The sequence below is a fragment of the Chryseobacterium oncorhynchi genome (assembly GCF_002899895.1).
GTDB lineage: Bacteria > Bacteroidota > Bacteroidia > Flavobacteriales > Weeksellaceae > Chryseobacterium > Chryseobacterium oncorhynchi.
The window spans coordinates 57672-115342 of record NZ_PPEI02000007.1 but is presented as its reverse complement, the minus strand read 5'-3'; the positions used below and the strand labels follow the sequence as shown (position 1 = coordinate 115342).

Here is a 57671-nt window from a genome sequence, read left to right as displayed (position 1 = left end):
CAATATGTAGGTTCCTTAAAGGGATATAATATGTGGGATCCTTTTTCGAAAGAAATAAAGAACATTACTATTACCTATTCCGGAGAGGGAGATAAAATGGGAGATTCTTATCATTGGAAAGGAGATGATAGTGAGGGAGAACAATCCATCACCGAAACTGTACCAAATGAAAAATTGGTCACTAAGCTTCATTTTATTCAACCTTTTGATGGAAATGCCAAAGGAACTTTTGTCCTGACTCCCGAAGGTAGCGGAACAAAGGTAACATGGAAGATTGATAATGAATTAAATACCATGATGAAGGTAATGAAACCAATGATGGACCGTAATATGGATAAAATGTTTGGACAGGGACTCGGTGACCTCAAGAAACTATCAGAAAAATAAACAGAAAGCCTTGTAAAATGATACAAGGCTTTTTTTATTACAATTCTTTTTTACCAATCTCGCTAATGGGATCAAAGTTCCCTTGCCCCTTAGGATTGGGTCCATATTGGTTTGAACCGTGATCGCTGTCTGCAAATAACATCCACAAACCGTAAAAAGGAATTAATTGGAACCAACCTGAGTTTCCTCTATCGTGGCATCTTTTTGCACCCTGTGCAAGAAGAAACCAAAGAAATGGGATAAGGAGAACAACGAAAAATAAAATAACCATTCCTGATGGTTCTTGATTAGTTTGAAAGTAAAAATTGAACGGTACAGAAAATACCAAATAAATAAGGTATGACAATCCGTATTCTGTTCTTCTGATTCTTCCGTCAAATGAAAATGGTGCTTTAAACATGATTTTAGTTTTTTAAGGAACCAAATCTAGATATAATTTTTAGATATTGTAAAAGATTTATTTTATGTTAAGCCAGAACTCATTATTCTAAAAAATATTATCTTTATATAAAGAATCGATTTATGGAGAAGATTGTATTTGAAAAAAGTGGTATCAGGGACTTTGTAAACACTACTATTGCAGAGAAAATTGAGAAGCTTAAAAATTTTATAGAATTTACCCAGGAAGCAAGCCGTGACATCAAGAAAACTCCAAAGTATGATAGCATGAGAGAGGAAATGCAGGAGGAGATTTATCAAATGCAGCGCCAGCTTGGGGCTTTGAATGATCTTAAAAAAAATATGGCCAAAGTCCTGAATACATCTACGGAAAGAGTACAGCTAGGCTCTTTGGTTATTACCAATAAGGCTCGTTTTTATATTTCTGTTTCATTGGGTGAGTTTTTCTTCGAGGGAGACCGGTTTTATGCTATTTCTCCTGAAAGTCCCATGGCCAGGAAATTGATGGGGATGAGAGCAGGAGACGAGTTTACTCTAAACAAAATTCACCAGAAAATAGTAGAGGTGTTGTAGGGGAATAACATTGGTAAATAAGTATGTCTATATATAATAAATTCAAATATGTTGGGATGCTTTCTCAATTGATAATCCAGTTAAATGAGGAAATAGACGATTAGTTGACTTAAACAGATAATAACCAACTCACAAACTCTCAACTTTTTCGTAATTTTGTTTCTATGAATAAAGCAACAGTTTTAAAAGAAATAATAGAGCAAAGAAGAAGTATTTTTCCAAAGGACTATACTGACACAGAAATTTCTCAGGAAGTTATTGATGAAATTCTACATTCAGCGACTTTGGCTCCCAATCATAAACGTACAAAACCTTGGCGTTTTAAAATATTCAAAGGCGAGGAAAAAGCAATACTAGCTTCAGAAATGCAGGCTATCTATAAAGCAAGCCAACCTGAACAACTTTTTCTGGAGAAAAAATATAATGACATCGGTTTTAAAATTAACAAAGCTAATGTTGTCATTTCCATTGTTGTTAATTTCAGCGGAATGGTTCCTGAATGGGAAGAAATTGCGGCTACTTCAATGGCTGTTCAAAACATGTACTTAAGTTGTACGGCAAATAATATTGGTTGCTATTGGAGTTCTCCTTCAATTGTTAATGCTTTGAAAGAGTCTCTAAAAATTGAAGAAAATCAAAAGTGTCTGGGCCTTTTTTATATGGGAAGATTAGATTAATACAACAATGTAAAAGTTGATCTATGGAACAATGATAAACTCTAAATGGGAAGACAAAATATCGTTATACCGTTAGATTGATAAAATGTTATATTAATTCATTGTTCAATCATAATTTTTGTATATCTTTGCACTCTTAAATATTTAACTGGGACGAGTTCCCGTAAAATTCAAACATTATGTCAGTAAAAATCAGATTACAAAGACACGGTAAAAAAGGAAAACCTTTTTTCCACATCGTGGTTGCAGATTCTAGAGCTAGAAGAGATGGTAGATTCATCGAGAAACTAGGAACTTACAACCCAATTACTAACCCAGCAACTATCGAATTGAACGTTGACTCTGCTGTACAGTGGTTAAACAACGGTGCTCAGCCAACTGATACTGCTAGAGCTATTCTTTCTTACAAAGGTGCTCTTTACAAAAAACACTTACAAGGTGGTGTAGCTAAAGGTGCTTTTGATCAAGCTGAAGCTGAAAAAAGATTCAGTGCTTGGTTAGAATCTAAAGAATCTAAAGTTCAAGGTAAAGTAGAAGGTTTAGCTACTGCTAAAGCTGATGCTAAGAAAGCTGCTTTAGAAGCTGAAGTAAAAGTAAACGAAGCTAGAGTTGCTGCTGCTGCTCAAGTTGAAGCTGATGCTAAAGCTGCTGAAGAAGCTGCAAACGCACCTGCTGAAGAAGTTGTTGCTGAAGCTACAGAAGGAGAAGCTCCTGCTGCTGAAACTGAAGAAAACACTGAAGCTTAAGAACATTTCCTGTTATGCGTAAAGAAGATTGCTATTTTTTAGGTAAAATCACACGCAGACATGGACTTGCGGGTAACGTTATCCTTAAATTAGATACCGACCAACCCGAGCTTTACAATAAATTGGAATCAATATTCGTTGAAATCAACGGATTATTGGTTCCATTTTTTATTGAAAAATTATCATGGAGCAAACTAGATGCTCTGAATCTTGCATTCAAAAACTCTTCTGAAGCAATAGTAGACCAGGTTTTAGGTAAAAGTGTTTACCTGCCATTAACTACATTGCCTAAACTTTCAGGAAAACAATTCTATTATCACGAAATCATAGGTTATGATATTCTTGATGAAAATGATAACGAATGTGGTGTTATACGTTCTGTAAATGATCAGACAGCACAGAATTACTTCATCCTTGGATTTGAGGGAAGAGAAATCGTTATTCCATTAATCAAAGATTGGGTCCTTGAAGTAAACAGAGAAGAAAGATTTATTAAAATGCAACTGCCGGAAGGCTTGATGGACGTATTCTTGGTTCCATCTAAAAAGGACGAATAATTTTACGCTAAGTAAAATAAATCTTTCCCACAATATTTTTTATTGATAATAAATTCACCCTTACTTATAATTAAGGGCGGGTAAAAGATATTCCTGTATCATTTTATCGACCTGTGAATGAGCATAAGGTTTATTATAAGCTGTAGCTGTAATCACCATAACAATAGGAATATGCGTGAAAATAATAATCTTGTTACCTCCATTTCCACTACATTGATAGGCTTCAAAATTTTGATTTCCTACTTTATAAACTTTTCTCCAGAATAAATATCCATATCCCTCAAAATCTGGTTGATCAGCAAAATAATTAGTGAAAGATTTGCTAATCCAGGTTTTATCTAAAACCATTTTTCCATTCCATACTCCATTGTTTTTATAAAGTTGACCAAACTTGGCAAAATCTAACGCTTTCATTCTTAATCCTCCTGCTAAGGATGGCTTGTTCTGAGGGGTAAATTGCCACTTATAATTGGTGATTCCAAGGGGTTGGAATAGTTTCTTATCAGCATAATTTTCTAAACCTTTTGGAACATTTTTATCTAAAATGTCTCCCGTTATTACAACACCGGCAGTAAAGTAATTCCATTTTTCACCAATCATATTGCCCGTCATGGGTACATCTAGTGCAAATTTTACCCAGTTTTCAGTGGGGTACATATTTTCTTCATTACCTGGAGATTCATCATCCTCATCATTTCCATCAAAACCAGAACTCATCGTTAATAAGCTTTTGATTGTAACACTGTCTTTTTTAGGAGAATAGTTTTTAAATTGCTCTACATTGTAAAAGGCTTTTAAATTTTGATTCTCACTTTTTATATGGTTTTCTTTTATTGCAATTCCCATCAAAGCTGAAGAAAAAGATTTACCCACAGATCGTGTATCTTGTAAAGAATCTCTTCCTGAATGGTTAAAATACTCTTCTATTAGCAGTTTTCCATTCTTTACGACGACAATACCTGTTACGTTTTTGAATCTTTCTTCTGCTATTTTTTTATTTAAATTTTTAATGAGTTCGATGTCAAATTTTTCCTTTGAAGTATCCCATCCACTCTTGGGCTGAATAGGCTGAACAGCGATCTGTTGCTCTGAAATATTCTTTTCAGGAACATTAATATTGATGTCTCCTTCTGCAATAATAGGCCCTGTTTGTATTGATGATGTTTTTAGATAAGGACGGATTTCAATTTTTAGAATATGATTTCCGCTGGCCAAGGCATCAATTCCGCCATGGATTAAATAAAAACGCATCCATAAATATCTTCCCCATGAATCTTCATTATTGCTGCTGGTAAGAGGTATTCTGAGGTTCGTTTTTAGCTTTTTGTTTTCCGGAGTACCTGCTCCTGTATTTAGGTTTTCTTCGTAAATTAGTTTTCCATCCACGTAAAAAGAGAACTGATAATTTCCGTTTTTAAGTAATTGATCAACGGTGAATTTAGGTTCAAGCTGATGCAGGTAATTCACCAGAGAATTGTCAAAAAAAGCATGAATACCAAAGTCCTTATCTTCCTGAAAAGTTGAAGAAGAAAGAATGTTATCATCTTTTAAATTTTCAAGACTGATGGATTTGTCTAGAAAAATAATTTTTCCGGAATATTTTTTCTGAATCGGATTCTCAATCTTTTCAGGGGTGAAAATATTCTGGCTTTGTGCCGGATAAAGATAAAATGTGAAAATAAATATCAGTAGTATGGTAGGCTTCATTTTTTATATTTTAGCAAAAATAATAGGCTTTTGTATTATAAAATAGAATGAAATTAACATCTCTATTTTCTTAGAAGATTTCTGTATTTTAAAGGTGTTACTCCAATATTTTCTTTAAAACAACGAATGAAATGACTTTGATCTGCAAACCCGCATTCCAGAGCAATATCCGTTAAGGAATCCCGCTTGGTGAGTAGCTCCAGTGATTTATTAAGCTTTAATTTTCTGATATATTCTCCCAAGTTACAATGAAAATATTTTTGGAAATCCCTGCTTAAATGGATCGGATGAATATTTAAAGTTGTGGAAAGTTCAGTAAGGCTTAATTTTTCTGTAAAGCTTTCATGTAAAATTTCGTTGATGTGTCCTACCCAGACAGGTTTCTTTTCAGTTTTGTCTTTTTGAATAACAAACTGACTGAATAAGTTTAACAAAAGTTGATGGATAGCTACCTCAAAAGCGTTATCTCTATCCTGATTTTCTTTGAAAATTTTATAAATCAGCAATTTTAAAGAAGGATCTTGTATATTAAAACTCCCTTCTGCGTTATTTTTTTGAAAATCAAACTGATCAAACCAGTTTTTTGAAATTTCAATATGAAAACCTCGTGTAAAGATTTCAGGCTTAATATTATAGTGTGGATCTTCCCAATGATGGTAGAGTAGGGTGCCTGCAGAGCATTCATAAGTTTCTTTTTTGTTCCCCTCAATCATATTTCCCTGAAGCAAAAAAGTAAAATATGCATTTTCATGATAATGCCAGTCTACATAAGGATGAGTATATTCAGTATCTGTGATTGTTAATCCTTCAAAATTAACAATGTCGTTGGTCTGCCCAAAATATTCGCCGTTACGTAGAGTATTCATGATAAATTTTGTTTTAACCGTTCAATCTGTTCATACATTTTATTGAAAAAGATTTTCCTGTCCCTATTTCCGGATGTATTCAAAGATTTTGAATTTTTAATCTGATGTTCAAAATAATTACGGGTTTCCTTGCATGTTTTTGCATCATTAATCAAAATATAGCCAAACATATTTGCCGGCAATGCAAAAAGTGATTGTTGCGGATGATGAAAAAAAATATCATTGGAAAGATGCATCAATTCATTTTCATATAAGTGAAACTTTGGATTGTTTTCTGTTTTTTGCTCAATATATTCGATAAGTTCTCTAAGCTCTTTCAAAATAATCTGACCCTCATTTTTTTGTAGAAGTCCAGTCTCATAATAAAATAAGATCTGTTGTAAAATACTGGAAATAGTCCTGTCATTCCACAATTCTACTATATTTTGGGCCTCATATTTTTTCTTGAGTTCTTGTGTATTTGATTCAAAATAAGGGGGTGAAAACTTCAGAAAAGGAATAAAAACCTGTTTTGCATTAAGCAGATTCATCCAGACATAGATTTTAAAACGGGAAAGCAGTGTATCTGAAAGGGTATAAAAAAAAGGAATATCCTTCGCAGAATAATAAATAGTCATCTCATCAGAAAGAGGTAAGTTTTCAAAAATGCTGAGATTATTCTGGAAAAAAGACTGTAAATCTTCTGTTTCGTTCACGACCAAGGTTTTCTGAACTAAAATCTGTTGGTCTGAAGTTATAAATTGATTAAGTGAAATCTGATAATATTTGGCCAGTTCCAAAGCCTCTTCAAAACTAAACTTAGCTTTCAGGGACGTTCTTCTGTGTGATGCATCATAACTTATATTCAAAATATTGGCAATCTCATCATTCAAAGATTTATCACCAATTTTTCTACGAATTTCCTTAAGTAACAGTTCCTGATACATGATTTTGTGATTTTCACAAATGTAGTATTTTTTTTAATTTTTTTTCACATTCGGAATTGGTTCTTCTGCAGATAATTTTGAATTGTAATTTAAAAATTATGAGTTATGAAAACACGAATAATATTATTAACGGTTCTTTTTTTCAATAGTTTGATCTATGCATCAGACTCTATAAAGATTGATTCTCTGAAGCCCAGATTTCTTGGAGCTTCACCTTCAAAGAATGTCAGAAATGTGAACGGAATTATGTTCAAATATTTTGATGAAGATGAAAATGTAATTCCTAAGAAAATTAATGGATTAGGGTTGGGACTTAATCCGGTAGGGCTTTTCTTTCCTGCATTACTGCTTGTGTATCTACCCGACGCAGGGAAATGGAACTTAAACAATGATTATGGAATTGTTTCTGAGAATAAGATGAACAAAATTAACGGAGTTCAGCTATCTCTCATCAATATGGAGCCTACGGTTACTAATGGGTTGGAGATTAATATCTCAAGCAATATAAATACCTATGCCATTACAAATGGAGCTGCTTTATCTCCTTTTTTCAATTTGCATCATGAAATAAAAGGTGTTTCTGTTGCCCCATTAGCGAATATAGGTCAGAAATGCAGAGGACTTCAGATTGGGCTTTACAACAATTGTAAAGATTTTCGAGGACTCCAGATTGGAGTATGGAATGAAAACGGGAAAAGAAAACTTCCTTTAATCAACTGGAATTTTAAGAAACAAGAAAAGAAAGAATTATGAAAAATATACCCTATTTACTCATCTTATCCCGTTTTATAACAGCTTTTGTAATTCTGTATTTGGGATACTACATAGGAGAATCAGCCAGTCAATATATTCTTGCATTAATGTATTTCGGAATATTAACCGATATTTTTGATGGAATTATTGCCCGAAAAGCAGGGATTTCCTCAGAAAAATTAAGAAGACTGGACAGCCAGACTGACTTGATCTTCTGGCTCTCACTAGGGTTTGCATCTTATTTTCTGAATCCTGAATTAATTAAAGGGGAATGGCATGGCATCCTTTTAATTTTCGTCATGGAAGCACTTTGCTACATTGTCAGTATCTGGAAGTTTGGTAAAGAAACCTGTACTCATGCTTTTTTGTCAAAAATGTGGGGCTTGAGTTTGCTGTTGGCATTTACTTATCTTATAGGTTTTCAGGAAGCGGGATGGGCTTTCAATCTGGCGATTATTCTTGGGTTGATTTCTCACGTTGACGTTATCCTCATTATTTTACTCCTTCCACAATGGCAATATGATGTTCCCAGCTGTTATCATGCCCTGAAAATAAGGAACGGAAAACAGAGAAAAAAGTCTATTTTCTTTAACTAATGTATTAAATAATTGATTAATGATTTTTAAAGAGGGCGCAATCATCAAGTTGCGCCGTTTTTTTGTAACTTTGCAAACATTAATTTTTATACGAAAATTTATTATCAACAAATGAAAAAGCAAACGATCAAAGAAATCCTAAAGGATTACAAGAAAGTATTACATCATGACATTACAGTTTACGGATGGGTAAGATCATTCCGTGCCAATCGCTTTATAGCCCTTAATGATGGATCTACGATTAATAATTTGCAGATAGTTGTTGATTTCGAAAATTTTGATGAAGAAATCATCAAGAATATTAGCACAGCTTCTTCCCTTAAAGTAGTGGGTGAAGTGGTAGAAAGTCAGGGAGCAGGACAGTCTGTAGAAATTGTTGCTAAAAAGATCATTGTTTTAGGAGATAACTTTACAGAAGAACTTCAAAGTACAATTCTTCAGCCTAAGAAACACAGCTTAGAAAAGCTTCGTGAGCAGGCGCACTTAAGATTCAGAACTAACCTGTTTGGTGCTGTTTTCAGAGTACGTCATGCGGTAAGCTTTGCCGTTCATTCATTCTTTAACAAAAACCAATTCTTCTATATCAACACACCGGTAATTACAGGTGCAGATGCAGAAGGGGCGGGAGAAATGTTTGGAGTAACAAACTTTGACCTGAACAATATGCCAAGAACTGAAGAAGGTGAAATTGATTTTGCACAGGATTTCTTCGGGAAAAAGACTAACCTTACCGTTTCAGGACAGCTTGAAGGAGAAACTGCAGCAATGGGATTAGGAAGAATTTATACTTTTGGACCTACTTTCCGTGCTGAGAATTCAAATACGACAAGACACCTTGCGGAATTCTGGATGATTGAACCGGAAGTAGCATTCAACAACCTTGAAGATAACATCGACCTAGCGGAAGATTTCCTAAAATATGTAATCCAGTATGTATTGGATAACTGTAAAGACGATCTTGAATTCCTGGACAAGCGTTTTGAAGAAGAACAAAAGACAAAACCAGAAAAGGAAAGAGCGAAAGAGGGACTTATCGAGAAACTTGAAAATGTAATAGCTAAGCGTTTCAAGCGTGTAAGTTATACAGAAGCTATTGAGATTTTATTAAACTCAAAAGAAAACAAAAAAGGAAAATTTGCTTATCCTGTGGAAAGCTGGGGAGCAGATCTTCAGTCTGAACATGAAAGATACTTAGTAGAGAAGCATTTTGAGTGTCCGGTTGTATTGTTCGATTATCCAAAAGAAATCAAGGCTTTCTATATGAAGCTGAACGAAGACAATAAAACAGTGGCCGCTATGGATGTTCTTTTCCCGGGTATTGGTGAGATCATTGGAGGATCAGAAAGAGAAGCAAGATTAGACGTTTTAAAACAGAAAATGGCAGATATGCATGTAGATGAGCACGAACTTTGGTGGTATCTTGATACCAGAAAATTCGGTTCTGTACCTCATGCAGGTTTCGGTTTAGGATTGGAAAGATTAGTTCTTTTCGTAACAGGAATGACAAACATCAGAGATGTGATTCCTTTCCCAAGAACGCCGAAAAGTGCTGAATTCTAGAGATATAAAAAAAAGCCTTAACATCTGTTTAAGGCTTTTTTTATTTTTCAATAATTTATTATGTAGAGTGTATAAAGCAAAAATCATGCTAAATGTATTTTTTATCAAATAAATTTATTAAATTCGTAGAATATGTTATGTTAAAACGTAAATACGAATATGCTTAAACAACACTTACAACTCAAATTAGGACAAAAGCTGGCCCCTCAGCAGATCCAGTTGATGAAGCTTATTCAGCTTCATACTCTTGAATTTGAAGAGGAGTTGGAGAGAGAGTTAGAAGAGAACCCTGCTTTGGAAATTGCAAAGGAGGATTCTAAGGAAGATGAATATTCTTCTCTGGAAGACGCTTATCAGGATGAAGGTACAGAGAGCATTGAAACAGACTTCGACGTTAACGAATATCTTTACGACGACGAACCAAGCTATAAAACCGCATCCAGTAACTACTCTCCGGATGATGAGGAATTTGACAACGAAAGCCTTTTAACGGAAGGACAGTCATTATATGATTATCTGATGGAACAGATTCACTTGGTAAATATCAGTGATGAAGACCTTAAGATTGCAGAATATCTGATCGGAAACCTAGATACAGATGGATATTTGAGAAGAGAGATTAAATCTATTGTTGATGATCTCGCTTTCTCACAAGGAATCTATACCACAAAGGAAAAGGTAGAAGACATTTTGGAAAACTATGTTCAAAAGTTGGATCCATCCGGTGTAGGAGCAAGAGGACTACAGGAATGTTTATTATTACAGATTGAGAAGAAAGTAAGCTCGGATAAAGCTGTTTCTTTGGCTGCTAATATTTTGAGAAATCAATTTGATGCTCTTACCAATAAGCATTACAATAAGATCATCCAGAAATATGATATTGAAGAAGAGGACCTGAAAGATGCGTTGGATGAAATTTCTAAGCTATCCCCAAAGGTTGGAGGAAACTTTGATACACAGACCATTACAATCAATCAGGAAATTATTCCGGACTTTGTAATTCAGGTGAAAGATGGATTGGTAATTCCTATGCTTAACAGCAAGAATGCACCTACGTTAAGGGTTTCTGAGGAATATAAAGATATTCTTACTACCTACTCTCATGATAAAAAATCTTCTGAGCATAAACAGGCAGCTTTATTTATCAAACAAAAACTAGATGCAGCGAAATGGTATATTGATGCAATTAATCAGCGTCAGAATACTTTATTGCAAACAATTAATGCTATTGTTAAATTCCAGAAAGATTATTTCATTACAGGAGACGAAAAATCTTTGAAGCCAATGATCTTAAAGGATGTTGCAGACATTACAGGGTTTGATATTTCTACCATTTCAAGGGTAGTGAAAAGTAAGTATGCAGACACTCCGAACGGTATTGTATATCTTAAAGATCTATTCTCAGATAGTTTAACCAATGATGATGGAGAAGAAGTTTCTACCAAAGAAATTAAAACCCATCTTCAGGAAGTAATCAGTAAAGAGAATAAGAGAAAACCTTTGACAGATGATGCTTTGGTGATCATCTTAAAAGAACAAGGGTATAATATTGCAAGACGAACGATTGCAAAATATCGTGAACAGCTCAATATTCCTGTTGCCAGATTAAGAAAAGAACTTTAAATAAAAAAAAGCATTTCATTTGAAATGCTTTTTTTGTTTTTATATGAGATCAAAAAAATGTGTTCTTATAATTTCTGTTAGAATTTCAGACAGCTTTTGTGACTTTGCGGTTTGATTCTTTGGTTAAACTTTAGTTCCCAATCCCAATTCTTTCATGGATATTTCCCGCATTTCCACCTTTCTTATTTTTCCTGAAATGGTCATCGGGAACTCATCCACAAACTTCCAGTATTTTGGAACTTTATAATGAGCAATTTTTCCTTTACAGTAATCTTTTAGTTCTTCTTCTGTGATAGTGAATCCCTTTCTCACTTTTACCCACGCCATTACTTCTTCCCCAAACTTTTCACTTGGAACTCCAATAATCTGAACATCTAAAATGTTGGTATAAGTGTATAAAAAGTCTTCAATTTCTTTTGGAGAGATATTTTCTCCACCCCGAATAATAAGATCCTTAATTCTTCCCGAAATGGTAATATACCCATCCTTATCCATTACTGCCATGTCTCCGGTATGCATCCAACGGGCGTCATCCAGTACTTTTTTAGTATTTTCAGGATCATTCCAGTATTTTAGCATCACAGAGTAGCCTCTTGTACAAAGTTCACCGTGCTCTCCGCGCTTTAGTACTTTTCCATTTTCATCAATGATCTTTATTTCAAGATGATCCTGAACTGTACCTACTGTGCTAACCTGTTTTCCCAAGGGAGTGCCAATTAAAGTCTGTGTTGAAACAGGAGAGGTTTCTGTCATTCCATAACAGATGCTCATTTCTTTAATATTCATCAGGCTTTCTACCTTTTTCATAATCTCAGGAGGGCAGACAGAACCTGCCATTACACCCGTTCTTAGACTTGAAAAATCGTAGGTATCAAAATCTTTTACGGCTAGTTCAGCAATAAACATGGTAGGAACTCCATATAATGAAGTGCATTTCTCGTCAGAAACTGCTTTTAAAGTAATATCAGGATCAAAGCTGTCATTGGGGATCACCATACAGGCGCCATGAGTGGTACAGCAGATATTTCCAATCACCATTCCAAAGCAGTGATAAAATGGTACAGGGATGCAGACACGGTCTTTCTCCGTATATTTTAATCTTATACCAATAAAATAGCCATTGTTCAGAATATTATGATGAGAAAGCGTTACTCCCTTGGGAAAGCCTGTTGTTCCTGAAGTATATTGAATATTCACCGGATCATCAAATTGTACATGTTCTTCGAAGCTATGTAAAACTTCATCCGAAATATCCTGTCCGTTATTGACAAAGTCTTCCCAGTTATCATCAAAGAAAATTTCATGTTCAAGGGTAGGGCACACTTCCTTGGCATACTCTACCATTTCCTTGTAATTACTGCTTTTAAAAAATAAGGAAGAGAAAATGAAACGAACTTCAGACTGGTTCAGAACATAAGTAAGTTCATGAGTTCTGTATGCCGGATTAATATTGACCAAAATAGTTCCGATTCTAGCAGTGGCATATTGTAAAAGAACCCACTCATAACGGTTGGAAGACCATATCCCTATTCGGTCACCAGATTTTGCGCCTAAAAATAAAAGCGCTTTTGCAATCGCAGTGGTTTGGTTGTAAAACTCTTGATAAGTAGCTCTGTAATCCTGATGAACACAGACAAGTGCTTCCTGATTTGGGTATTTTTCGACAGTACTTTTAAGGTTTCCTCCAATAGTCTGTCCTAATAATGGAACGTCAGAAGCTCCATATACATAAGATAAAGGCATAGTAAAAAGATTTGGTGAAATAAAATTAACAATAATATCTTGAACTATAGCCTATGAATACTAATTTTCCTGTGAATCTATCTCTTTTAGTTGTTTTAGGTTTTTATCAAGTTTTTTAATGATACTTCCGTATACCAGTCTATAGTAAAACCAAATCATGGATACAGCAAGTAACGTACTAATGGTAATTCCCACAATAATGATAGTAAGATTAGAATTAGTAGGCTGTATATTTTGAGTGCTTAAGGTATAAAATATAAAGGCGATCAGTACAAAAGTAAAAGCAATCAGCAATACAATACTGATAAGAATAAAGGCATTCACCGTTTTTTTGAAACTAATGATTCTGGTAATAAGTCCTTTAAGGTTTTCTTCGATCTTTATTTTTCGGTAATTTTGATAAAACTTTAAGACAAAATAAGCCGTAATCAATAAGCTCAGAACTTTTATAGCTAAATAAACATGACCAAAATTATTTTCAACTTCAGGAGCTTCCTGAGCACCTAATCTTTCCAACATTTTGCGGAAACTATCAGATTCTTCCTCCTGAAAGAAGTAGAATAAGCCCAAAACAGAAAAGAACAAAAATTCTACAACACTGATCCAGAAAATATACTTTACATAATTACGTGACTTTCTATTCAACATCTGAAGAATCTCACTGTTGTCATATTTTGGCTGTACAGGTTGTTCCTGCCATGTTTTCTTAAAGCTATCTAAATCAAATTCAGGCATATTTTTCCATCTGTTCTTTAAGGGTTTTCTTTAATCTGTTCATTTTCACACGTGCATTAACTTCAGTGATTCCGAGGTTTTCTGCAATATCCTTGTAAGGCAGATCGTCAAGATACATCATGACAATGGCTCTTTCTATATTAGGAAGAGTCTTGATTACAGTATACAAAAGCGAGATCTGTTGTTGTTTTTCATCATCATCTTCCACAAAATCTTTGTGGTTGATATCCAGTTCATTGGTAGGAAGACTTTTGCTTTTTTTTCTAAAAAGAGTAATGGCGGTATTAAGTGCTACGCGGTACATCCATGTGGAAATCTTAGAATTTCCCTTAAAAGAATCATAACTTCTCCAAAGTTGCAAGACAATCTCCTGAAAAAGATCCTCTTCATCTTCCAGGGAATTGGTATATAAGCGCGATACTTTAATAATCAGGCCTTGATTATCTTTGATAAGTTGCGCAAATTCTTTTTCTCTGGAATTCATAGATGTATAATGGCACGAAGATAACAATAATGTAGTAATTGATGAAGAATAATAATTCTAAAATCACGAAAAGCTAAAATGCCAAAAGATGAATAAATAATAATGTGTAAAATAATGGAGTAAATAGGAGAATACAGATTTGATGATTTTATCAATTTAGTATAAATTGTTTAGAAGCAAGTAGGGTTAGTAAAAATGTTTTTTCTCTTCCTAATCCCTTTGCTGTTTCATCTTTTCGCCCTTTTACCACGAAATTTATGTATCTTTGCACCCACGAGAAAATCGGCTTGTTGATTCCTGTTTCGGCAGGGGTAGGAAAGTCCGGACACCATAGAGCAGCAAAGCGGATAACATCCGTCACCCGTGAGGGTAGGACAAGTGCAACAGAAAGCAGGTACAGTTCGGCTGTAGTGAAACCAGGTAAACTCTTTGCGGTGCAATGGTAAGTATATCGGTTCTTTTCAGTAATGGAAATAGGGGCGGCTCGTCCTGAAAACCGAGGGGTAATCAGCTCAAGTTTTGCAGCAATGTAAAGCGTAGATAAATAACAAGCACTTCTCAGGAAGTACAAAATCCGGCTTATAGATTTTCTCGTTTTTCTTATAATTCAATTTTTTCTTACATTTTTATTCTTGAGTCTAATGTTATTACATTTATTTGTAATACAGTATATTATGTATTTGTAATTCTAATATAAGACTTTTAAGAAACCAAATAAGATCTACGAAAGACTTTTATATTTTTCTGTTATCTCAACTTTACCATAAAGAGATCAAGATGAAAACAGAAATTACTTTACAGTCAGTTCCGGAAGAAAAGCCAGGCTTTATTGCTATAATCTTGTATGTGGCTTTTGTATATGGATTGTTTTGGGGAATTAATCAATGTCTGATGTATTTTTTTCAAGACATAACCAATGAGCTATTAATAAAAATTCTTAACAATATTTTGTGGATCGGATTTATGTTTTTGCACTATAAAGTTGTGAAATATTTTCTTCACCTGATCAATAAGCAGAGGAAACAGCCTGTTATTTACCCTGTGCTAAGTATTTCCAGAGAGGGAATTAATTATTACACAGAACGCAAAGAAACGGATTGGGGAAGTATTTCAGAAATACAAATTATAGATTCTATACTTTCTGTAACGGTGGATCTTAATCCTGAAAAAGATTTCAAACTGAACCTATCCAAGACAAATCTTCAGAAACAAATGACACAAGAAATTTTTGAAAAGCTACTGAAATATCATTATAAAAAAGAAGTCTATATTTACAATACACCATCATCCTGTGGTTGTGGTTGTTAATTTTAATAGTATGTACAGATCAATGAATTAAAATGGAATCAGAAACTACTTTATACAAGTCATCAGAAGAAAAGCCGAGGTATGTAACTATTGTATTTTCTTTGATATCAACGATTGGTTTACTGGTAGTTATTTGTATACTGATCTATCTTGTGTTTACAAACAAAAATCCCTTTAAAATTTTAATTTCCTGCATTGTTTTTTTATTAATGTCTGTTTTTTTTAATGCTTCAGTGAAAATCTTAATTAGATGTATTAAGGAACGGATGAAGCCGGACGAAGAGCCTGTGAGAAAATTATCCATCAGCTCAAAAGGAATTTTTAATTATAAGGTAAAAAAACAATTGATCTGGGAAGAAATTTCTGAAATCCAGATTATTGATTCAGTTCTTTCGGTGACAGTAGATCCCGATCCTGAAAAGGACTTTCAATTGAATTTATCTGATACAGATATTTATAAGCAAATGACCAGAGAGGATTTTGAAAACTTACTTAGAAAATATTACAAAAAAGAAATTCATACCTATTATACTCCTCCATCTTGTGGATGTGGCGGTTGATATAATATTCATTTAAAAAGCATTAATGGATTAAGATTTTTAATATCATGAAACCTGAATTTACCTCCATTTTATTGAATAATACACAGTTGGATTATCTCCAGAATCCTTTATGGAAAAGGATTTCAGAGTATCAGATTGATCAGGCTGAAGTAGCCATTCCTTTTTCCAGAAAACTGTCTCAGACAGAGGGCTGGACGAGAAGATTCTGTTTGCTTGCTATTGAAGAATATAAAAAATTTGTTTACTTATGCTGTGCTTCTAAAAACGGTGCATCTCCTTCCATAGTTGTAGATAAAGTATGGCATTTGCATTTGCTCTATACCACCGAATACTGGAAAGAATTCTGTCCGAACATTCTGGAAAGAGAACTCCATCATTTTCCGAATGTAGGCGGAATTAATGATTATAATAAGCATCAGGATTGGTATTTGGAAACCCTAAAACTTTACATCCATGTTTTCAGGCAGAACCCACCCGAAGTTTTTTGGCGGATTCCTAAAGAAATTATACCATTCCTATTACCGGAAAATAAGATGAAAATTACCAAGCAATTCACATGGAAAAAGACCTTTGAAAATTTGCATTCAAAAGTCTTTCAATATATTCACGGTAAATCAGTTTAGAAATAAACTAATTCCGGATTATTCGTCTAATAATTGTTGTTTAGCCTGTTGAAGATCTTCCTTATCTTTTGCTGAAAGCTTTGGATATTTCAGATTCATTTTCTCTAAAGTATCAATGATAATCTGAACAGCAGCTACTCTTGCAAACCATTTATTATCTGCAGGAAGTACATACCAAGGAGCATGATCTTTTGAAGTTTCGTTGATGGCTGTTTCATAAGCCTCCATATATTGGCTAAATAAAGCTCTTTCAGGAAGATCGGCTGCAGAGAATTTCCAGTTTTTTTCCTGTTCGTTGATCCTGTCTAACAATCTTTTCTTTTGTTCATCCTTAGATACATTCAGGAAAATCTTGATAATGGTTGTCCCGTTTTGTGAAAGATGTTTTTCAAAATTTCGGATACTTTCATAGCGGTTTTCCCAGAATTTATCATCAAAATCTTTTACTGAAGACCATGTTTTTTCACTTAAATTATATTCAGGGTGAACCTTGCAGACCAAAACACTTTCGTAGTGTGAACGGTTAAAGATTCCGATCATTCCTTTTTGAGGTAATGCCAGATAATGTCTCCATAAAAAATCATGAGAATATTCTTTGGAACTTGGTGTCTTAAAGCTGGTTACATTACATCCCTGTGGGTTTACTCCTCCAAACACATGCTCTATCATACTGTCTTTTCCTGCAGCATCCATTGCCTGAAGTACCACCAAAAGAGATTGGCTTCCATCTGCATAAAGTCTTTCCTGTAGCTCACGAAGCTTTTCTTTTTCCTGAATTAATAATTGAGTTCCCTCTTCCTTAGTCAGTTTTCCTTGATAGGATGTTGATGCCTTTTTTATTGAAAATTTTCCGTTTACTTTAAAATCATCTGAGAAATTGGTGTCCATATTTTGTTTAAGCTTAAAAGATTATTTGATGTCTTTGATCTACTCTTACATAAATGTAATAAAAAAACCGCCTCAATGGAGACGGTTTCTTTATTTTTTTGTGTAGAGCTTACTTTACAGCAGTCTTTTTAGCTAGTTTAGCAGCTTTTTTCTCAGCTTTAGCAGCTTCTTTTTGCTCAGCAGGAGTCAATACTTTTGGCTCAGGAGCATTAGCATCTACGTTACCTTTAATGTAGATTACGCTTCTGCTGTTTGCAGGGTCGTTAGAAAAAACTTCGATCATTTTGTTGAAACCTCCTGTAAGAGCAGTGTTATATCCAACCTTGATCTTAGCAGATTTTCCTGGCATGATCGGGTCTTGGCTGAATTCAGGAGTAGTACATCCACAAGATGGTTTTACATTTGAAAGAATCAAAGGCTTGTCACCAGTATTTGTTACTGTGAAAAATCTTGTACCGTCAGAACTAGGCTTAATAGTACCGTAGTCGAAAGTCGTTTTATCAAATGTAATAGTTTGTGCAGATGCAAGAGCAAATGTTCCGAATAATGCAATTCCTGCGATTAATTTCTTCATATTCTTGAATGTTAATATGTTTGTTAGATAAATTTTGTGAAACAAAGTTAAAAATTATTTTAATTCATGCTTAAAAATTTTTTTCTTTAGACTATTTTTGCAAATTGCAAGCCAAAGAAATAGAATTTATGCAGATTTCAGAAAAGTACAATCCACAGGAAACAGAACAAAAATGGTACAATTACTGGTTGGAAAACAAATACTTCCACTCAGAGCCTAATGACAAACCACCATATACCATTGTTATCCCTCCGCCAAACGTTACGGGGATACTACACATGGGGCATATGTTGAACAATACCATTCAAGATGTTCTGGTCCGTCGTGCAAGAATGCGCGGGTTTAATGCTTGTTGGATTCCGGGAACAGATCACGCTTCAATTGCTACCGAAGCTAAAGTTGTTGCTAAATTGAAGTCTGAAGGGGTCAATAAGTCTGATATTACTCGTGAACAGTTCCTTGAGCATGCTTGGGAATGGACGAATAAATATGGAGGAACGATCCTTGAGCAGCTTAAAAAACTAGGTTGTTCATGTGACTGGGACAGAACCCGTTTCACGATGGAGGAAAAGCTTTCCCAGCAGGTTATCAAAAGCTTTGTAGACCTTTACAATAAAGGATTAATCTACAGAGGCTACAGAATGGTAAACTGGGATCCGGAAGCGAAGACCAATATTTCAGATGAAGAGGTAATATTTAAAGAGCAGAACGGGAAATTATATTTCCTTAAATATAAGATTGAAGGATCTGAAGAGTTCCTTTCAGTGGCTACAACACGTCCTGAAACAATTTTTGGGGATACTGCGGTATGTATCAACCCTAATGATGAAAGATATGCCCACCTAAAAGGTAAAAACGTAATTGTACCCATTGTAGGTAGAGTAATTCCTATCATTGAAGACGAATATGTAGACATTGAGTTCGGAACAGGTGCCTTGAAAATTACTCCGGCACACGATATCAATGACTATGAAATCGGACAAAAGCACCAGTTGAAAATGATTGATGCTTTAGATGATGACGGAAACCTTAACGAGCATGGCCTGCATTATGCAGGGAAAAACAGATTTGATGTAAGAAAGCAAATCGCTAAAGAATTAGAAGAAAAAGATCTTTTACTAAAGGCAGAAGATTATGTAAATAAAGTAGGGACTTCCGAAAGAACTGGTGCTGTTATTGAACCAAAGGTTTCAGTACAGTGGTTCCTTAAAATGTCTGAAATTGCTAAACCAGCATTGGATGTAGTAATGGATGATGAGGTGAAGTTCTATCCTGAGAAATTTAAAAATACCTACAAACACTGGATGGAAAACATCCGTGACTGGAATATTTCCCGTCAGCTTTGGTGGGGACAGCAAATTCCTGCTTACTTTTATGGTACAGGAGATGAAGATTTTGTAGTTGCTGAAACTAAGGAAGAAGCTTTAGGATTAGCAAAACAAAAAACAGGAAATCAGGATTTAACAATAGAAAACCTTAGACAGGACGATGATGCACTGGATACTTGGTTCTCATCTTGGTTGTGGCCAATGTCTGTCTTTGATGGAATTCTTGATCCTGAAAATAAGGATATTAATTATTACTATCCTACCTCTGACTTGGTTACAGGTCCGGATATTATTTTCTTCTGGGTAGCGAGAATGATCATGGCCGGATTAGAATACAGAAAAGAAGTTCCGTTTAAAAATGTTTACTTCACAGGGATTGTAAGAGATAAGCAGAGAAGAAAGATGTCAAAATCTTTAGGAAACTCTCCGGATCCACTTGAACTGATGGATAAATATGGTGCAGATGGTGTTCGTGTAGGAATTCTATTGAGTTCTGCAGCAGGAAATGACCTTCTTTTTGATGAAGATCTAATGCTTCAGGGAAGAAACTTCATGACGAAAATCTGGAGTGCTTTCCGTTTGATCAACATGTGGAATCATGAAGATAAGCCGGCAATCGCTACAGATCATCAAGCTATTGAATGGTTCGAAAATAGATTAAATAAAACAATTGTTGAGATTAATGATCAATTTGAGAAATTTAGAATTTCCGATGCACTTCATTTGATTTATAAATTAATTTGGGATGATTTTTGTGGTTGGTATCTTGAAGCAATCAAGCCAAACTATGGAGAAGGGATTTCTAAGGAGGTTTATGACAGAACAATTATTTTCTTTGAAGAATTGATGAAATTACTTCATCCGTTTATGCCTTTCCAATCAGAAGAAATTTGGCATTTGATTTCAGAAAGAAGTATTGAGAATGCTCTTGTTATTGCTCAGCAGAAAAATGCAGATGAGTTCAGCGAAGACGTAATTAAGAACTTTGAAATTTCAAAAGAACTGATCTCCGGTGTTAGAAACTACCGTCAGACCAAAGGAATTTCACCAAGAGAAACAGTTGAGGTATTTACTAATGCTAAAGAATTTGCCAATGAAGCAGTCGTAAGAAAATTAGCTAATGTTTCTGAAATTAACTTCGGGCAAAAAACAGATAAACCAAGCTTTACTTTCCTGGTAGGAGCCACTGAGATTTCTATTCCTTTAAGTGAAAACTTAGATTTAGGAGAAGAAAAAACAAAAACCGAAGAAGAAGTAAAATACTTAAAAGGGTTCTTGATTTCAGTAGAAAAGAAACTTTCCAACGAAAAGTTTGTTGCTAATGCAAAACCAGAGGTTGTAGAAGTTGAACGTAAAAAACAAAAAGATGCTGTTGACAAGATTGCGATCTTGGAAGAGAAGCTGAAAAGTTTGTAAATTTAAATAGAGACAACATGTTGTCTTAATATCAGGCTGGGTACAGATGAAAACTTGTATCCAGCCTGATGGTTTAAGAAAAGATATAAAATGACACATATAGAAAACATTAAAAAACTATTTTCGAAGGATTTTGTAGAAAGCCCTTTGTTAGAAAGTTTTGAGGTAGGAAAAATTTATCTTTCCAGTGGAAAGTTAGTAGCCTGTGATCCGTTAATTACGAATGATATGCTTGCTTTTTCTACAAATTTTCCGAAAGGAGAATTCTCTGTAATGCTTCATAAAGAGAGAGATAGCAACTGTGTTGCTTATGCAGAAATTGTATTCAGTAATGATGAAATTACAGACTGGAAGCTTGCGACCACGGCAGGACAAAACATCAAAGAACTGGCAAAAGAAGAGGTTTTTGGATATCCTGTAGAAAGTGGAATGGGATGCTTCATGGATGTAGATACCCAAAACAGTCTTAATGATCTGGAACAAAAGCTATATCATAACAAAGGGGCTGATTTCATGGGAATCTATGAGGAATTTTTCCATGAATATTTCTTTGACGAAAATGGAGCCATAGATCAATATGCATTTTTAAAACCATCAGCAGCTCATCCAGGAACTATATTTGCTTTCGAGACCGGCTACGGAGAAGGTTTTTATGCCAGCTATATTGCTTATAGTAAAGATCAATCACCCGTGAAGATTATTACTGAATTTATTGAAATAAGTTAAGCAAAAATTAGTTATTTTTGACATGAAATTTCGTCTGTTATAATTTTTAAAACTAATATAAAAACACAATGAATTTCTCATCAGATCAACCCAAAATTATTGTTGTAGGTAGTTCCTCAATAGATCTCGTTCTAGAAACAGAAAAACTTCCTCTACCTAACGAAACCGTTTTAGCTGTTAATTCAGAAAGCTATTTTGGAGGAAAAGGTGCAAACCAGGCGGTAGGTACTGCCAGATTGGGTGCGAGTGTTTACTTTATAGGATGTGTAGGAATGGACCCGCTGGGACAGCAAATCATGAGAAATCTGGTGAGCGAAAGTGTAAATGTGGGGTTTGTACATGAAACAGATAGAGAGTCAACAGGTACTGCCTATGTGACGACCTCCGAGGGTAATGCTGCTATTGTAGTAGTGCCTGCAGCCAACAAATATCTTAATACAGCCCATATTGATGAAGCAGACCGGTATTTTCATACCTCTGATCTTGTCCTTGTACAGCTTGAAGTTTCCATGGAAGTGGTGGAATATACCGTTAAAAAAGCCAAGAGATATGGCAAAAAAGTGGGATTATATGCTTCTCCTGCCATGAGGGTAAGTGATGAAATTCTGGAAGCGGTAGATTTTATTGTAACCAAAAGTAGTGAACTGTATATCATTTTTGGTGAAGAACAGAGAGAAGAGGTACTCAAAAAATACTTTAATAAGGTTTTTGTAAGAGATGATTCCAATTCTACCATTTATTTTGATGGAACGGAAATGAAATATTACAGAAACGATAAAGATACCACTGTTTATAAGATGGGAATGGGAGATGCATTTACATCAGGATTTGCCATAGCACTCTGCCATGGAAATTCTATTGAAGAATGTGTGAAATTTGGAAATGAGGTTTCTTCAAGGGTTTCCGGAGGTAAAGGATCTCAGACAGGATTACCAAGAAGATCAGATTTTATATCCTAAAGCTATTTACGACATATCAAAAGTCGGAAACTTAACATAAAAATATATTGAAAATGTCCACTTTTATAGTGGATTTTTTCTTTTATCCTATGGAAAAACTAATACTTACCACAAAAGATCAAGCTGCTCTGGCTGTACATCTTTTTCAACCAAAAAACAATAATGGAAAACTGCTGTTGATTAACTCTGCAACCGGTGTAAAACAACAAGTGTATTTTTCATTTGCCAAGTACTTTTCTGAGCAAGGTTTTACGGTGATAACTTATGATTACACGGGAATAGGACTTTCTAAACCTGAGAATATGAAAGGCTTTCATAGTTCCATGAGAGTTTGGGGTTCACGAGATTATAAAGCATTAACCGAATATATCAAAACTCAGTTTCCTGACCATAGAAAATATTGTCTGGGGCATTCTGTAGGTGCATTGATTCTAGGAATGAATGATGATTCGGAAATGTTTGAGGAGTTTGTTTTTGTAGGAACTCAAAATGCCTTTGTTGGCAACTTAAAGCTGAAAACTAAAATTGAAGCTTATTTGGGATTTGGAATTGTTCAGCCCGTAACCACGTCATTGTTAGGGTATTTTCCGGCAAATTGGTTTGGGCTTGGAGAAAGTCTTCCAAAAAATTGCGCATATGACTGGAGAACCTTAATTTTAAATAAGAAATCAACCAACCGATTGTTGGAAAAGATTGATGATTATTCTAAAAATTTGACACAAAAAGTCTTCGTAATTCGTGCAGAGGATGATGTTTGGTTGACAGAAAAAGGAGTATTGAGCTTATTAAATACTACCTATCCTAACCTTAAACCAACTTACAGACTTGTAAAAACATCGGAATCTGAGAAAAAAGAAATAGGACACATTAATTTTTTTAGAAGCTATAATCATAAACTTTGGGATATTATTTTAAATGAACTGATAGATAAATGAAAAGTACGATTGACAACACCGTAGAATTTGTAAAAGAAAAATTAGAAGGCGCAGAGGCAGGCCACGATTGGTTTCATATCGAAAGAGTATGGAAACTGGCTAAAAAAATTGCAGAAACAGAAAACTGTAATCAGGAAGTTGTAGAATTATCTGCATTACTGCATGATATTGCTGATCCTAAATTTCATAATGGGGATGAAACCATTGCTCCCAAAATATCAAGAGCATTTCTTGAAGGACAGAATGTCTCAGATGAAACGATTGAAAAGGTTTTGTATGTAATTGAAAATATCTCCTTTAAAAATAGAAGTAACGCTCCTATAGATCCATCTCTTGAATTACAGATTGTACAGGATGCAGATCGTATCGATGCCATTGGAGCCATTGGTATTGCCAGAACTTTCAATTTTGGAGGATTTAAGAATAATCCAATGTATGATCCGGAGATTCAGCCCAAATTAGGGATGTCCAAAGAAGAATATAAAAAATCTAATGGGACAACGATCAATCATTTTTATGAGAAATTATTACTCCTAAAGGATCTTATGAATACTGAAAAAGGAAGAAAAATGGCTGAAGAAAGACATAATTATATGTTGAATTTCCTTGACGAGTTTTATAAAGAGTGGAATGTGGATTAACATTCTCTGAAAAATTCTGAAATCAGTATCTTTGCAATATGGTATTTTTCATTCTTGTTATCTTTTGGGCTTGTATCCTTTCCTTGATTTTGTATAAAATAAAATCAGGAAGAATGGCAAAATGGGCAAGGTTGTTCCGCATTGTAACGGTGGTTTCATCTATTTCTATTTTTACGTATTGGTTTATCAAAAAGAGTGCTGTAGCATTTGTGGATAACTCGGTAGGGCTACAGGTGGTTAATAAACTTCCACAAACCTTGGATTTCTACCTGATCAATGTAAATAAGATTGATAAAAATATTTCACTAGAACCCAAGCACATCGGGAAAGTACGTCCGGAATATTATAGGGTAGAATACTTGAAGATGGATAAGTCTGATGAGTACTGGATTGTGGGTTATCTAGGTAAAAAGAATCTTGTATACTTTTCCCAGCATTCTGTTCCTAATAAAAATATAGATCAAATTGTAGAAGTACAGAATTATATTAACCAAAGCATGAAGCTTTCTGATGCTGCAAAAAAGCAGGTAGATGCTTATAATTATGAGAATACGAAGTTAGGAATTTGGATTGCGTTAGATTTTCTGCTTTTATTCCTTAACCTTGCGCTACTTTTGAAAAAAAATAAATAATATTTTATAGGTAATGAGTAATGTGAAAAATTGCTCATTACCTGTTAATTATTACTGATTGTTCATTAAGGATAGTCTAGAATCTGCATGATTTGCTCCTTAAATTCTTCCGGACAGCCTTTCACTATCTTGTCTTTGTTTTGTTTACTGATTTTTTCAGGTTCCAGCCATTCAGTTTTGTTGAAGTTCAGGCTATGGTTATCATATATTCTTTTTATAGTATGATTCTCATAAAAGATATATTCATCGCCAAGCCAATTGCTCGCAACGCTGATTTTACAAATTTCCTTTTCCATGATCAAATTTTTTTAAGTACTTCATATTCGTTTAGTGAAATATGATGTACTCTAATGTATAAAATTTTCTGATATGAAAGGACTTTTATTGCTGTTGTGAGGGTAAATTAAAATTAGTCTATTTAATTTTTTAACTGTTAAATAATTGTTGTTTTTAGATGGTAATGATACATTTTTATTAAAAAAGAGTACCAGTACTTTCAGTGGCCATTTGTGGAATATGAATATCGGTTTTCCATTCTTCATTCAGTTTTTTGATAAAGTAGGCAGATAGGAGAGGGGAAGCTTTTTCAATATTTTGGTGTACAAAGAAATAAAGATTTTGTAGGCCATCTTTTTTCCATTGGTTAAGATGTTTTAACCAGTCATCCAGTCTTTCGTAGTCACTTTCTGCATTGGCTCCTACGTAACGGATGAATGCATTGGGTGTTGTAAGACGCATGTGAAGCATATCTCTTCTTCCTGCGGTATCTACGATGATATTTGTGATATTGTGGGTTTCAAAAAGCTCACAGGTTGTATTAAGGATTTCCTCGTCAGTAAACCATTCTGTATTTCGAAGCTCTATGGCTAGTGGAACTTCCTTGGGCCATTCTTTCACGAATTTTTCCAGTCTGTCATAATCTTTAGGTTTAAAGTTATCATGAAGCTGTAAGAAAGCCATTCCCAGTTTTTCATCAAAATTAATAACAGCTGAAGCAAAGTGAGTCACAGGATCTGTAACGTCAATAAGTCTTCTGAAATGAGAAACAGTATTGGTGATTTTAGGAAAGAATTTGAAGTTGTCCGGAGTTTTTTCTTTCCATGTTTTTACCTGATCCGGAGTAGGCATCCCATAAAAGGTTGCATTTAATTCAATGGAGTTAAATTGTGTGGCGTAATATGTAAGTTCATCCTTGGTTCCTTTAGGATAGAATCCTTTAAGGTCTGTTTTATTCCATTTGGCACATCCTATGGAAATGTTTTCCAGTCCTTTTTTATTAAGGCTTAAAATTTCCTTGGTTCTGGAATGATCTTTTGGAAGGGTGAAGTCTATTTTTGACGGGTCTTCTACTTGTCCGAATTTCATATTAAGCTGTTTTAAGCTTTAAAATTAAGCATTTTTTTGATGTAATTTTCATAGTATGCATGAAATATCGTGCGGTAGAATTGTTAGGTAGATTAAGTTTTTTATATTACTCAATATACTCCTTTTTCAAAAGTTCGGATTTTTCTTTCGGGGCTTTTGCTATATAAAATAATAGAAGAAATAATATTACTTATTAGGTGAGTAATACTATTTCTTCCATTCCCTCAAAAAAGATTTTTTGATCGCTTATTTTATCGTTTGTGTTACCATTCTGTTTGAAACGGTAGCATAGATACATCCGGTAGTTTTTAGATTGACAGTAATTGTAGCCGGAACAGACCGATAAGCAGTGTCACCATAAGGTTCAACAATTTTACCATTTGAATCTTTCACTGTTCTTCCTTTTACGGTATAGGTCATTGTTGCCGTTCCTGTAAATCCGCTTGAAGGGCTGAAAGTTACAATACCTGTTGATTTGTTGTAGGTCCATGTTCCTGCAGGAGTTACCTTTTTACGGTACAATGTAAGATCTGTATCGTTGGTCTTTGCAAAGCTGAATGTTGAATAATCAATATTGGCATTGCTTCCAGTAGGTGGAGTCGTAATACTGATAGGGCCTTTGTATGCTATATCATTATTGAAAACTGGGATATTAACCGGTTGAAACTTACATGTAGAAGCTATATCATCATTGGTTACTGCTGAATAAGGAAGTGTTAACTTCACATTTCGGATAATATGTTGCTGGAATGCCCCTCCTGTAGAGGCTGCAAAACCTAGCTTTAAAAATGCCGGGGTTGTTGCATTAAGCGTTTGAGAAGTTGCAGCTCCTTCTACATCCGAATTATTAAAATCCGAAGTTTGGGGATTGGCATTTTCTGTATAAGGCACTGAGGTCTTATAATGATAATAATTGATGATATTCACAGGCGTTCCGTTTTGTATTGTCTGGATATCAACTTTTATATCAAATCCGTCTGTAACGGTACTGCTTATAAAATGGGGAATCAGGTCAAGGTATACTTTTCTGAATTCTCCGGCATTGTTTCTGAGATCAAACACTGAAGTGAGGGTGTTGGAAGTTGCCAGATAGCTTCTGTCAGTTTGTAATACCCTGCCTACAGTTCCTGAATTGCTTAATGTAGATCGGGTAATCAGAACAGGATATCCTGTAAAGCCATCTCCTAACCCTGTTGTATTAATCGCAGCACCTCTTGCACCCCTTAAAGTTACATGACTTGTTGCTTGAGACCAGGTTACCCCTGCAATTCCATTTACCCTTGATTCACCCTGAAAACGCTTTGATTTAAAATTCCCAAACTCATCCAGGGCAATACCCAGATAAGCGGATGATAAACCTGCCTTTCTCTGGCTTGCGTAGGTATTCTGTGCCCTGTTATAGGCATAACCAAGGCCAGCTCCCGGGGCACCTATTGTAGGACTTGTCACTGCTCCATCATATAGGAAAAAAGATAAGCCGTCTCCATAAGTACCACTTAAAGGAGTTCCGTTTTTCATGTCATATTCAAACTCAACATGAAGTCCGTTTACAGAAGTAAAAGTTCTTCCATTGATAAATAATCCCCCAAACTGCCCTGAGCTTGCAGGAGTAAGCTGTACCCCGGTAGAGGTGTGTGAGGCATTTCCCTGTATCGTAAGTTCAGAAGCTGAAGAAGCATTCATAAGCGAATTAGAATAAGAATAAAATCCGTAGATACTTGCCACTTCGGTACTATCTGTCTGTGCATACATAAAGTTTGTAAGCAGCGCAAAAACCAGGCTCATCAAAGACAGCCTTTTAAAATTCTTTTTCATGGCTGCTTATTTTACAACAAATACGATATTAATGAAAGATGCTGAAGTCGCATTGGATAAAACATCATAATTCAATACACCCGTGCTGCTGACGCTGTTTATTTTAAAAACAGAAGTGTCATAACCCGTTACATAATAGTATAAATCTGTTGCATTGGGAAAAAAAGGTATCGAAGCCGGAGCAGATGCACTTCTTGCATTGGTTGGGACATTCGAAAACTGATTTTTATACAATGTGTACAGATCTTTCGTTTGGCCTGTTGAAATTGTTGTGGTATCAAAAACAACACTCGGCATGTAGAAAAATTTAGATACATACGGAGAAAGGCATGTCCAATCAGGGGTTGCAGGCGTTCCTACATTTTGGCTGATGCATTTTTTGTTGGCATCAAAAATAATAAGCCCTGTGGCTGGATTGGTGACAGAAGATAGATTACTGATTCTTGGGAGAAGTACCCCCTTGGAAGTGCTTGTAACATCTAATGCTGCGCTCTGATCGGGAGAGGTAGTATTGATTCCTACCTGTGCGTAAAGAGTAATGCTGGCCATTGCCATCATTAGGGTAATAACTTTGTTCATTTCGAAATAATTTTTTGTGTTTATATTGTAGCAATTTTTTGCTAAGAGTAATTTGCTATCTGAGTTTTATTTTTTGTGTTTTTTAAATTAAAGGGTGGATTAGAACACACTGTATTGTGTTTGTAATGTATTTATTTTTCTCTTTTATATTGTGTTTTTTAAAAAAATAACCAGTTCTAAGAATTGTTTTTCAATCATCAAAAGAGGTTTGTTTTATTAATTTAAATAAAAATACAATCTTAATTTCGTATTAAATTTATGTTTAATAATAAGCCTTGATGGTTGGTATTTTCTTTATTAAAAACTGTTTTATTTGGTTTATCTTCAACAAATGTAAATAAAATCACTACATATTAATAATAAAAAATCAATGATACAGGGACTTGATTCACTATTTAGGGAGTGAATGCCTAATATTTTCAGTATTAATAGATGATTAAACGAAAATAGTTTTTTAAAACCTAAATGTTAAATTTTTGTTAAATTTTAATTACAATAAAAAAGCACACCCAAAAAGGTGTGCTCCACTATATAGTGCGTTTATTATTTGATCTTATGCTTCACAGCTTGAACATGATACAAAGTTCACCATCATTTCTTTAGAAACGGAAGAACTTCTTTGGTAGTAAAGAGTTTTTACTCCTTTTTTCCAAGCTTCAATGTATAGATAGTTTACATCTTTTACCGGCATTGTGGAAGGAATTTGAAGATTCAGAGATTGAGCCTGATCAATGTACTGTTGTCTCTGTGCTGCCTGGGAAATAACTTCCATAGGAGAAATTTCCTTAAACGTTTTGAATACTGCCTTTTCTTCAGGAGTAAGTTCGTTTAGGTGTTGTACAGAACCGTGGTTCAACATGATTGTTCTCCATGTTTCTTCGTTATCCAGCCCTTTTTCTTTCAATAGTTTTGCCAGGTATTTATTCTTACGCATAAAGTTTCCTTTAGCAAGACCTGCTTTATAATAGTTAGAAGAGAAAGGCTCAATTCCCGGAGAAGTTTGTCCTAGGATTGCAGAACTTGAAGTGGTAGGAGCAATAGCCATTGTAGTGGTATTTCTTAATCCGTATCCTTTCAATACTTCTGGTTCTCCATAGATGTTGGCAAGTTCTCTTGAAGCCTGCTCAGCCTGTTCTTTGATATGTCTGAATGCTCTTGCGTTGAATTGAGTGGCTTCAAAGCTTTCAAACGGAATCATATTTTTCTGTAAGTAAGAGTGGTATCCTAAAACTCCTAATCCAAGCGCTCTGTGACGCATAGCAAAAGTTCTGGCTCCTTGTAGATAGTAGTTTCCTTCGGTTTTATCAATGAATTCAGATAAAACAGCATCAAGGAAGTATACTGCTAATTTCACTGCATCTGTATCTTTCCACTCGTCATACAGTTCAAGGTTCATGGAAGACAGACAGCAGATGAAAGATTCTTCCATAGTAGACGGAAGCATAATCTCAGAACAAAGGTTACTTGCGTTTACCGTCATTCCTAAATCTTTATAAACCTGAGGTTTATTTCTGTTCACGTTGTCTGTGAAGAAAATATATGGAAGACCTTTTTGCTGACGGCTTTCCAGTACTCTTGCCCAGATTTTACGCTTATCCATATCACCGTCAATCATATCCTGCATCCAGTAATCTGGTACACAAACTCCTGTAAACAGGTTTTGAATCGGGCTACCGATATCTTTAATTGATAAGAATTCTTCAATATCTCCGTGGTCAATATCTAAGTAAGCAGCAAAAGCACCTCTTCTTACGCCACCTTGAGAAACCACATCCATTGCTGTATCAAAAAGCTTCATGAATGAAACTGCTCCTGAAGACTTTCCGTTATCAGTTACCGCTGTTCCTCTGTTTCTCAATTCTCCAAAATATCCTGAAGTACCACCTCCGATCTTAGTTTGCATGATGACCTCACCCATTTTGTGGGTAATTCCTTCAATGCTGTCCGGAATGTGAGCGTTGAAACATGAGATAGGAAGACCTCTCTCTGTTCCCATATTAGCCCATACAGGAGAAGAGAAACTGATCCAACCTTTAGTGATCATTTCTTTGAACGCCGCCTGAAGTTCCGGCTTATATAATCTTTTTGCAGCAGCAGTAGTGATTCTGTCGATAGCTCCGTCTACCGTTTCACCTTTCAACAGATATCCTCTGTTCAGCATTTGCTCAGACTCTTCATTGAGCCACCATATATTTGAATTTTGCTCTTCCATAGATGTTATATTTTCGAATTCCGGAATGAGGGTATCACTCCGGAATTTTGTTTTTTTATATTATTGATTGTAAAAATTCTACTTTGTGAGAACCGTTCAGTCCACTTTCATCTCTTAATCTCTGAAATTCCTTAAAAGATGGAACATTCAAAACTTCATGCTGAACTTCTTCATTACTGTAGTTTGAATAATGTACAAAAGTAACACCGTCTTCCTTTAGATAAACCTTGTATTCAAATGCTGACTGATCCAAATTCTTGAAATCATCCAAAAACGTTTGAATATTGGCTTTATTTGTCGGAACAAATTCAGGGTTTACGGTGTAGCTTACGATTACATTAATCATCTTTTATATTTGTGCTTATTAAGTCAATGGGGATTTTGTTTTAAAGTATTATGAATGTTATCATCCTAATACGATCTGCTTTGACGCTCGCTTCGCTCGCGCTTTTACATTAAAACAAGTCGTTTGCTGTAATACTCTTATCGTGTTTCGTGTAATCTACAGGTCTTTTTGCAAAGAAATCATCTAGCGAGTTTGCGAAAACTTCCTCTTCGAACCACACCATTGGTCTGTATTGTTCTGGAGTGATGTTGTATCTTGTCTTCATGTTGATTTTCTTCAAGCTGTCGTCTACACGATACTTCATGAAATTCAATAGATCTTCTTTAGATACATTGTCGATTTCACCTAATTCAAAGATCCAGCTAAGGATATCTCCTTCTCTTGCGATAGATTCATCTACTAAAGTATAGATGTCTTCAAGGTCGCTGTCTGTTAATAGATCCGGTTGTTCTTCACGGATTTTGTTAATCAGATAGATTCCTGCATTAGCGTGAATCTGCTCATCTACAGAAGTCCATGCAATAATATTGGAAACATTCTTCATGAATCCTTTAAATCTTGTGAAAGAAAGGATGATGGCAAATTGAGAGAAAAGAGAAACGTTTTCCACTAAAATACTGAACAGCAATAATGCTGAAACATATTCTTTAGGGGTTGCAGAGTTGGCATGTTTTAAGGCATTTCCAAGAAACTCGATTCTACCTTTTACAGCAGGGATTTCAATTACGTTAAGGAATTCATCATTATATCCTAATACCTCTAATAAACGGGAATATGCTTCAGAATGACGGAACTCGCATTCTGCAAAAGTAGATCCTAATCCATTGAACTCCGGTTTTGGAAGGTGGTTGTATAAATTTCCCCAGAATGTCTTTACAGACACCTCGATCTGTGCAATGGCTAAAAGCGCATTTTTCACAGCATGCTTTTCATGTGGTTCCAACTGCGAATGAAAATCCTGAACATCTGCAGTAAAGTCCACTTCCGAATGTACCCAGAACGATTTGTTGATTGCCTCTACAAATTGAAGAACCTCCGGGTATTCAAATGGCTTATAACTTACTCTTTTATCAAAAATTCCCATATTAAATATCTTTATAATTTAAATAATTTAGATCTCTGTGGATAACGTTCAGGAAATATCTAACTTTTTGTTTTTCTGCTTATTGTGAATAAAAGTTATTCACGGGGGCAATTCAATATTTCTTGTAAAGAACTAAGTACAAAGTTCGAAAAAAAGAACTGATTTTGAAAGGGGTAAATACTAATAGGCTGACTTTTAGCTGTAAAAGTTTTCCACATTTACATGAAACAGGCACGGATAATAGCTTAGACAGGTATACGGGGGATAAATAGATGCAAAACCAGAGTTACAGTTAAACACTTTTATGTAATTTGTTTTAAACAAAGGATTAATTAGTTAAACAAAAAAATATTTGAATAAATTTTCATTCTTGTAACAATTTGAAAATATCATCTACTTATTGGGTATAAAACATACATCACTTAATGTTAGTAATTCAGGATTTACACAAGTCATACGATACAGGAAAAAGCAAGCTTCATGTTCTGAAGGGAATTAATCTGAATATTTCAGAGGGCGAGTTTGTTTCTATCATGGGAAGTTCCGGTTCCGGAAAGTCCACTCTTCTTAATATTATTGGTATTCTGGATGAAAAAGATTCGGGAACCTATGAGTTGGATGGTGTTCCTATCGAACATCTGTCTGAGGTAAAAGCAGCGGAATATAGAAGTAAGTTTCTAGGATTTATTTTCCAGTCCTTTAACCTGATCAGTTATAAAACGGCTTTGGAAAACGTAGCACTTCCTTTATACTATCAGAATGTACCAAGGAGAGAGCGTAATGAAAAAGCTATGGAATATCTGGAAAAAGTTGGACTTGCACAATGGGCAAATCACCTTCCCAGTGAACTTTCCGGAGGTCAGAAACAGAGAGTAGCTATTGCAAGGGCTTTGATTACTAATCCTAAGGTAGTATTGGCAGATGAGCCTACCGGTGCATTGGACTCCAAAACTACCCATGATATTATGAAGCTTCTTCAGGATATTAACAATGAGGGAAAAACAATTATTGTTGTAACTCACGAACCTGATGTTGCCACACAGACCAAAAGGAATGTAGTACTAAAGGATGGCATCATTGAAAGTGATGAATTTATAAAGCAGATTGTGCTTTAAGCTAATTGAAAATCTGAAAATGAGATAATTTGAAAATTGAAAGGCAAATTCGCTGAACAATTTTTTCAATCTTTTAATATCAAAAAAAATGTTTGACCTAGATCGTTGGCAGGAAATATTCAGTTCTATCCGTAGTAATGTACTTCGGACGGTGCTTTCGGGATTTACGGTAGCTTTGGGGCTGTTTATCTTCATTGTGCTTTTTGGAATTGGAAAAGGACTTCAAAATGCCTTTTCGGAAGGGTTCTCCGGAGATGCGAAAAACCTGATTACCATTTCTACCGGAAAGACAACGTTGGCTTATAAAGGGCTGCAGTCTGAGCGAAATGTTACCATGAATAATAACGATTACGACTTTCTGATCAATGCAGAGAAAAAAAATGTAGGAGCTTCCAGTCCCAGATATAATGCCAGTTTAATGGTTAAGTATGGAAAAGAAAGCGGAATCTATCAGATACATGGTGCTGAACCCGGAGAACAGGTGATAGAAAACAGAAAAATGATAGATGGCCGTTATATCACCCCTAGGGACTTGAACGGAAAACAGAATGTTGCCGTGATTGGTAGAATGGTTCAGAGGGATTTAATTAAAAATGGAAGCCCTGTAGGGAAAGATCTGGATATCAATGGAACAATGTTTAAAATCATTGGAGTATTTTCAGATGATGGTGGAGACTGGGATGAAAGACATATTACCGTTCCTATAACGACCCTACAGCAAATGAAAAAAGGGTCTGATACTGTAAATATAGCGTACATCTCCTATAGTGACAAGCTTACTCCACAGGAAGCGATCAAATATGGAGATGAACTAAAAGATAAATTGAAATCGAGAAAAAATGTTTCTCCTGACGATGAAAATGGTGTCCGTATTTGGAATAATGCCAAAAACATGAATGATACATTCACCTTTATGGCGGTTCTTACAGCTATTGTTGGATTTATCGGTATGGGAACCTTATTAGCGGGAATTATCGGGATCAGTAACATCATGGTGTATATCGTAAAAGAAAGAACCAAGGAAATAGGAGTACGAAAAGCCATAGGGGCAAAACCAAAAGGAATTGTTGCCTTAATTGTTCAGGAAAGTGTAGTCATTACAGTAGTCTCCGGATTTGTTGGAGTTGGAGTAGGGGTTTTAACCCTAAGCCTTATTGGAGACAGTCTTGAAGAATTTTTCATAAAAAGCCCGAGTGTAGGATGGGTAACCATCTTTACGGCATTCATTGCATTGGTCTTTTCAGGATTAATTGCAGGATTTGTTCCGGCATACAGAGCATCAAGGATTAAACCAATTGAAGCATTGAGAACAGAGTAATAGACTGAAATACTAAAAGGCAAAAAGCTCTGAAATAAGAAATATTAAATGAGTAATTCATAACTCACAGTTTATAAATTTATAATTCAAAAAGGTGAATATCATATTTAAAATAGATACTTGGCAGGAGATTTATTATTCATTGAGGAATAATAAGCTTCGTACATTTCTTACCATGATTGGAGTAGGATGGGGGATGTTTTTGTATGTGAGCCTTCTTGGGGCAGCAAAAGGAATGGAGAATGGTTTTGATAAATTATTTTCAGGTTTTGCTACCAATTCCATTTTCTTGTGGGCGCAGAAAACCTCTATTCCTTATGAGGGATTTCCTAAGGGAAGAGATGTTCATTTGAATTTATCCGATATGGAAATGTTGAAAAGAAAAGTGACAGCCGTAGATTATATTTCTCCTCAGAATGCAAGAGGAAGCTTTACAGGGACCCCTGGAGAATCTATGTCCAGAAACGGAAAAAGTGCTACTTATTCTCTTACAGGAGATTACTCCGTAGGAAATAAAATTTCAGAAAAGAAACTTATTTTCGGACGCTATATCAATGATGCAGACGTTTCTGGAAATAAAAATGTAGTAGTGATTGGAGAAGAAATCTATAAGAACTTTTTCGATTCCAAGAAAAAAGAAAACCCAATCGGGAAATCTGTTAATATAAAAGGACTTTTCTTCAATGTAATTGGTGTTTTCAGAGTGAAAAAAGGTGGTGGTTTTGAGAATGATCAGACAGCCTTTATTCCGCTTTCCACTTATACCAAAATGTATAATGCCGGAGATCAGATAGACATGTTTGCCATTGTAAGTAAACCCAATGCCAACGTCAATGCAGTAGAAGAAGATGTAAAGCAGGTATTAAAAACTAAAAATAAAGTTTCTCCCGAAGATACCAATGCGTTTGGAAGTTTTAACCTAGGGAAAGAATTCAAAAAACTGACAGGTTTCCTTACAGGGATGCAGCTTTTGACCATTATTGTGGGAACGCTGACGATCCTTGCCGGTGTCATTGCTATTTCAAATATCCTACTGATCACTGTAAAAGAAAGAACTAAGGAAATTGGGATCAGAAGAGCGCTAGGAGCAAAACCCGCAGAAGTAAGAAATCAAATATTGCTGGAAAGTGTTGTCATTACGCTCTCTTCAGGATTGTTAGGATTTCTCTTTGGGATCTTTGTACTGATGGTTTTGAATGCCGTTACGCAGGGGCAGGATGCATTTCCTTTCTATAACCCTACAGTAAACTATGGAAACGTGTTTGCAGCAATGGCTGTTATGGTGATTTTAGGATTAATTATTGGTATGATCCCGGCACAAAGAGCTGTGAAAATTAGACCAATTGAAGCATTAAGAACAGAATAATCTTGTCATTTTTAAATCATTCAATCTTTTAATAAAAAATAAACTATACATATGAAAAAGAAATTCACTTGGAAAAAAGCCATTTATATAGTATTGGGGCTTTTATTTGCAGTGGCATTGTTCTCAGGGATTGGCTATCTAGTAAAATCAAATTCTAAAGAAAGCGAATCTTTCCTTACCCGTAAACCTACCGTTCAGAACATGGATGATAAGGTAATGGCTACTGGAAAAATTGTTCCAAAGGAAGAAATTGAAATTAAACCCAATATTACAGGGATTATTGATAAGATCTTAGTAAAAGAAGGAGATAAGGTAGAAGTAGGGCAGTTGATTGCTACCATTAGAATTGTACCAAGTATCTCTGAAGTGAATGCTGCTCAGCAAGAAGTTCAGAATGCTCAGCTTCAGATCAATAATTCGCAGCTGAATGTTGCTAATATGCAGAAGCAATTCGAAATGCAGGATAAGCTTTTCAAACAAGGAGTAGCTTCCAGACAGGAATATCTTAACTCTCAACAGCAGTTATATTCTCAGCAGCAATCTCTTAAGAATGCTCAGCAACAATTGAATACAGCTCAGAAAAGACTTCAGATTGCTAAGACAGGAGCAACACCTGAACTTCAGGGGCAAGGTTTAGCGACAACACAGATTCGTTCTAAGGCTTCAGGAACTGTTCTTGAGGTACCTGTAAAAGTAGGTAGCCAGGTAATTGAAGCTAATAATTTCAATGCAGGAACAACCATCTGTTCTGTAGCTGATCTTAATTCTTTGATCTTTAAAGGAGAAATTGATGAAGCTCAGGCCGGAAAATTAAGTCAGGGTATGGATATGAATATTGTGATCGGTGCATTACAAAACAAAACATTCCCGGGAAAACTGACAATGATTGCTCCTAAAGGAAAAGATAACGCAGGAACTATTAAATTCCCTGTAGAAGGAAACGTAGATAATCCTAACAACGAATATATCAGAGCTGGTTTCTCAGCAAACGGAGAAATCGTATTAAGCTCTCAAAAGAATGCTTTATTACTGGATGAGTCTTTAGTTCAGTATGAAAAGAAACAAGGGAAAGATGTTCCATTTATAGAGGTAAAACAAAAAGATGGGAAATTCAAAAAAGTATACGTGAAATTGGGTGCCAGCGATGGTATTAATGTTCAGGTTCTTCCGGGATCAAATATTACAAAAGAATCTGAAGTAAAAGTTTGGAACCCGTCAGATAAAGACAAAGAAGAATTAAAAGAAAAATCGAAAGCAAAATAATAAACTGATATTATAAACTATTTAACTGTTAGATCCCGGAGAAACTTTTCTTCGGGATTTTTATTTGAAAATGCAAAACTCCTGTTATTTGAAGATTTCGAAAATTAAAGATCCGGTAAAAGTGGTTCAACAAAAATAAGATGAGATGTAATAAATAGGAATTTCAAAATGTCTTAATTTTAATATCAAAATATAACCATGAAGAAAAGCTATCTTATTCTGTTTCTCTTTATTATCGTAAAATTTGTTCTCCAATATTCATTAATAAATCCGGAGTATGAATTGCACAGGGATGAATATCTGCATCTGGATCAGGGGAATCATCTCGCTTGGGGATATCTTTCCGTTCCACCTGTGAATTCACTATTGGCTTGGTTAATAAAAATATTAGGTGACTCTCTATTTTGGGTGAAGTTTTTTCCGGCACTCTTTGGTGCATTAACAATAGCAGTTGTCTGGAAAACCATTGAAGAACTCAACGGTAATCTTTTTGCAAAAGTTCTTGCCTCTTTGGGAATTTTATTGTCAGTTCTTCTTCGTGTAAATATGCTGTTTCAGCCAACATCTATGGAGATTCTTTTGTGGACATTTCTTTATTATTCGTTGATAAAATATATTAATTCAGAAAAAGTAAAATGGCTTTACATTGGAGCAATAGCTTTCGGAATTGGGGTTTTAAATAAATACAATATTGCTTTTTCGGTTTTAGGGCTTATTTCTGCATTGTTACTTACCAGACAAAGGAAAATCTTTACACAACCCCATCTTTATTGGGCAGGACTTTTAGCCTTAGTCATTATTTTCCCTAATCTTCTCTGGCAATATCAAAACAAATTCCCTGTCATCCATCATATGAAAGAATTATCGGAAAGACAGCTGGTGAATGTAAACAGGATTGATTTTCTCAAATCCCAGATTTTATTTTTTATCGGATCTATGGTTGTTATTATTGCTGGCTGGGGTGCGTTGCTATTGTACAGACCTTTCGAGAAATTTAGATTTTTTTTCTGGAGCTATATTATTACCATAGCATTGTTCTTATTCTTTAAGGCAAAAGATTACTATGCTATAGGATTGTATCCGGTTTATATTGCATTTGGTTCCGTTTTTCTGGCTTACTTTCTGGAGAAAGGATGGCGGAGATTTCTAAAACCGGTTTGTATATTCATTCCCGTGTTACTATTTCTTCCTCTATATAATGTTGCCTTTCCCAATAAAAGTCCTGAGTATATTGTAAATCATCATGAAGAATACAAGAAATTAGGACTGCTTCGCTGGGAAGATGGAAAAGAACATTCCTTACCACAAGATTTTGCCGATATGCAGGGATGGAAAGAATTGGCTCAAAAAGTAGATGGAGAATATTCCAAATTGTCTCAATTAGGGCATACCTTGGTTTTGTGTGATAACTATGGTCAGGCCGGAGCCATTAATTATTATTCGCAAAAAGGGGTGCGAGCAGTATCATTTAATGCCGATTATATCAATTGGTTTGATTTAAGTAAAAAATATGAAAACCTTATTCGGGTTAAGGAATATTCAGAAAATGAAGATGAACTTAAAGAAACCGGACCTTACTTTCAAAATTCCCGGCTTACAGGTTCTATAACAAACCCTTTTGCCCGCGAGAAAGGAACTATGATTTTTAGTTTTGAAGGAGCAAAAATAGATATCAGGAAGAGAATTCAGAATGAAATTGATGAAGATAAAAAAGAATACGACAGATAGAGCCAGCCTTTTTTATATAAAGAGTATTGAAAAAACAAATCGCAACATTGTTGCATTAATTGGATTTATTTTAACTTTGCACAATCAAATAATTAAACGATGCAAAATAAAAACTTTGATGTTATTGTAATAGGAGGAAGCTATGCCGGATTATCTGCAGGAATGGCTTTAGGCAGATCTTTGAGAAATGTTTTAATCATAGATAACGGAAAACCTTGTAACAGACAGACTCCACATTCCCATAACTTTATTACCCACGATGGAAATACCCCAAAAGAAATTAGTAGTTTGGCGAGGAAAGATGTTGAAAAATATATCACAGTGCAGCTTCATGAGGGAATTACCACACAAGTATTGAAGAATAATAATGGCTTCGAGGTTGAAACATCATCCAATGAAAGATTTTACGCTAAAAAAATTATTCTGGCTTCCGGAGTAAAAGATGTTATGCCTAATATTCCTGGATTTGAAGAATGCTGGGGAATATCTGTATTGCATTGCCCATACTGTCATGGCTATGAAGTGAGGAACGAAGTAACAGGAATTCTTTCCAATGGCGATATGGCATATGAGTTTTCAAAGCTCATTTTTAATATGACGAAAAGCCTAACTTTATTTACAAATGGAAAATCTACCCTTACCCAAGAACAGATTGAAAAATTAAAACAGAACAATATCAATCTGAATGAAGAAGAAGTTGAAAGGATTGAACATGATAACGGTTCTATTCAAAAAATTATCTTTAAAAATGGAAACTCTTTGGCATTAAAGGTCTTATATGCAAAAATCCCTTTTGAACAAAATATCAATACTACAGAAACTTTAGGCTGCGAGCTAACGGAACAAGGCTTTATTAAAGTAGATGTCATGCAGAGAACATCGGTTCCTGGAGTTTTTGCCTGTGGAGATAATGTAACCATGATGAGGTCTGTAGCGAATGCTGTTGCTCAGGGTAATTTCGCAGGAGCTGTAGTAAATAAGGAATTATCTGACGAAGCATTTTAAAAGATAGATTTTATTTTCAGAGGAGTTCATATATTTTTTGATTCAAATTTTGTGATGAAAATTTATTATCGTAATATTGCGATATACTTTTGAATTATGGGAGCTACAAAAACAGACTTTTTTACAGAAGAACAAAATAGGATGGCACTTATTGCGAAAGCATTGGGCCATCCTGCCAGAATTGCAATTATTGAATACTTGCTTAAAGTAAACGAATGCATTTGTGGTGATATAGTTAATGAACTGCCTCTTGCGCAGCCTACTGTCTCTCAGCATCTGAAAGAACTGAAAAACGCGGGTCTTATCAAAGGAAATATTGAGGGGAATTCAATTTGCTACTGTATTGACGAAAAAGTTTTTGAAAGCTTAAATCTTTACTTTTCAAATATTATTTCAACAGTAAAAAAACAAAACTGCTGCTAAAATTTTTTTGAAAATCTATATCGTAATATTGCATTATAACAATTTAAAATATTTAATTATGAAATTATCAGAAATAAAAAACATATTACCGGAACTGGAGAATGTAGAATTTCAGTTAGAAAACGGAACATTTGTTCCTGAACATTTTCATGTAACAGAAATAGGCATGGTTACCAAGAATTTTATTGATTGTGGAGGAGTAATCAGAAAAGAAGAAAAAGTAAACTTTCAGCTTTGGAATGCTGATGACTATGAACATCGTTTAAAACCCGGAAAACTATTGCATATCATCCATCTTTCAGAAGAGAAGCTGGGAATTGGTGATTTTGAAATTGAAGTAGAATATCAGGATACTACCATCGGAAAGTATGATTTGGAATTCAATGGAAGAAATTTTATTCTAAAAAATAAACTAACAGCTTGCCTGGCTACTGATGCCTGTGGAATTCCACCACAGAAACAAAAGCTAAGTTTGAATGAATTGACTGGAAATCAAAATGCATCGTGTACACCCGGAGGTGGCTGCTGCTAATAAACTAGGAAATGAAAAAGAAAATATTGGTCATTTGTACCGGAAACAGCTGCAGAAGTCAGATAGCAGAGGGATATTTAAAATATTTTGCTAAAGATAAGGCAGAAATTTACAGTGCAGGTATTGAAACACATGGCCTCAATCCGAAAGCTATTGAAACCATGTCGGAAGATGGTATTGACATTTCCAATCATACTTCAAATAATATCAATGAATACCAGCATATAGAATTTGATTATGTGATTACAGTATGTGATCATGCTAAAGAAAACTGCCCGTACTTTCCTTCAAAATATGAAAGACTTCATCAAAATTTTCAAGATCCGGCTAAAGCTTCAGGAACAGAAGATGAGATTAAAAAAGAGTTCAGAAAAGTACGGGATCAGATCAAAAAGTATTGTGACCTGTTTATTAAAGAAAATATATAAATAATCAACATTCAAAGAGATTTTAAGAAATTCAGGTCTAAAATCATATTTTTTGATATCAAAATCTCAACGAAAATTCCGTACATTTGGGGTGAAAAATTTCAAAAACTAAAAGTAAAATGGATATTATTTTTGACCTGATTGAGAAGGAAAGACAAAGACAAGCCCATGGATTAGAGCTTATCGCATCAGAAAATTTCGTTTCTGAAAATGTGATGAAAGCAATGGGAAGTGTACTGACAAATAAATATGCTGAAGGATATCCCGGAAAAAGATATTACGGAGGATGTGAAGTAGTAGATGAGGTTGAAACATTGGCTATCAACAGAGCAAAAGAGCTTTTCGGTGTAGACTATGTGAACGTTCAGCCACATTCCGGTTCTCAGGCCAATGCAGCCATTTATCTTGCAGTTTTGAAACCTGGAGATAAGATTATGGGTATGGATCTCTCTATGGGAGGACACCTTACACATGGTTCTGCAGTGAATTTTTCAGGAATTCAATATAACGTAGTTTCTTACGGAGTTCAGCAGGAAACAGGTCTTATTGATTATGACCAAATGAGAGAAGTAGCATTGAGAGAAAAACCGAAAATGCTTATTGCAGGTTTCTCAGCGTACTCAAGAGATTTAGATTATGCTAAATTCAGAGAAGTAGCAGACGAAATTGGAGCAACTCTTTGGGCTGATATTGCACACCCTGCAGGTTTAGTAGCAAAAGGATTATTAAATTCTCCATTTGAGCACTGCCACGTAGTAACCACTACAACTCACAAAACATTAAGAGGTCCAAGAGGAGGGATGATCATGATGGGGAAAGACTTTGAAAATACATATGGCCACAAAACTCCAAAAGGAGATATTAAAATGATGAGTCAGGTATTGGATGGAGCAGTATTCCCAGGAATTCAGGGAGGTCCATTGGAACATGTTATTGCAGGTAAAGCGGTAGCTTTTGGAGAAGCTTTGGATGGACAATTCGAAACGTATGCAAAACAAGTTAAAGCTAATGCTCAAGCATTATCAAAAGCAATGATCGACAGAGGATTTGACATCGTAAGTGGTGGTACAGACAACCACTTGATGTTAGTAGATCTTAGAAATAAAGGAGTAAACGGTAAAGAAACAGAAAAAGCTTTAGTTCTTGCTGATATTACATGTAACAAAAACATGGTTCCTTTTGATGATAAATCTCCGTTTACAACATCGGGTATCAGATTAGGAACTGCTGCTATTACTACAAGAGGACTTAAAGAAAATGATATGGATACTATCGCAGGATTAATTTCTGAAGTAGTAGACAACATCAAGAATGAAGAAGTTCTTGCATCAGTAAGAAAGAATGTTAACGAGCTAATGGAAGGTAAGGCATTATTTAATTATTAATATAGCCTATAAAATATAATAGTATAAAGAATGGGCGCAAGCTCATTCTTTTTTTATCCCTATGGAAAAAAAGTCTTTTACTTTTGATGAGATTAAGCAGAAATTGGTAAATTATTGTGTTTATCAGGACCGCTGCCATGCTGAAATAGAACAGAAAATGAAAGAATTTTTGCTCATTGATGAGGCAAAAGAAGAAATTTTTCTGTATCTCATGAAAGAAAATTATCTCAATGAAGAAAGGTTTACAAGAAGCTATATCAGAGGTAAATTTTACATCAAACATTGGGGGAAGAATAAAATTAAAATGAACCTTAAGCAGAAACAAATCTCTGAGAAACTGATCAGTATGTGCTTTGATGAAATACATGATGATGACTATATAAAAACAATCACAAGAATCTACGAAGATTACTCTTCTAAGCAAAAAGGCCTTCAGGAATATCAGAAAAAATCGAAGACCATAAAATATTTGATGGGCAGAGGTTTTGAATATGAGAAAATAAATGATATTTTTGACTAATTATTGATAACCTTTAAATTCTTTTTGTAGCATTTGTTAAATAGATTGGTACAAAATTATTTAATAAATAAATTGCTGCGAAATTATTTAACAAAAGTGTTTTTAATTCAGAAATATCACCCGTGACTGAATTTTTATGGTATGATTTTTGTCAGCCATTACCTTTGTTGCTTGACTTCTAGCAATTTTAAAAAAAATGAAAACATCAAATTTATTTTTGATTTCAATGTAGAAATGAATTTTTATTTTACTTTTGCATGATTGTATCAAAATTATCTTTGATAGATAATCGAATCCTACATTAATTTAAATATGAACACAAATATAGACAATGTACAATTCTCTTAGAAAAAAACTATTTGGAGGGGATAATGTTGTCAATCTCTCAGACGTAAGGTATCTTCCTAGATGGATAATACTTATAATAGATATTATTATTCTGGTTATATCCCTGTTTCTATCTACCTATATTATCGAAAAAATTACCCAAAGAGAATTTATTTATCATAATGATAAAAGCATCGTATTTGCTTCTATTATTACAGTTAATATAGTCTTTATGTATATCTTTAAGACTTATGCGGGTATTATTCGTCATTCAACATTTATAGATTTATTTAAACTCTTTATATCTTGTTTTTGTACCATGTTTACTATTGGTACAGTAAACATTTTCTATTTTTGGGCTACAGGAGGAAAATTTATTTTAACTCCTTATCTGATTCTGTACTTCGTCATTTCTTTTATGGGGCTATTTCTTTTCAGATTATATGTTAAAGAGTTTTTCCATATCGTCAGAGAATATCGAAGAAGTGCTTTAAAGAAAAGAATTCTAGTATTAGGAATTGATGAACAGTCTATTGCAATTGCCAGAGCTATTTTGGATAATCCGAGCTTACCTTATCAGGTTGTGGGCTTTCTGACACAAAGAACTGATTCTAAAAGAGCTTCTTTGCTGGGGAAACCTATTTATGAAAAGAAAAAAATTGAAGAAAATACAAAGGAAGACCTCATTATTGATGGAGTTCTGATTATTAAAGAAATGATGGCCAGGGATGAGGTAAACTCTTGGGTGAATCTATTTCTTGAAAAAGATCTAAATGTCTTCAAAGCTCCATCTGTACAAAAGTTAAGAGATAGTGATTTAGGTGTATCCATTAAAAACCTTCAAATAGAGGATTTATTGAATAGAAAACCAATCAAAATTCAGAATGAAAAAATTAGCAGCAGACATTCTGATAAAATTGTCTTGGTAACCGGAGGGGCAGGATCTATAGGTAGTGAAATTGTAAGGCAGGTTGCTCTTTTCAACCCATCTCTAATTGTTGTTTTAGATCAGGCAGAGACGCCTCTTTATGATATTGAGCTTGAGATGAAAGAAAAGTTCCCTGATATTGCTTTTAAATTTGTTTTGGGAGACGTTTCTAATCAGCACAGAATGGAAGCTTTATTCCAGCATTATAACTTTTCAATGGTATATCATGCTGCTGCTTATAAACATGTACCTTTAGTAGAAGAAAATCCACACGAAGCAATTTTTGTCAACATATTAGGTTCTAAAATTATTGCAACGTTATCCAGTAAATATAAAGTGAATCGTTTTGTAATGGTTTCCACTGACAAGGCTGTAAATCCTACCAACGTAATGGGGGCTTCAAAACGAGCTGCTGAACTATTTGTTCAATCCCTTCAAAATGTAGAGGGAAATACTACTAAATTTATTACTACAAGATTTGGAAATGTATTAGGTTCTAATGGTTCCGTAATTCCTCATTTTAAAAGACAGATTGAAGCAGGTGGTCCAGTAACGATTACCCATCCAGAAATTGTAAGATATTTTATGACCATTCCGGAAGCTTGTGAGTTAGTTCTTCAAGCAGGAACCATGGGTGAGGGAGGTGAGATTTTTGTTTTTGATATGGGAGAACCTGTTAAAATTTTAGATTTAGCCAAAAGGATGATTAAGCTATCGGGATTTGAGCCTAATATAGATATCAAAATTATTTATACTGGTTTAAGACCCGGTGAAAAGCTTTATGAAGAGCTTTTGAGTGATGATGCAAAAACATTACCGACTCACAATGAGAAAATTATGATTTCTAAAGATCCATCTATAGGATTTGAAGAAATAAATGCCCTAACAAAACAGATTACTAAAGCTTCTTTAAGAAGGGATAAAGTAGATGTTGTAAGAATATTGAAAACAATTGTGCCTGAATTTAGAAGTAATAATTCTATATATGAGGCACTGGATAGATAGAAAAATATAAGTGTATATTTGTACAATTTTAAAATATAATGAAAGGTAAAATACTGGCAATATTATTAGCGTCTTTATTGGTTTCCTGTAAGGTTAATCCGAATGCTCATAATGATTTGAACTATATGCAGAATATTGAGCATGTTGCAACAGAAGCCTCTGCTAAAAATTCTAATAATACAATACAAACTGGTGATCAGTTGATTATTTTGATTACAGCAAAAGATATGGATGTTGTAAGACCATTCAATCAAAATTATTCTTCTTCTGAAATGATACAAACAAATGCTACTGCGGGAGGAAATACACCAAATCAAGGTACTACAACAATTTCAGGACCAACATATAATGTAGATACCGATGGCTATATTGATTTTCCAATATTAGGAAAGATCAATACTAAAGGTGAAACTTTAGTTACTCTTAAAGATAATTTAAGAGAGCAACTAAAAAAATATATTATTAACCCAACTATTAATGTAAGGTTAGCCAACTTTAAAGTTACAGTGCTAGGTGAAGTAAATAAGCAAGGTGATTATACAATCTCTAATGGGCAGGCAACGATCTTAAATGCATTAGGTCTTGCTGGTGATTTAACAGCTTTTGGTAAAAGAGAAGATGTACTTGTAATAAGAACTGAGAATGGGACTGTTACTCATGGACGAATCAATTTACAGGATGCAAATCTGATTAATTCCCCTTATTTTAATTTGAAGCAGGGAGATGCTATTATCGTATCAGCAAATAACGTAAAAGATATAAGCTCTAAGCAGAATCCAAATACTGCTATTTATTTAACAGCAGCTTCAGTGGTTGTAACAGCTCTTGCTGTAGTGGTAGGTTTATTTAAGAAATAAAATTAATGAGTAGCCAAAATTTTTCAAAGCTTTCAGAAGCAGACAATAATCATAAAACAAAAATTACAGAGGTTATAAGGCCTTATGTTAGAAAATGGGGTTGGTTTTTACTTTCAATAGGAATATGTGTGATTTTAGCATTTATTGCCTTGCGATTAATGACTCCGATTTTCAATATACAATCAACTATTCTTATCAAAGATGCCAAAAGTTCACCGTCTAGTAGTGAAATGAATGTACTACAGGATTTATCAGGCTTTGGTGGAATGAAGACGAATAGTGTTGACAATGAAATTGAAATTCTTAAATCAAAAAAACTAATGCGGGATGTAGTCATTGCAAAAAATTTGCAGACAGACATTTTTGCAGATGATAGTTTTAAGAATATTGAACTCTATAAAGAATCTTCTCCTATTATAGTAAGGATTATTGTAGAAAAACCATTTAGTAAGTCTCCTACAAAACCTTTAAATGTTTCGATAGACAATAATAAAATTGAAATTTCTTCTGAAGAACTAAAGCAAAAGATCAATACTGAGTTTGGAAGAATGATAAGTCTTCCTTATGCCAATATTATTATTACAAAGAATAATGGTTTTAAACCTCAGACTGTCAAAAAAATTAATGTTAATGAATTAAAGATTTCCATTTCTACTTTAGATTCTAAAGTAATGGGTCTTCAAAATGCCCTAAATGTAGGTTTAGTAAATAAAAATTCTACTGTTGTATCATTATCTTTAAATAATGCCGAAATTGCAAAAGCTCAGGATATTCTTAATTCACTCGTAGTTGCTTATAATAATGATGCTATTGTAGATAAAAATTCACAGTCTAAAAAAACTCTTGAGTTTATAGATGATAGAGTAAAAAAACTAGCAGTAGAATTAGGAGATGTTGAAAATAAGAAAGAAGATTTTAAAACAAAAAACCAGTTAACAGATCTTGAAGCAGAGGCTAAAATAAACCTAGAGAGTTCAGCTTCTGCAAGAGCTAAACAACTTGATATTGATGCTCAGTTAGAATTGACTAATTCATTACTTTCATATGTTTCAAGACAAGGACAGTATCAGGTACTTCCATCAAATGTAGGTTTGAATAATCCTGAAGCAATAGCTGGTGTTTCTACATATAATCAAGCTATAATTTTAAGAAATAGATTGCTAGAGTCTGCAACTCCTGAAAACCCTGCAGTTGTAGACGTAACAAAACAGATTAACGCAATGCGATCCTCTGTAGTACAGAGCTTACAAAAAAATAAAGATGGGCTGGAGCTAGCTAAAAATGAATATTTAGGAGAGCAAAACAAAGTTTCAAATAAAATATCTAAGCTTCCATCAATTGAGAAGATTTTCAGAAATATTGAGAGACAGCAGCAAATCAAAGAAAATTTATATCTTTTATTACTTAAAAAGAGAGAAGAGACTGCTATTACAGAATCAATTGTTGCCCCCAAAGCAAGAGTGATTGATAATGCCTATGTTTCTGGAGCTCCTGTAGCACCTAAAAAGAAAGTTCTACTTTTCATTGCACTACTTATAGGTTTAATAATACCATTCTTAATAATATATGTAAGAGAGTTATTTAACAATAAGCTTGCAACTAAACATGATCTGGAAAAATTAGTTCATGCTTCAATTATTGCAGAATTACCAAGTATAGAAAAGGGAGAACCTGAAATTGTTCAAATGAATGATATTACTCCAATGGCTGAAGCATTTAGAATTCTTATTACAAATATGAATTTTATGCTGCCTAAAAATAAAGAAGGTGGAAAAATTGTATTTGTAACTTCAACGGTAAAAGGAGAAGGAAAAACATTTACATCTGTTAATTTAGCTTTGACTTTAGCTACTCCTAAAAAGAAAGTAATTATTATTGGGTCTGATATCAGAAATCCACAACTTCAACGATATAATCCTGCTAGAAAAGGACTGACAGGACTGACAGAATATCTTTACTCTGATCAAACAAAATTGGAAGATATTATTCATGTATCCACGTTTAATCCATATCTGGATGTAATTTATTCAGGAATGATTCCTCCAAATCCAACTGAATTACTATCTAATGGACGTTATGAAAATCTATTAGATAAATTAAAGGAGAATTATGATTATATTATTTTAGATACAGCTCCATTATTACTTGTTACGGACACGTTCTTGATTGCAGAACTTTCTGATATTACAATATATGTTTCTAGGTCTAAATACACTGAAAAGTCTCTAATTGAATTTGCAAATAGCAATATTGATCAAGGAAAAATCAAAAATGTAGGATTTGTATTGAATGATGTTAGTAGAGAAAATTTAGGATATAGCAATAAATATGGCTATGGGTATAATAATGTAGAGGAGAAAAGTTTTTTTCAAAAAATTAAAAATATTTTCAGCTAAATGAAATCTTATAAAATTGCCATTATTGGACAAGGGTATGTTGGTCTGCCTTTAGCATTGGAATTTTCAGTATATTATCCAGTTTTAGGATTTGATATTAATACTGAAAGAGTCCATCAGCTTAATAATGGGCAAGATATAACACTAGAAGCTGATGTTGATAAACTTTCTGAGGGAATTAAAAGGTACTCTGTAACTTCTGGAAGTGCAGGGTATAAAGCAACTAGCCAATTAAAAGATATTACTGATTGTAATATATTTATAGTGACTGTACCAACTCCTATAGATAGATATAATGCCCCTGATCTCACCCCTTTAATTTCAGCATCAAAAATGTTGGGAGAAATTATTAAAAAAGGAGATATTATTATTTATGAATCAACAGTTTTTCCTGGGTGTACAGAAGAAGAATGTGTTCCTGTTTTAGAGAAATACTCAAGATTACAGTTTAATAATGACTTTTTTGTAGGTTATTCTCCAGAGAGAATTAATCCGGGAGATAAGGTACATACTCTTACAACAGTAAAAAAAGTAACTTCCGGATCCACAGATGAAATTGCAGATGAAGTTGATGAACTTTATAAAAAGATTATTACTGCCGGAACACATAAAGCTCGTTCTATTAAAGTAGCAGAAGCTTCAAAAGCAATTGAAAATGCCCAACGTGATGTTAACATTTCATTTGTGAATGAGCTGGCATTGATATTTGACAGGATTGGTATTGATACAAATGATGTTCTGGAGGCTGCAGGTACAAAGTATAATTTTCTTAAATATAAGCCAGGACTAGTCGGAGGTCATTGTATCTCTGTTGATCCTTACTACTTAGCACATAAAGCAGAACAATTAGGATATCATCCAGATGTAATTTTATCAGGCCGTCGTGTTAATGACTCGATAGCAAAATTTATTGCTTCCAAAGTGGTAAAACTTTTAATAGCAAAAGGTGGGATTATCAAAGGATCTAAAGCATTGATTTTAGGGGTTACCTTTAAAGAAAATTGCCCTGATGTTAGGAATACTAAAGTCTTTGATATATATACAGAATTAGTTGACTATGGGATTGATGTAGATATTTATGATCCGTGGGCAAGTATAGAAGAGGTAAAGCATGAGTATGGAGTTGATATTTTAGATCAGCTTGATGATAGTAAAAAGTATGATTCCATTATTCTCGCTGTTTCTCACAGTGAATTTCTTAACATGGATATTCAGTTCTTTAAAAAAGATAATGCTGTGATTTTTGATACTAAAGCCTGTTTAGATAGAAAGCTTGTAGACGCCAGATTATAACGAATGGGAAATAGTGAGTTAAAAAACATCATTAAGAACTCTTTTTATCTATATCTAATACAGGGACTAAACTACCTTTTACCATTAGTGACTCTTCCGTATTTATTGATAGTACTATCTATTGAAGAGTTTGGTAAATATAGTTTTGCTTTTGCTGCATCACAGTTTTTTGTATTATTTGTAGATTTTGGATTCAATCTATCTGCTACAAAAAAAATTGCAGAAAATTCTGATTCAGAGGATGTTATTCGTGATGTATATTGGAATATAACAATTATTAAATGTGTCTTGTTTATCCTTACATTTATTGTGGCTGTAATAAGTGTTTTTCTTTTTGATAAACTATATGTATATCGTGAGGGAATTCTTATTTCGATGATAATGATTTTAGGAACAGCCATATTCCCAGTATGGTGGTTTCAAGGGTTAAACAGAATGAAAGAGCTGAGTATCATTAATATAATTTCTAAAATATTAACATATCCTCTTATTTTTGTATTTGTTACTAAGCCTACAGATTCAGGCATTGCTATTTTTTTGCAGTCTTTAACTTTTCTTGTAGCAGGACTGATTTCTATAATATATATTTATAAAACACATAGAACATATTTTAAAGAAATACGATTCGGAAGTTGGCAGTCTTATATTGATGAAATTAAGGATTCATGGTTGATTTTCTTATCCAATTCTTCGATTAGTTTGTATACAAATAGTTTAACACTTATTTTAGGCTTTTTCTCTACCACTTATAATGTCGGATTGTTTAGTGCAATGGAAAGGATTGTAAGAGTGGTTTGTTTTGGGGTATTAGGACCTGTTAATCAAGCCTGTTTTCCTGTTATCGCAAAACTTAAAATAAATGATTTAGAAAAAGCAAAACAAATTTTTAAAATTATTTTAATCACCATATTCTTAATCATGGTTATTGCATTTGGTGCAATTTTAGGTTTACAGGATTTAATAATTAATAAATTTCTAAAAGAATATTCTGAAGCACCTAACCTGTTAATACCTTTCATGCTAATGATATTCCCTATTGCTTTGGGAGGTGTGTTAGGGCAACTTGGTCTACTGGGATTAGGACAGGAAGAACAGAAACGTATTTTTTCAAGAGTTTATACTATTGTAGGAATATTAAGCTTACCAGTAACACTTTTGTTAATTTATTACATGAATGTTCGAGGTGCTATTTATAGTATGTTAGCTGTAGAAATGATTATTTTTATTTTAATGCTTTACTTTGTGAAAAAATATAAATATATTTAATAATGAGTTTACTTACTTCATTAGTATTTCTAATGCTGTCTTTTATAGGGTATACTAATGATAAAAAAATCTTAAACCCTTTATTTTTAATGCCTTTTATATGGGGGTGTATTATTTTATTATTTAATATTATCCCACATAATCTTTATCCGTTGCAATCACAATTCTTATTTTCGGTATTAATATGGGTAACTTCTTTTATGCTGATCTGTTATCTCTCAACATTTATTCGTGTTAATAAAAGTTCAAATTTTTCATTGTACAATAATTTATTCTTTAATATATATTTTTATATTATTATTGTTTTTACCCCTGTTGCTTTAATTTTATTAATTACCGAGGCTATTAAAGTTGGACCTGAATATTTTTTATTGAGACTTAGATCAATCAATACAGGACAAGAAGAGAATGAGACCTTTTCCCTTGGACCTGTAGGATATATTTTTAATTTTGCAAATACTGTTTGTCTTTTATTTACTTACTACTACAATAAAATATCTAAATTAAAATATTATATTATACTACTATGTGCCTTTCTATTAGGTTTAGTTACTTTAGCAAGAACAAGCTTAGTCATACTATCTTTAGGAATTTTTATAATATTATATTTTAAAAATGTTTTAACTAAAAAACATTATTTGACTTTTATAATTGTTTTTGTTTCATTCCTTTTATTAGTGACTGCTCTGAGAGGATCAAATCCATATGATGAAAAAGTTTCCATTTTTGATACATTCTCTTTGTACTTATTTGGAGGTATGCCTGCATATGATACTCTAGTATATTTTGGTTCCACTCAATTTGGTAGTTACACTTTTAGATTTTTCTACGCTTTTGCAAATGCTTTTGGTGGGTCTTATAAGGTTCAGGAAACAATTTTTACTTATGCATATATTCCTATCCCTACGAATGTATATACTGTTATGTTACCATTTTATAAAGACTTTGGTTATACAGGAGTTGGTATTTTTGGAATGATATATGGGCTAATGTTTGGTATAGCATATAAGCTTTCTAATTATGGAAATATATTGATGATCCTAATTTATTCAATGATATTACCCTGTCTTCTTCTTCAGTTTTTTGGGGAATATATATTCTTAAATTTATCCACTTATTTACAGTATATTATTATTCTTTTAATTCCTAAGTTTTTTAAATTATCAACATGATAGATATATTAATGGCTACATATAACGGCGGAAGCTATATTGAAAATCAAATATTATCACTTATTGGACAGACTTATAAAGATTGGAGGCTGTTAGTACATGATGATGGCTCTTCAGATGAGACCGTTAAGATCATTAAGAGATATGAAAAATTAGATTCTAGAATAAACTTAATCGAAGATAATATAAAATGTGGTGGAGCAGCACAGAATTTTTTACATTTATTAAAACACTCAAATGCAGATTATATAGTTTTTTGTGATCAAGATGATATTTGGATGGAATCTAAATTGGAGGTTTTGTTTAATAAAATTAAAAATGTCAATGAACCTTTTGCGGTTTATTGTAATGCATATGCATACAACGGGGTTAAAATTATCGCAGATAAAGTTTCTTTAATTGAAAGAGATAACCTGGAAAATAGTTTATTTTTAAATAGTGGTGTTCAGGGATGCTCCTTAATGTTCAATAAACAACTATTAGATTTACTTAGAGATTATCCGGACTATATTTATATGCATGATCATTATATAACAATAGGAGCTGTAGCGTTTGGTAAACTTTGTTATATTGATGAGTCATTGATGTTATATCGCCAACATGATAATAATGTAACAGGAAATGTTCCAATTAGCATAATGGATAGAATAAAAACATTTACTAATAGAAAAAATGCTATTATTGATTTCAAACATTATGATGCCAATAAAAGTTTTTTTGAAAAATATGGTTTGAAATTAAGTAATAAAGATGTGAATTTATTTAAAGCCTATCTATTATTCCCCAATTTAAACCTTTTACAAAAATTAAGTACTATTATAAAATATAATTTTAAAATAGGAAATTCAAGCCTAATATTATTAATTAAAGCGTTATTTAAAAATGCTTTAAATAAAAATTTTTAATATAATATGAAATTATCAATTATAACTGCAACATATAATCGAGCTTATTGCTTACCCAATATTTATAATTCTTTGTTAACAAATGATAAAGATGATTTTGAATGGATATTAGTTGATGATGGCTCAGATGATAATACCGAAGACCTTGCAAAAGCTTGGATTGAGGAAGCTAAGATTAATTTTAAATACATAAAAAAAATTAATGAGGGTAAAACAAAATCTATTATTAAAGGATTTGATTCTGCCCCTAATGGAGAGTACACTCTTGTTTTAGATTCAGATGATTATTTAGTAGAGAATATAATTAGTTTTTTAAAGAAAGAATTAGCTGAACTCAATGATGAGCATATAGGTCTTGTAGGGTTAAAATCAGATACTAATGATAATATAATTGGTAGTAAATTTAAATGTTCGTCAACCACTTATTTAGATCTTTATTTTGGTAAAGAGAATAAAATTTATGGTGATAAATTATTTATAATCAAAACTTCATTATATAAAAAATCATTTGTCTCTCCTTTTGACGGTGAAAAGTTTATCCCAGATAATATTCCTTATATTAAAACTAATAAATTTGGTAATCTGAAATGTATTAATCATGTTATTTATAAAGGAGATTATTTAGCTGATGGTATGACGTCTAACGTATTAAAAATGGCTGCCAATAATATTAATGGATTTATTTTTGAAAAGAAAATGCTTCAGGAACAAAAATTAAATATTATAGAAAGGTTAAAAAATGAAATAAAATATATATCTTATTCTTTTTCAGGCGGTAAACAACCTATGCAGATAATTAATAATTCAAGCGATAAAATATTTACAATATTCTTATTAATACCTACTTATCTTGTTACATATAAGAGAATAGAAAAGATTAGAAATATAAGAGCAGGAAAAATTAATTAATTATTTATAATAATTACCATCCTTACAATTTGAACACTGATTATTAATATCTTTAAATTTATAATTTGTACTGTATTTTACAGCTCTTCCTTTAAATGCAGTACTCTTGATATTAATGTTATTATTTCTAACAACCATATTTGTTACACTTGTGATCGTATTATTTCTAGCATCTGCCAATAGTCCTTGGGTACCATTGTAAAGCATAGAATAGCCCTTAACATGTGTACTTGTTATATTATTATTTTCAATAATAATGTTTTCAATTGCAGTACTTTGGTCTAGCCATAGATAGATTGCAGCATTTGTTATATTTGCAGTATTATTAGAAATATTGATGTTTGTAATAGTATAATTTTCTTTGTCTGTTGCTGCTACATACATCATCCTTGTATATCCCGAAATTGTATTTTTATAGAACTTTGTATTAGAGTTATGAAGTTCAGTAGCACATGCTATTAATTTTCCGCGTGTTGAGTTATTAGTAAAGATATTATTATATACTTCAGAAAATTGAGAATTAATGTATACAGTAGTATGATCCTCGTTTTCTTCAGATTTGATTAAATTAATAAATCTATTATTAAAAATTTTTATATTTGAACTGATGTTTTTCTTACCGTAGCCAGATGCTATGGCACAAGTAAGATCTCCATTTTTAAAGATAGACTGGGTTACATATCCATTTATTGTATGGCCAAATTCAATAGCTTTTCTTAAACGATACCCATTTTTCATATATGATGTTGAAGAACTAAAATCAATAGTAATATGACTAAAGCCAATATTTTCCAATTTTGTAAATTCTAAAGGTTCAGACGCATTAAATCCGGAAAATACAATGAAGTTCTTATCATCAAAAAAGTTTCCGATAATAATTTCAGAACCACTACCATTAATTGTTGTATTAGATTTCAAATCTATGATATTATTATGAGATTTTGCTGCATCACTAATACCAAATGAATTAAGTAATATTTTACCTTTTGGAAGTACTAATGTTTTTTTATTTTTAGAACAATAGTCTACTGCAATCTGTAAAGCTTTTCTATTGTCGGTCCCGGTCTTTCCATTAAAGTCTGCTTTTATACCAAAAAAACTGCCATTAATAGTATCATTATCCACTTTTAAAGAACTAAATTTTGAATATTCTTTTTGAAATTTTTGTTGCTCGAGAGGATAATTTATTAAGGCTTCCTTTTTTTTATTGCATGCCAGGACAGTAGGGAAGAAACAAATATAAAGCAGCGTACTGATATTCTTAACCATTTTTTTTACTTTTGTGGTAAAAATACGAAATTTTGAAAATATTACATGTCATTAATGGTCTTGGAGGAGGAGGAGCAGAAAAACTAATTGTGGATATAATACCATTATTGGCCCAAAAAGGGAATGATGTTGATGTATTATTGTTAAATGGAGAGAAAACTCCTTTTTATCAAGAACTTGAGAAACAAAAAATAGGAAAAATCTTTTCTTTAGGAAATTCATTTTATAATCCTGTTTACATTTTTAGAATAATTTCTTACTTTCAACAGTACGACATAGTTCATGTACATTTGTTCCCTTCAATGTATTTTGTAGTTATAGCAAAAATATTATCATTCAAGAAAATTAAACTTATTTTTACAGAGCATAATACTGTTAATAGACGCCTTGATAAAAAAATATTTAAGCCTTTAGATAAATTTATATACTCATTTTACAAAAAAATTATCTGCATTACTCCTGAAGTTAAAGAACAACTAATATTAAAATTAAATCTTAATATGGAAAAGTTGGTTGTTATTGAGAATGGAGTTAATCTTGAAAAAGTGTTGTCTGCAAACAAAGCTGAAAGAAAAGATTTGGGTTATAAAGATAACGATAGGCTATTAATAATGGTTGCTGCTTTTAGAGAGCAAAAGGATCAGGATACATTAATCAAAACCTTGAAAGAATTACCGGATAATTATAAATTGTTATTGGTAGGAGATGGCGCTAGAAGACCTAAACTGGAAGATTTAGTATCTGACCTGAACCTGAAAGATCGAGTGAATTTTCTGGGCTTTAGATCAGATGTATATTCGCTATATAAGATGTGTGATGTTGCAATTCTTAGCTCTCATTGGGAGGGATTTGGCCTTGTTTCTGTAGAGGCCATGGCCAGTGGAACTCCTATGGTTGCTTCAAATGTAAGTGGATTAAATAGTGTAGTGAAAGATGGGGGTTTGCTTTTTGAAACTGGAAATACTGAAGAATTAAAAAATATTATTTTAGAACTAATCAATAATCAGGAATTTCATAGCAAAGTGTCAAAGAAAGGAATAGAGAAGAGTAAACACTATAGTATTGATAAAACTATTGAAAAAATGCAGGTACTCTATAATCAGGTAAATAATAAATAGGTTACAGTGCAGATAATTTTTATTAATGTTTTCATTTTATTATTGGTCACTGCCATTTTTGAGTTGAAGTGTTATAATTCTTCAATCTATAAGACCTATAAGAATAACGCTTTCATTATAATTATTATTTTATTAATAAGTATAGCAGGATTTAGAGAGATAGGAAGTGATAATGACAGTAAAATGTATCATGCCATGTTCAATGAAACTGGGAATATGAGCTATAATGATCTTTTATTTAATAATTCTGGCAGAGTAAAAGAAATTGGATATTTATTATTAAATAAAGTATTTAATAGCTTAGGGTTTAGGGCTTTTTTATTTTTTTGTGCAACTGTTTCTTTAGGGATTAAAGGATATTTGTTTTATCGGTTCACAAGATTTCCATTTATCTCTATCTTTATTTATTTTGTGCTCTTTTTTTACCTTCGTGAATTTACTCAAATAAGAGATGCTTTGGCAACATCATTCATTCTATTGTGCTTAATGATGTATATTAAAAAGCGATACCTTTATTCGGGCTTGTTTTTTTTAATTGCAATATCATTTCATTCTATAGCAATAATGTGTATTGGTGTTATAGCACTATGGGAAATATATAAGATTAAAAGTTTTTTTTGTTATATTTTTTTTGCCATAGTAGTTGCCTTGAAAATTTATATGCCTGGTTTAGACTATTTATCCAATCCAATGCTTCCTTCTCAGCTTACAGTATATCTTACTGAAAATAGTTTAAGAAGTTTAAATACAGGATATTTTCTTCCTCTCTTTTCACTGTTTTTATTGATTATATTTTATATCAATAAGTTACCATTGA

The 57671-nt window shown here is 33.5% G+C and carries 56 protein-coding genes and 1 other RNA gene (2 of these 57 cut by a window edge); 40 read left to right on the top strand and 17 right to left on the bottom strand.

The genetic code is table 11. The features are described from left to right. A protein-coding gene (locus C1638_RS19530) for an SRPBCC family protein (protein ID WP_109623624.1) crosses the window boundary here: on the top strand, positions 1-387 show its 3' portion. 138 nt of this gene lie to the left of the window's left edge; the window shows 387 of its 525 coding nt (coding positions 139-525); its start codon lies beyond the left edge, outside the window; it ends in the stop codon at positions 385-387. A 37-nt stretch (positions 388-424) separates the two neighbouring features. Here the strand turns inward: C1638_RS19530 and C1638_RS19525 are convergent, their stop codons facing one another. Next, a complete protein-coding gene (locus C1638_RS19525; RefSeq protein WP_076352643.1) occupies positions 425-787 on the bottom strand; it encodes a DUF805 domain-containing protein in 363 nt (120 codons plus the stop codon). A 122-nt stretch (positions 788-909) separates the two neighbouring features. On the opposite strand from C1638_RS19525, the gene C1638_RS19520 reads away from it, so the two are divergent. From C1638_RS19520 to rimM, 4 genes are all read left to right on the top strand, one after another. Next, the gene (locus C1638_RS19520; protein WP_109623623.1) at positions 910-1359 is read left to right on the top strand and encodes a hypothetical protein; all 450 of its coding nucleotides are present in this window, start codon (positions 910-912) and stop codon (positions 1357-1359) included. A gap of 164 nt (positions 1360-1523) precedes the next feature. After that, the gene (locus tag C1638_RS19515) at positions 1524-2036 is read left to right on the top strand and encodes a nitroreductase family protein (protein ID WP_109623622.1); all 513 of its coding nucleotides are present in this window, start codon (positions 1524-1526) and stop codon (positions 2034-2036) included. A gap of 179 nt (positions 2037-2215) precedes the next feature. After that, a complete protein-coding gene (locus C1638_RS19510) occupies positions 2216-2782 on the top strand; it encodes a 30S ribosomal protein S16 (RefSeq protein WP_109623621.1) in 567 nt (188 codons plus the stop codon). A 14-nt stretch (positions 2783-2796) separates the two neighbouring features. After that, positions 2797-3339, top strand: coding sequence for a ribosome maturation factor RimM (rimM, locus tag C1638_RS19505; RefSeq protein ID WP_109623620.1), 543 nt, complete (start codon positions 2797-2799; stop codon positions 3337-3339). 60 nt (positions 3340-3399) lie between these two features. Here the strand turns inward: rimM and C1638_RS19500 are convergent, their stop codons facing one another. The 3 genes from C1638_RS19500 to C1638_RS19490 all read right to left on the bottom strand — a co-directional run bounded on the left by C1638_RS19500 (position 3400) and on the right by C1638_RS19490 (position 6838). Beyond that, the gene (locus C1638_RS19500; protein ID WP_109623619.1) at positions 3400-5046 is read right to left on the bottom strand and encodes a serine hydrolase domain-containing protein; all 1647 of its coding nucleotides are present in this window, start codon (positions 5044-5046) and stop codon (positions 3400-3402) included. Positions 5047-5108: 62 nt separating this feature from the next. Next, the gene (locus tag C1638_RS19495; RefSeq protein ID WP_109623618.1) at positions 5109-5912 is read right to left on the bottom strand and encodes an AraC family transcriptional regulator; all 804 of its coding nucleotides are present in this window, start codon (positions 5910-5912) and stop codon (positions 5109-5111) included. Further along, the gene (locus C1638_RS19490) at positions 5909-6838 is read right to left on the bottom strand and encodes a transcriptional regulator (protein WP_109623617.1); all 930 of its coding nucleotides are present in this window, start codon (positions 6836-6838) and stop codon (positions 5909-5911) included. Before C1638_RS19490 ends, C1638_RS19495 begins: the two co-directional genes overlap by 4 nt. A gap of 105 nt (positions 6839-6943) precedes the next feature. Here C1638_RS19490 and C1638_RS19485 point away from each other — a divergent pair, with 105 nt between their 5' ends. The 4 genes from C1638_RS19485 (at position 6944) to rpoN (ending at position 11370) form a co-directional block, all read left to right on the top strand. Then, the gene (locus C1638_RS19485; RefSeq protein ID WP_109623616.1) at positions 6944-7591 is read left to right on the top strand and encodes an LA_2272 family surface repeat-containing protein; all 648 of its coding nucleotides are present in this window, start codon (positions 6944-6946) and stop codon (positions 7589-7591) included. Continuing rightward, positions 7588-8187, top strand: a complete 600-nt coding sequence (locus C1638_RS19480) for a CDP-alcohol phosphatidyltransferase family protein (RefSeq protein WP_109623615.1) — start codon at positions 7588-7590, stop codon at positions 8185-8187. The genes C1638_RS19485 and C1638_RS19480 overlap by 4 nt, the downstream gene beginning before the upstream one ends. Before the next feature lie 111 nt (positions 8188-8298). Beyond that, positions 8299-9747, top strand: coding sequence for an asparagine--tRNA ligase (gene asnS, locus C1638_RS19475; protein ID WP_106914866.1), 1449 nt, complete (start codon positions 8299-8301; stop codon positions 9745-9747). A 159-nt stretch (positions 9748-9906) separates the two neighbouring features. Further along, positions 9907-11370, top strand: coding sequence for an RNA polymerase factor sigma-54 (gene rpoN / locus C1638_RS19470; protein WP_109623614.1), 1464 nt, complete (start codon positions 9907-9909; stop codon positions 11368-11370). Between the two features lie 123 nt (positions 11371-11493). Here rpoN and C1638_RS19465 read toward each other — a convergent pair whose 3' ends face one another. Genes C1638_RS19465 through C1638_RS19455 form a run of 3 tightly spaced genes read right to left on the bottom strand, consistent with a single transcriptional unit; the run spans position 11494 to position 14332 of the window. Continuing rightward, the gene (locus tag C1638_RS19465; protein WP_109623613.1) at positions 11494-13113 is read right to left on the bottom strand and encodes an AMP-binding protein; all 1620 of its coding nucleotides are present in this window, start codon (positions 13111-13113) and stop codon (positions 11494-11496) included. A gap of 60 nt (positions 13114-13173) precedes the next feature. After that, the gene (locus tag C1638_RS19460; protein WP_109623612.1) at positions 13174-13848 is read right to left on the bottom strand and encodes a DUF8845 family protein; all 675 of its coding nucleotides are present in this window, start codon (positions 13846-13848) and stop codon (positions 13174-13176) included. Further along, positions 13841-14332, bottom strand: a complete 492-nt coding sequence (locus C1638_RS19455) for an RNA polymerase sigma factor (protein WP_027374652.1) — start codon at positions 14330-14332, stop codon at positions 13841-13843. Before C1638_RS19455 ends, C1638_RS19460 begins: the two co-directional genes overlap by 8 nt. Positions 14333-14606: 274 nt before the next feature. Here C1638_RS19455 and rnpB point away from each other — a divergent pair. From rnpB to C1638_RS19435, 4 genes are all read left to right on the top strand, one after another. Then, positions 14607-14930, top strand: an RNA gene (rnpB, locus tag C1638_RS19450) — RNase P RNA component class A. A gap of 179 nt (positions 14931-15109) precedes the next feature. Next, on the top strand, positions 15110-15640 hold the full coding sequence (locus tag C1638_RS19445; RefSeq protein ID WP_109623611.1) for a hypothetical protein: 531 nt from the start codon (positions 15110-15112) through the stop codon (positions 15638-15640). Between the two features lie 233 nt (positions 15641-15873). Further along, positions 15874-16200, top strand: coding sequence for a hypothetical protein (locus tag C1638_RS22190; protein WP_123838404.1), 327 nt, complete (start codon positions 15874-15876; stop codon positions 16198-16200). Between the two features lie 47 nt (positions 16201-16247). Then, entirely contained in the window at positions 16248-16826 is a 579-nt protein-coding gene (locus C1638_RS19435; RefSeq protein ID WP_109623609.1) for a glycine-rich domain-containing protein, read from the top strand. An 18-nt stretch (positions 16827-16844) separates the two neighbouring features. On the opposite strand, the gene C1638_RS19430 is transcribed toward C1638_RS19435, so the two are convergent. Both C1638_RS19430 and C1638_RS19425 read right to left on the bottom strand, forming a co-directional pair. Next, positions 16845-17714, bottom strand: coding sequence for a polyphosphate kinase 2 family protein (locus tag C1638_RS19430; RefSeq protein ID WP_109623608.1), 870 nt, complete (start codon positions 17712-17714; stop codon positions 16845-16847). A gap of 109 nt (positions 17715-17823) precedes the next feature. Then, positions 17824-18288 (bottom strand): DUF1573 domain-containing protein, encoded by a 465-nt coding sequence (locus C1638_RS19425; RefSeq protein WP_109623607.1) that lies wholly within the window; start codon positions 18286-18288, stop codon positions 17824-17826. A 128-nt stretch (positions 18289-18416) separates the two neighbouring features. Between C1638_RS19425 and C1638_RS19420 the strand changes: the two genes are divergently transcribed. The 6 genes from C1638_RS19420 to C1638_RS19395 all read left to right on the top strand — a co-directional run bounded on the left by C1638_RS19420 (position 18417) and on the right by C1638_RS19395 (position 24925). After that, complete coding sequence (locus C1638_RS19420) at positions 18417-21032, top strand: valine--tRNA ligase (RefSeq protein ID WP_109623606.1); 2616 nt, start codon at positions 18417-18419, stop codon at positions 21030-21032. A gap of 90 nt (positions 21033-21122) precedes the next feature. Continuing rightward, on the top strand, positions 21123-21758 hold the full coding sequence (locus C1638_RS19415; protein WP_109623605.1) for a DUF4241 domain-containing protein: 636 nt from the start codon (positions 21123-21125) through the stop codon (positions 21756-21758). Positions 21759-21826: 68 nt separating this feature from the next. Then, positions 21827-22717 (top strand): ribokinase, encoded by an 891-nt coding sequence (locus C1638_RS19410; protein ID WP_109623604.1) that lies wholly within the window; start codon positions 21827-21829, stop codon positions 22715-22717. Positions 22718-22806: 89 nt separating this feature from the next. Further along, a complete protein-coding gene (locus C1638_RS19405; RefSeq protein ID WP_109623603.1) occupies positions 22807-23652 on the top strand; it encodes an alpha/beta hydrolase family protein in 846 nt (281 codons plus the stop codon). Beyond that, positions 23649-24293 (top strand): HD domain-containing protein, encoded by a 645-nt coding sequence (locus C1638_RS19400; RefSeq protein ID WP_109623602.1) that lies wholly within the window; start codon positions 23649-23651, stop codon positions 24291-24293. The genes C1638_RS19405 and C1638_RS19400 overlap by 4 nt, the downstream gene beginning before the upstream one ends. Before the next feature lie 113 nt (positions 24294-24406). Next, positions 24407-24925 (top strand): hypothetical protein, encoded by a 519-nt coding sequence (locus C1638_RS19395; protein WP_228428224.1) that lies wholly within the window; start codon positions 24407-24409, stop codon positions 24923-24925. A gap of 65 nt (positions 24926-24990) precedes the next feature. Here the strand turns inward: C1638_RS19395 and C1638_RS19390 are convergent, their stop codons facing one another. The 7 genes from C1638_RS19390 to C1638_RS19360 form a co-directional block, all read right to left on the bottom strand. Further along, a complete protein-coding gene (locus C1638_RS19390; protein WP_109623600.1) occupies positions 24991-25221 on the bottom strand; it encodes a hypothetical protein in 231 nt (76 codons plus the stop codon). Positions 25222-25399: 178 nt separating this feature from the next. After that, positions 25400-26290, bottom strand: coding sequence for a DUF72 domain-containing protein (locus tag C1638_RS19385; RefSeq protein WP_109623599.1), 891 nt, complete (start codon positions 26288-26290; stop codon positions 25400-25402). Between the two features lie 246 nt (positions 26291-26536). Next, positions 26537-28105, bottom strand: a complete 1569-nt coding sequence (locus C1638_RS19380; RefSeq protein WP_109623598.1) for a hypothetical protein — start codon at positions 28103-28105, stop codon at positions 26537-26539. A 6-nt stretch (positions 28106-28111) separates the two neighbouring features. Next, on the bottom strand, positions 28112-28684 hold the full coding sequence (locus C1638_RS19375) for a phage tail-like protein (RefSeq protein ID WP_109623597.1): 573 nt from the start codon (positions 28682-28684) through the stop codon (positions 28112-28114). Between the two features lie 553 nt (positions 28685-29237). Continuing rightward, positions 29238-30896: a ribonucleoside-diphosphate reductase subunit alpha gene (locus C1638_RS19370; RefSeq protein WP_076352614.1), complete on the bottom strand. Its 1659-nt coding sequence runs from the start codon at positions 30894-30896 to the stop codon at positions 29238-29240. 55 nt (positions 30897-30951) lie between these two features. Next, positions 30952-31242 (bottom strand): hypothetical protein, encoded by a 291-nt coding sequence (locus tag C1638_RS19365; protein ID WP_109623596.1) that lies wholly within the window; start codon positions 31240-31242, stop codon positions 30952-30954. 109 nt (positions 31243-31351) lie between these two features. Next, a complete protein-coding gene (locus tag C1638_RS19360; protein WP_106914882.1) occupies positions 31352-32326 on the bottom strand; it encodes a ribonucleotide-diphosphate reductase subunit beta in 975 nt (324 codons plus the stop codon). Positions 32327-32751: 425 nt separating this feature from the next. Between C1638_RS19360 and C1638_RS19355 the strand changes: the two genes are divergently transcribed. The 19 genes from C1638_RS19355 to C1638_RS19265 all read left to right on the top strand — a co-directional run bounded on the left by C1638_RS19355 (position 32752) and on the right by C1638_RS19265 (position 54467). Then, positions 32752-33441, top strand: a complete 690-nt coding sequence (locus tag C1638_RS19355; RefSeq protein ID WP_109623595.1) for an ABC transporter ATP-binding protein — start codon at positions 32752-32754, stop codon at positions 33439-33441. A gap of 88 nt (positions 33442-33529) precedes the next feature. Further along, a complete protein-coding gene (locus C1638_RS19350) occupies positions 33530-34759 on the top strand; it encodes an ABC transporter permease (protein WP_109623594.1) in 1230 nt (409 codons plus the stop codon). Between the two features lie 94 nt (positions 34760-34853). Continuing rightward, positions 34854-36125, top strand: a complete 1272-nt coding sequence (locus C1638_RS19345; protein WP_109623593.1) for an ABC transporter permease — start codon at positions 34854-34856, stop codon at positions 36123-36125. 51 nt (positions 36126-36176) lie between these two features. Then, positions 36177-37388, top strand: coding sequence for an efflux RND transporter periplasmic adaptor subunit (locus C1638_RS19340; RefSeq protein ID WP_185140447.1), 1212 nt, complete (start codon positions 36177-36179; stop codon positions 37386-37388). Positions 37389-37586: 198 nt separating this feature from the next. Continuing rightward, entirely contained in the window at positions 37587-39116 is a 1530-nt protein-coding gene (locus tag C1638_RS19335) for a glycosyltransferase family 39 protein (protein WP_109623591.1), read from the top strand. A gap of 99 nt (positions 39117-39215) precedes the next feature. Next, on the top strand, positions 39216-40121 hold the full coding sequence (locus C1638_RS19330) for an NAD(P)/FAD-dependent oxidoreductase (protein WP_109623590.1): 906 nt from the start codon (positions 39216-39218) through the stop codon (positions 40119-40121). Between the two features lie 96 nt (positions 40122-40217). Further along, positions 40218-40544 carry an ArsR/SmtB family transcription factor gene (locus C1638_RS19325; protein WP_076352605.1) on the top strand — a complete coding sequence of 109 codons (327 nt, stop codon included), beginning with the start codon at positions 40218-40220 and terminating at the stop codon, positions 40542-40544. A gap of 58 nt (positions 40545-40602) precedes the next feature. Continuing rightward, complete coding sequence (locus C1638_RS19320; RefSeq protein WP_109623589.1) at positions 40603-41076, top strand: DUF6428 family protein; 474 nt, start codon at positions 40603-40605, stop codon at positions 41074-41076. An 11-nt stretch (positions 41077-41087) separates the two neighbouring features. Continuing rightward, a complete protein-coding gene (locus tag C1638_RS19315) occupies positions 41088-41504 on the top strand; it encodes an arsenate reductase ArsC (protein WP_109623588.1) in 417 nt (138 codons plus the stop codon). 119 nt (positions 41505-41623) lie between these two features. Beyond that, entirely contained in the window at positions 41624-42889 is a 1266-nt protein-coding gene (gene glyA / locus C1638_RS19310) for a serine hydroxymethyltransferase (protein WP_109623587.1), read from the top strand. 55 nt (positions 42890-42944) lie between these two features. After that, positions 42945-43409, top strand: coding sequence for a regulatory protein RecX (locus C1638_RS19305; RefSeq protein ID WP_438829985.1), 465 nt, complete (start codon positions 42945-42947; stop codon positions 43407-43409). Positions 43410-43740: 331 nt separating this feature from the next. Continuing rightward, the gene (locus C1638_RS19300; RefSeq protein WP_109623585.1) at positions 43741-45669 is read left to right on the top strand and encodes a polysaccharide biosynthesis protein; all 1929 of its coding nucleotides are present in this window, start codon (positions 43741-43743) and stop codon (positions 45667-45669) included. Positions 45670-45707: 38 nt separating this feature from the next. After that, positions 45708-46526 carry a polysaccharide biosynthesis/export family protein gene (locus C1638_RS19295; protein WP_109623584.1) on the top strand — a complete coding sequence of 273 codons (819 nt, stop codon included), beginning with the start codon at positions 45708-45710 and terminating at the stop codon, positions 46524-46526. Between the two features lie 5 nt (positions 46527-46531). Continuing rightward, complete coding sequence (locus C1638_RS19290; RefSeq protein ID WP_109623583.1) at positions 46532-48922, top strand: GumC family protein; 2391 nt, start codon at positions 46532-46534, stop codon at positions 48920-48922. Beyond that, on the top strand, positions 48923-50215 hold the full coding sequence (locus tag C1638_RS19285; protein ID WP_109623582.1) for a nucleotide sugar dehydrogenase: 1293 nt from the start codon (positions 48923-48925) through the stop codon (positions 50213-50215). Between the two features lie 3 nt (positions 50216-50218). Then, positions 50219-51481, top strand: a complete 1263-nt coding sequence (locus C1638_RS19280) for an oligosaccharide flippase family protein (protein WP_109623581.1) — start codon at positions 50219-50221, stop codon at positions 51479-51481. A 2-nt stretch (positions 51482-51483) separates the two neighbouring features. Further along, positions 51484-52653: an O-antigen polymerase gene (locus C1638_RS19275; protein ID WP_109623580.1), complete on the top strand. Its 1170-nt coding sequence runs from the start codon at positions 51484-51486 to the stop codon at positions 52651-52653. Beyond that, entirely contained in the window at positions 52650-53558 is a 909-nt protein-coding gene (locus C1638_RS19270; protein ID WP_109623579.1) for a glycosyltransferase family 2 protein, read from the top strand. The genes C1638_RS19275 and C1638_RS19270 overlap by 4 nt, the downstream gene beginning before the upstream one ends. A gap of 6 nt (positions 53559-53564) precedes the next feature. Then, a complete protein-coding gene (locus tag C1638_RS19265; protein WP_109623578.1) occupies positions 53565-54467 on the top strand; it encodes a glycosyltransferase family 2 protein in 903 nt (300 codons plus the stop codon). Here the strand turns inward: C1638_RS19265 and C1638_RS19260 are convergent, their stop codons facing one another. After that, positions 54468-55736, bottom strand: a complete 1269-nt coding sequence (locus C1638_RS19260; protein WP_109623577.1) for a hypothetical protein — start codon at positions 55734-55736, stop codon at positions 54468-54470. It lies immediately after the preceding gene. A gap of 32 nt (positions 55737-55768) precedes the next feature. Here C1638_RS19260 and C1638_RS19255 point away from each other — a divergent pair, with 32 nt between their 5' ends. Then, positions 55769-56854: a glycosyltransferase gene (locus tag C1638_RS19255; RefSeq protein ID WP_109623576.1), complete on the top strand. Its 1086-nt coding sequence runs from the start codon at positions 55769-55771 to the stop codon at positions 56852-56854. 6 nt (positions 56855-56860) lie between these two features. Next, on the top strand, positions 56861-57671 hold the 5' portion of the coding sequence (locus C1638_RS19250) for an EpsG family protein (protein ID WP_109623575.1). 215 nt of this gene lie beyond the right edge of the window; only the first 811 of its 1026 coding nucleotides appear in the window; its start codon is at positions 56861-56863; the stop codon falls past the right edge of the window.

Coding starts and splice junctions, on each gene's coding strand:
- C1638_RS19280 (WP_109623581.1), top strand. CDS start 50,219: ATGGGAAATAGTGAGTTAAAAAACATCATTAAGAACTCTTTTTATCTA.
- C1638_RS19525 (WP_076352643.1), bottom strand. CDS start 787: ATGTTTAAAGCACCATTTTCATTTGACGGAAGAATCAGAAGAACAGAA.
- C1638_RS19490 (WP_109623617.1), bottom strand. CDS start 6,838: ATGTATCAGGAACTGTTACTTAAGGAAATTCGTAGAAAAATTGGTGAT.
- C1638_RS19340 (WP_185140447.1), top strand. CDS start 36,177: ATGAAAAAGAAATTCACTTGGAAAAAAGCCATTTATATAGTATTGGGG.
- C1638_RS19370 (WP_076352614.1), bottom strand. CDS start 30,896: ATGGAAGAGCAAAATTCAAATATATGGTGGCTCAATGAAGAGTCTGAG.
- C1638_RS19395 (WP_228428224.1), top strand. CDS start 24,407: ATGGCAAAATGGGCAAGGTTGTTCCGCATTGTAACGGTGGTTTCATCT.
- C1638_RS19425 (WP_109623607.1), bottom strand. CDS start 18,288: ATGAAGAAATTAATCGCAGGAATTGCATTATTCGGAACATTTGCTCTT.
- C1638_RS19510 (WP_109623621.1), top strand. CDS start 2,216: ATGTCAGTAAAAATCAGATTACAAAGACACGGTAAAAAAGGAAAACCT.
- C1638_RS19405 (WP_109623603.1), top strand. CDS start 22,807: ATGGAAAAACTAATACTTACCACAAAAGATCAAGCTGCTCTGGCTGTA.
- C1638_RS19515 (WP_109623622.1), top strand. CDS start 1,524: ATGAATAAAGCAACAGTTTTAAAAGAAATAATAGAGCAAAGAAGAAGT.
- C1638_RS19500 (WP_109623619.1), bottom strand. CDS start 5,046: ATGAAGCCTACCATACTACTGATATTTATTTTCACATTTTATCTTTAT.
- C1638_RS19295 (WP_109623584.1), top strand. CDS start 45,708: ATGAAAGGTAAAATACTGGCAATATTATTAGCGTCTTTATTGGTTTCC.
- C1638_RS19400 (WP_109623602.1), top strand. CDS start 23,649: ATGAAAAGTACGATTGACAACACCGTAGAATTTGTAAAAGAAAAATTA.
- C1638_RS19520 (WP_109623623.1), top strand. CDS start 910: ATGGAGAAGATTGTATTTGAAAAAAGTGGTATCAGGGACTTTGTAAAC.
- C1638_RS19335 (WP_109623591.1), top strand. CDS start 37,587: ATGAAGAAAAGCTATCTTATTCTGTTTCTCTTTATTATCGTAAAATTT.
- C1638_RS19435 (WP_109623609.1), top strand. CDS start 16,248: ATGAAACCTGAATTTACCTCCATTTTATTGAATAATACACAGTTGGAT.
- C1638_RS19485 (WP_109623616.1), top strand. CDS start 6,944: ATGAAAACACGAATAATATTATTAACGGTTCTTTTTTTCAATAGTTTG.
- C1638_RS19275 (WP_109623580.1), top strand. CDS start 51,484: ATGAGTTTACTTACTTCATTAGTATTTCTAATGCTGTCTTTTATAGGG.
- C1638_RS19410 (WP_109623604.1), top strand. CDS start 21,827: ATGAATTTCTCATCAGATCAACCCAAAATTATTGTTGTAGGTAGTTCC.
- C1638_RS19290 (WP_109623583.1), top strand. CDS start 46,532: ATGAGTAGCCAAAATTTTTCAAAGCTTTCAGAAGCAGACAATAATCAT.
- C1638_RS19455 (WP_027374652.1), bottom strand. CDS start 14,332: ATGAATTCCAGAGAAAAAGAATTTGCGCAACTTATCAAAGATAATCAA.
- C1638_RS19320 (WP_109623589.1), top strand. CDS start 40,603: ATGAAATTATCAGAAATAAAAAACATATTACCGGAACTGGAGAATGTA.
- C1638_RS19460 (WP_109623612.1), bottom strand. CDS start 13,848: ATGCCTGAATTTGATTTAGATAGCTTTAAGAAAACATGGCAGGAACAA.
- C1638_RS19430 (WP_109623608.1), bottom strand. CDS start 17,714: ATGGACACCAATTTCTCAGATGATTTTAAAGTAAACGGAAAATTTTCA.
- C1638_RS19375 (WP_109623597.1), bottom strand. CDS start 28,684: ATGAACAAAGTTATTACCCTAATGATGGCAATGGCCAGCATTACTCTT.
- C1638_RS19260 (WP_109623577.1), bottom strand. CDS start 55,736: ATGGTTAAGAATATCAGTACGCTGCTTTATATTTGTTTCTTCCCTACT.
- C1638_RS19495 (WP_109623618.1), bottom strand. CDS start 5,912: ATGAATACTCTACGTAACGGCGAATATTTTGGGCAGACCAACGACATT.
- C1638_RS19285 (WP_109623582.1), top strand. CDS start 48,923: ATGAAATCTTATAAAATTGCCATTATTGGACAAGGGTATGTTGGTCTG.
- C1638_RS19480 (WP_109623615.1), top strand. CDS start 7,588: ATGAAAAATATACCCTATTTACTCATCTTATCCCGTTTTATAACAGCT.
- C1638_RS19270 (WP_109623579.1), top strand. CDS start 52,650: ATGATAGATATATTAATGGCTACATATAACGGCGGAAGCTATATTGAA.
- C1638_RS19415 (WP_109623605.1), top strand. CDS start 21,123: ATGACACATATAGAAAACATTAAAAAACTATTTTCGAAGGATTTTGTA.
- C1638_RS19265 (WP_109623578.1), top strand. CDS start 53,565: ATGAAATTATCAATTATAACTGCAACATATAATCGAGCTTATTGCTTA.
- C1638_RS19350 (WP_109623594.1), top strand. CDS start 33,530: ATGTTTGACCTAGATCGTTGGCAGGAAATATTCAGTTCTATCCGTAGT.
- C1638_RS19325 (WP_076352605.1), top strand. CDS start 40,218: ATGGGAGCTACAAAAACAGACTTTTTTACAGAAGAACAAAATAGGATG.
- C1638_RS19420 (WP_109623606.1), top strand. CDS start 18,417: ATGCAGATTTCAGAAAAGTACAATCCACAGGAAACAGAACAAAAATGG.
- C1638_RS19300 (WP_109623585.1), top strand. CDS start 43,741: ATGTACAATTCTCTTAGAAAAAAACTATTTGGAGGGGATAATGTTGTC.
- C1638_RS19380 (WP_109623598.1), bottom strand. CDS start 28,105: ATGAAAAAGAATTTTAAAAGGCTGTCTTTGATGAGCCTGGTTTTTGCG.
- C1638_RS19365 (WP_109623596.1), bottom strand. CDS start 31,242: ATGATTAATGTAATCGTAAGCTACACCGTAAACCCTGAATTTGTTCCG.
- rpoN (WP_109623614.1), top strand. CDS start 9,907: ATGCTTAAACAACACTTACAACTCAAATTAGGACAAAAGCTGGCCCCT.
- C1638_RS19445 (WP_109623611.1), top strand. CDS start 15,110: ATGAAAACAGAAATTACTTTACAGTCAGTTCCGGAAGAAAAGCCAGGC.
- asnS (WP_106914866.1), top strand. CDS start 8,299: ATGAAAAAGCAAACGATCAAAGAAATCCTAAAGGATTACAAGAAAGTA.
- C1638_RS19385 (WP_109623599.1), bottom strand. CDS start 26,290: ATGAAATTCGGACAAGTAGAAGACCCGTCAAAAATAGACTTCACCCTT.
- C1638_RS19390 (WP_109623600.1), bottom strand. CDS start 25,221: ATGGAAAAGGAAATTTGTAAAATCAGCGTTGCGAGCAATTGGCTTGGC.
- C1638_RS19360 (WP_106914882.1), bottom strand. CDS start 32,326: ATGGGAATTTTTGATAAAAGAGTAAGTTATAAGCCATTTGAATACCCG.
- glyA (WP_109623587.1), top strand. CDS start 41,624: ATGGATATTATTTTTGACCTGATTGAGAAGGAAAGACAAAGACAAGCC.
- C1638_RS19330 (WP_109623590.1), top strand. CDS start 39,216: ATGCAAAATAAAAACTTTGATGTTATTGTAATAGGAGGAAGCTATGCC.
- C1638_RS19465 (WP_109623613.1), bottom strand. CDS start 13,113: ATGCCTTTATCTTATGTATATGGAGCTTCTGACGTTCCATTATTAGGA.
- C1638_RS19315 (WP_109623588.1), top strand. CDS start 41,088: ATGAAAAAGAAAATATTGGTCATTTGTACCGGAAACAGCTGCAGAAGT.
- rimM (WP_109623620.1), top strand. CDS start 2,797: ATGCGTAAAGAAGATTGCTATTTTTTAGGTAAAATCACACGCAGACAT.
- C1638_RS19355 (WP_109623595.1), top strand. CDS start 32,752: ATGTTAGTAATTCAGGATTTACACAAGTCATACGATACAGGAAAAAGC.